General features: G+C 65.5%; 52 protein-coding genes (2 of these 52 only partly in view). 24 read left to right on the top strand and 28 right to left on the bottom strand.

What is annotated here, in order from left to right; genetic code table 11:
• The 6 genes from AmiPiv_RS09360 to AmiPiv_RS09335 form a co-directional block, all read left to right on the top strand.
• On the top strand, positions 1–661 hold the 3' portion of the coding sequence (locus AmiPiv_RS09360; RefSeq protein WP_340037116.1) for an ABC transporter permease. Its footprint begins 308 nt before the window's first position; the window shows 661 of its 969 coding nt (coding positions 309–969); its start codon lies off the left edge, out of view; it ends in the stop codon at positions 659–661.
• A 73-nt stretch (positions 662–734) separates the two neighbouring features.
• Complete coding sequence (locus AmiPiv_RS09355; RefSeq protein ID WP_445206936.1) at positions 735–1640, top strand: ABC transporter permease; 906 nt, start codon at positions 735–737, stop codon at positions 1638–1640.
• A gap of 7 nt (positions 1641–1647) precedes the next feature.
• On the top strand, positions 1648–2841 hold the full coding sequence (locus AmiPiv_RS09350) for an amidohydrolase family protein (protein ID WP_340037114.1): 1194 nt from the start codon (positions 1648–1650) through the stop codon (positions 2839–2841).
• Positions 2838–4334, top strand: a complete 1497-nt coding sequence (locus AmiPiv_RS09345; protein WP_340037113.1) for an amidohydrolase family protein — start codon at positions 2838–2840, stop codon at positions 4332–4334. Before AmiPiv_RS09350 ends, AmiPiv_RS09345 begins: the two co-directional genes overlap by 4 nt.
• Entirely contained in the window at positions 4327–5310 is a 984-nt protein-coding gene (locus tag AmiPiv_RS09340; RefSeq protein WP_340037112.1) for an ABC transporter ATP-binding protein, read from the top strand. Before AmiPiv_RS09345 ends, AmiPiv_RS09340 begins: the two co-directional genes overlap by 8 nt.
• Positions 5307–6284 (top strand): ABC transporter ATP-binding protein, encoded by a 978-nt coding sequence (locus tag AmiPiv_RS09335; protein ID WP_340037111.1) that lies wholly within the window; start codon positions 5307–5309, stop codon positions 6282–6284. The genes AmiPiv_RS09340 and AmiPiv_RS09335 overlap by 4 nt, the downstream gene beginning before the upstream one ends.
• 19 nt (positions 6285–6303) lie before the next feature.
• Here the strand turns inward: AmiPiv_RS09335 and AmiPiv_RS09330 are convergent, their stop codons facing one another.
• Positions 6304–6981, bottom strand: coding sequence for a GntR family transcriptional regulator (locus AmiPiv_RS09330; RefSeq protein ID WP_340037110.1), 678 nt, complete (start codon positions 6979–6981; stop codon positions 6304–6306).
• Positions 6982–7125: 144 nt separating this feature from the next.
• Here AmiPiv_RS09330 and AmiPiv_RS09325 point away from each other — a divergent pair, with 144 nt between their 5' ends.
• Positions 7126–7857 (top strand): aspartate/glutamate racemase family protein, encoded by a 732-nt coding sequence (locus AmiPiv_RS09325; protein WP_340037109.1) that lies wholly within the window; start codon positions 7126–7128, stop codon positions 7855–7857.
• A gap of 70 nt (positions 7858–7927) precedes the next feature.
• Here AmiPiv_RS09325 and AmiPiv_RS09320 read toward each other — a convergent pair whose 3' ends face one another.
• The 21 genes from AmiPiv_RS09320 to AmiPiv_RS09220 all read right to left on the bottom strand — a co-directional run bounded on the left by AmiPiv_RS09320 (position 7928) and on the right by AmiPiv_RS09220 (position 32036).
• Positions 7928–9535 (bottom strand): GMC family oxidoreductase, encoded by a 1608-nt coding sequence (locus AmiPiv_RS09320; RefSeq protein ID WP_340037108.1) that lies wholly within the window; start codon positions 9533–9535, stop codon positions 7928–7930.
• On the bottom strand, positions 9532–11046 hold the full coding sequence (locus AmiPiv_RS09315; protein WP_340037107.1) for an FGGY-family carbohydrate kinase: 1515 nt from the start codon (positions 11044–11046) through the stop codon (positions 9532–9534). Before AmiPiv_RS09315 ends, AmiPiv_RS09320 begins: the two co-directional genes overlap by 4 nt.
• A gap of 111 nt (positions 11047–11157) precedes the next feature.
• Positions 11158–12003 (bottom strand): class I fructose-bisphosphate aldolase, encoded by an 846-nt coding sequence (locus AmiPiv_RS09310; RefSeq protein ID WP_340037106.1) that lies wholly within the window; start codon positions 12001–12003, stop codon positions 11158–11160.
• On the bottom strand, positions 11976–13703 hold the full coding sequence (locus tag AmiPiv_RS09305; protein ID WP_340037105.1) for a glycerol-3-phosphate dehydrogenase/oxidase: 1728 nt from the start codon (positions 13701–13703) through the stop codon (positions 11976–11978). The genes AmiPiv_RS09310 and AmiPiv_RS09305 overlap by 28 nt, the downstream gene beginning before the upstream one ends.
• 21 nt (positions 13704–13724) lie before the next feature.
• On the bottom strand, positions 13725–14714 hold the full coding sequence (locus AmiPiv_RS09300) for an aldo/keto reductase (protein WP_340037104.1): 990 nt from the start codon (positions 14712–14714) through the stop codon (positions 13725–13727).
• Positions 14711–15691 (bottom strand): sugar-binding transcriptional regulator, encoded by a 981-nt coding sequence (locus AmiPiv_RS09295; protein WP_340037103.1) that lies wholly within the window; start codon positions 15689–15691, stop codon positions 14711–14713. Before AmiPiv_RS09295 ends, AmiPiv_RS09300 begins: the two co-directional genes overlap by 4 nt.
• Positions 15692–15702: 11 nt before the next feature.
• Positions 15703–16689, bottom strand: coding sequence for an ABC transporter permease (locus tag AmiPiv_RS09290; protein ID WP_340037102.1), 987 nt, complete (start codon positions 16687–16689; stop codon positions 15703–15705).
• Between the two features lie 19 nt (positions 16690–16708).
• Positions 16709–18247 carry a sugar ABC transporter ATP-binding protein gene (locus AmiPiv_RS09285; RefSeq protein ID WP_340037101.1) on the bottom strand — a complete coding sequence of 513 codons (1539 nt, stop codon included), beginning with the start codon at positions 18245–18247 and terminating at the stop codon, positions 16709–16711.
• Positions 18248–18338: 91 nt separating this feature from the next.
• The gene (locus tag AmiPiv_RS09280) at positions 18339–19367 is read right to left on the bottom strand and encodes a substrate-binding domain-containing protein (RefSeq protein ID WP_340037100.1); all 1029 of its coding nucleotides are present in this window, start codon (positions 19365–19367) and stop codon (positions 18339–18341) included.
• Positions 19368–19614: 247 nt separating this feature from the next.
• Positions 19615–20298 (bottom strand): class II aldolase/adducin family protein, encoded by a 684-nt coding sequence (locus tag AmiPiv_RS09275; RefSeq protein WP_340037099.1) that lies wholly within the window; start codon positions 20296–20298, stop codon positions 19615–19617.
• 3 nt (positions 20299–20301) lie between these two features.
• Entirely contained in the window at positions 20302–20619 is a 318-nt protein-coding gene (gene rhaM / locus AmiPiv_RS09270; RefSeq protein WP_340037098.1) for an L-rhamnose mutarotase, read from the bottom strand.
• A gap of 14 nt (positions 20620–20633) precedes the next feature.
• Positions 20634–21923, bottom strand: coding sequence for an L-rhamnose catabolism isomerase (gene rhaI, locus AmiPiv_RS09265; protein ID WP_340037096.1), 1290 nt, complete (start codon positions 21921–21923; stop codon positions 20634–20636).
• A 22-nt stretch (positions 21924–21945) separates the two neighbouring features.
• The gene (locus AmiPiv_RS09260; protein ID WP_340037095.1) at positions 21946–22779 is read right to left on the bottom strand and encodes a TIGR01459 family HAD-type hydrolase; all 834 of its coding nucleotides are present in this window, start codon (positions 22777–22779) and stop codon (positions 21946–21948) included.
• The gene (locus AmiPiv_RS09255; RefSeq protein WP_340037311.1) at positions 22779–24056 is read right to left on the bottom strand and encodes an FGGY-family carbohydrate kinase; all 1278 of its coding nucleotides are present in this window, start codon (positions 24054–24056) and stop codon (positions 22779–22781) included. Before AmiPiv_RS09255 ends, AmiPiv_RS09260 begins: the two co-directional genes overlap by 1 nt.
• 2 nt (positions 24057–24058) lie before the next feature.
• The gene (locus tag AmiPiv_RS09250; RefSeq protein WP_340037094.1) at positions 24059–25120 is read right to left on the bottom strand and encodes a class II aldolase/adducin family protein; all 1062 of its coding nucleotides are present in this window, start codon (positions 25118–25120) and stop codon (positions 24059–24061) included.
• Positions 25121–25220: 100 nt separating this feature from the next.
• Positions 25221–26327, bottom strand: a complete 1107-nt coding sequence (locus tag AmiPiv_RS09245; RefSeq protein WP_340037093.1) for an autoinducer 2 ABC transporter substrate-binding protein — start codon at positions 26325–26327, stop codon at positions 25221–25223.
• Positions 26328–26386: 59 nt separating this feature from the next.
• Positions 26387–27334 carry an ABC transporter permease gene (locus AmiPiv_RS09240; RefSeq protein ID WP_340037092.1) on the bottom strand — a complete coding sequence of 316 codons (948 nt, stop codon included), beginning with the start codon at positions 27332–27334 and terminating at the stop codon, positions 26387–26389.
• 10 nt (positions 27335–27344) lie between these two features.
• Positions 27345–28346 carry an ABC transporter permease gene (locus tag AmiPiv_RS09235; protein WP_340037091.1) on the bottom strand — a complete coding sequence of 334 codons (1002 nt, stop codon included), beginning with the start codon at positions 28344–28346 and terminating at the stop codon, positions 27345–27347.
• The gene (locus AmiPiv_RS09230; protein WP_340037090.1) at positions 28343–29857 is read right to left on the bottom strand and encodes a sugar ABC transporter ATP-binding protein; all 1515 of its coding nucleotides are present in this window, start codon (positions 29855–29857) and stop codon (positions 28343–28345) included. The genes AmiPiv_RS09235 and AmiPiv_RS09230 overlap by 4 nt, the downstream gene beginning before the upstream one ends.
• Positions 29854–31263 (bottom strand): FGGY-family carbohydrate kinase, encoded by a 1410-nt coding sequence (locus AmiPiv_RS09225; protein ID WP_340037089.1) that lies wholly within the window; start codon positions 31261–31263, stop codon positions 29854–29856. The genes AmiPiv_RS09230 and AmiPiv_RS09225 overlap by 4 nt, the downstream gene beginning before the upstream one ends.
• Positions 31260–32036: a DeoR/GlpR family DNA-binding transcription regulator gene (locus AmiPiv_RS09220; protein WP_340037088.1), complete on the bottom strand. Its 777-nt coding sequence runs from the start codon at positions 32034–32036 to the stop codon at positions 31260–31262. The genes AmiPiv_RS09225 and AmiPiv_RS09220 overlap by 4 nt, the downstream gene beginning before the upstream one ends.
• Before the next feature lie 234 nt (positions 32037–32270).
• On the opposite strand from AmiPiv_RS09220, the gene AmiPiv_RS09215 reads away from it, so the two are divergent.
• On the top strand, positions 32271–34373 hold the full coding sequence (locus AmiPiv_RS09215; protein ID WP_340037087.1) for a bifunctional rhamnulose-1-phosphate aldolase/short-chain dehydrogenase: 2103 nt from the start codon (positions 32271–32273) through the stop codon (positions 34371–34373).
• 200 nt (positions 34374–34573) lie between these two features.
• On the top strand, positions 34574–35035 hold the full coding sequence (locus AmiPiv_RS09210) for an acyl-CoA thioesterase (protein WP_340037086.1): 462 nt from the start codon (positions 34574–34576) through the stop codon (positions 35033–35035).
• A gap of 25 nt (positions 35036–35060) precedes the next feature.
• On the opposite strand, the gene AmiPiv_RS09205 is transcribed toward AmiPiv_RS09210, so the two are convergent.
• Positions 35061–35987, bottom strand: a complete 927-nt coding sequence (locus tag AmiPiv_RS09205) for a LysR substrate-binding domain-containing protein (RefSeq protein WP_340037085.1) — start codon at positions 35985–35987, stop codon at positions 35061–35063.
• Between the two features lie 313 nt (positions 35988–36300).
• Between AmiPiv_RS09205 and katG the strand changes: the two genes are divergently transcribed.
• Positions 36301–38493 carry a catalase/peroxidase HPI gene (gene katG / locus AmiPiv_RS09200; protein WP_340037084.1) on the top strand — a complete coding sequence of 731 codons (2193 nt, stop codon included), beginning with the start codon at positions 36301–36303 and terminating at the stop codon, positions 38491–38493.
• Between the two features lie 122 nt (positions 38494–38615).
• Here the strand turns inward: katG and AmiPiv_RS09195 are convergent, their stop codons facing one another.
• Positions 38616–38918, bottom strand: a complete 303-nt coding sequence (locus tag AmiPiv_RS09195; RefSeq protein ID WP_340037083.1) for a hypothetical protein — start codon at positions 38916–38918, stop codon at positions 38616–38618.
• A 300-nt stretch (positions 38919–39218) separates the two neighbouring features.
• On the opposite strand from AmiPiv_RS09195, the gene AmiPiv_RS09190 reads away from it, so the two are divergent.
• Complete coding sequence (locus tag AmiPiv_RS09190; protein ID WP_340037082.1) at positions 39219–39653, top strand: MucR family transcriptional regulator; 435 nt, start codon at positions 39219–39221, stop codon at positions 39651–39653.
• Positions 39654–39802: 149 nt separating this feature from the next.
• Here the strand turns inward: AmiPiv_RS09190 and AmiPiv_RS09185 are convergent, their stop codons facing one another.
• A complete protein-coding gene (locus AmiPiv_RS09185; RefSeq protein ID WP_340037081.1) occupies positions 39803–40966 on the bottom strand; it encodes a helix-turn-helix domain-containing protein in 1164 nt (387 codons plus the stop codon).
• 226 nt (positions 40967–41192) lie between these two features.
• Here AmiPiv_RS09185 and AmiPiv_RS09180 point away from each other — a divergent pair, with 226 nt between their 5' ends.
• Positions 41193–41660 (top strand): hypothetical protein, encoded by a 468-nt coding sequence (locus tag AmiPiv_RS09180; protein ID WP_340037080.1) that lies wholly within the window; start codon positions 41193–41195, stop codon positions 41658–41660.
• A gap of 134 nt (positions 41661–41794) precedes the next feature.
• Here the strand turns inward: AmiPiv_RS09180 and AmiPiv_RS09175 are convergent, their stop codons facing one another.
• Together AmiPiv_RS09175 and AmiPiv_RS09170 are read right to left on the bottom strand one after the other, a co-directional pair.
• The gene (locus AmiPiv_RS09175; protein ID WP_340037078.1) at positions 41795–42073 is read right to left on the bottom strand and encodes a hypothetical protein; all 279 of its coding nucleotides are present in this window, start codon (positions 42071–42073) and stop codon (positions 41795–41797) included.
• Entirely contained in the window at positions 42070–42864 is a 795-nt protein-coding gene (locus AmiPiv_RS09170) for a DUF899 domain-containing protein (RefSeq protein ID WP_340037077.1), read from the bottom strand. Before AmiPiv_RS09170 ends, AmiPiv_RS09175 begins: the two co-directional genes overlap by 4 nt.
• A 146-nt stretch (positions 42865–43010) precedes the next feature.
• Between AmiPiv_RS09170 and AmiPiv_RS09165 the strand changes: the two genes are divergently transcribed.
• The 4 genes from AmiPiv_RS09165 (at position 43011) to AmiPiv_RS09150 (ending at position 47080) form a co-directional block, all read left to right on the top strand.
• Complete coding sequence (locus AmiPiv_RS09165) at positions 43011–44231, top strand: helix-turn-helix domain-containing protein (RefSeq protein WP_340037076.1); 1221 nt, start codon at positions 43011–43013, stop codon at positions 44229–44231.
• 37 nt (positions 44232–44268) lie between these two features.
• Positions 44269–44910 carry a Vgb family protein gene (locus AmiPiv_RS09160; protein WP_340037075.1) on the top strand — a complete coding sequence of 214 codons (642 nt, stop codon included), beginning with the start codon at positions 44269–44271 and terminating at the stop codon, positions 44908–44910.
• Positions 44911–45290: 380 nt separating this feature from the next.
• Positions 45291–45995 (top strand): GntR family transcriptional regulator, encoded by a 705-nt coding sequence (locus tag AmiPiv_RS09155; RefSeq protein WP_340037074.1) that lies wholly within the window; start codon positions 45291–45293, stop codon positions 45993–45995.
• A gap of 122 nt (positions 45996–46117) precedes the next feature.
• Positions 46118–47080: a dihydrodipicolinate synthase family protein gene (locus AmiPiv_RS09150; RefSeq protein WP_340037073.1), complete on the top strand. Its 963-nt coding sequence runs from the start codon at positions 46118–46120 to the stop codon at positions 47078–47080.
• A 206-nt stretch (positions 47081–47286) separates the two neighbouring features.
• On the opposite strand, the gene AmiPiv_RS09145 is transcribed toward AmiPiv_RS09150, so the two are convergent.
• Positions 47287–48324, bottom strand: a complete 1038-nt coding sequence (locus AmiPiv_RS09145) for an Ldh family oxidoreductase (protein ID WP_340037072.1) — start codon at positions 48322–48324, stop codon at positions 47287–47289.
• Between the two features lie 150 nt (positions 48325–48474).
• Here AmiPiv_RS09145 and AmiPiv_RS09140 point away from each other — a divergent pair, with 150 nt between their 5' ends.
• The 8 genes from AmiPiv_RS09140 to lhpI all read left to right on the top strand — a co-directional run.
• Entirely contained in the window at positions 48475–49992 is a 1518-nt protein-coding gene (locus AmiPiv_RS09140; RefSeq protein ID WP_340037071.1) for an aldehyde dehydrogenase (NADP(+)), read from the top strand.
• Positions 49993–50174: 182 nt separating this feature from the next.
• On the top strand, positions 50175–50981 hold the full coding sequence (locus tag AmiPiv_RS09135) for an ABC transporter substrate-binding protein (protein ID WP_340037070.1): 807 nt from the start codon (positions 50175–50177) through the stop codon (positions 50979–50981).
• Between the two features lie 70 nt (positions 50982–51051).
• Positions 51052–51717, top strand: coding sequence for an amino acid ABC transporter permease (locus AmiPiv_RS09130; protein WP_340037069.1), 666 nt, complete (start codon positions 51052–51054; stop codon positions 51715–51717).
• 14 nt (positions 51718–51731) lie between these two features.
• Positions 51732–52385 carry an amino acid ABC transporter permease gene (locus AmiPiv_RS09125; RefSeq protein ID WP_340037068.1) on the top strand — a complete coding sequence of 218 codons (654 nt, stop codon included), beginning with the start codon at positions 51732–51734 and terminating at the stop codon, positions 52383–52385.
• Entirely contained in the window at positions 52378–53100 is a 723-nt protein-coding gene (locus AmiPiv_RS09120; RefSeq protein ID WP_340037067.1) for an amino acid ABC transporter ATP-binding protein, read from the top strand. Before AmiPiv_RS09125 ends, AmiPiv_RS09120 begins: the two co-directional genes overlap by 8 nt.
• A gap of 4 nt (positions 53101–53104) precedes the next feature.
• Positions 53105–54352 carry an NAD(P)/FAD-dependent oxidoreductase gene (locus AmiPiv_RS09115; protein ID WP_340037065.1) on the top strand — a complete coding sequence of 416 codons (1248 nt, stop codon included), beginning with the start codon at positions 53105–53107 and terminating at the stop codon, positions 54350–54352.
• Between the two features lie 14 nt (positions 54353–54366).
• A complete protein-coding gene (locus AmiPiv_RS09110; RefSeq protein WP_340037064.1) occupies positions 54367–55368 on the top strand; it encodes a 4-hydroxyproline epimerase in 1002 nt (333 codons plus the stop codon).
• Positions 55365–56015 carry the 5' portion of a cis-3-hydroxy-L-proline dehydratase gene (lhpI, locus tag AmiPiv_RS09105; RefSeq protein ID WP_340037063.1) on the top strand. The gene runs 1041 nt beyond the window's last position, so 651 of the gene's 1692 nt are visible here — the first part of the coding sequence; the start codon lies at positions 55365–55367; the stop codon falls past the right edge of the window. The genes AmiPiv_RS09110 and lhpI overlap by 4 nt, the downstream gene beginning before the upstream one ends.

The raw sequence follows: 56015 nt of genomic DNA, 5'->3' as shown, positions 1-56015 counted from the left end.
CGCCACACTGATCTCGCTCGTGGTGGGCATTCCGCTAGGTGTCCTCACAGCCATAAAACGCGGGAAGTGGTACACGGAGACACTGCAATTCGTCTCGATCGTCGGCGTATCGCTGCCAAGCTTCGTCGTCGGCATCCTTCTCATCCTCGCGTTCTCGGTCAGTCTCGGCTGGCTGCCCGCCTTCGGCCGCGGCGACGTCGTCCAGCTCGGCTGGTGGTCAACCGGGCTGCTCACGTCATCCGGCAGGGCGGCGTTGCTCTTGCCGGCGGTCGCGCTCTCGCTCTACCAGATCACGCTGATCATGCGTCTGGTGCGCGCCGAAATGCTGGAAGTGCTGCGCTCCGACTATGTGAAGTTTGCACGCGCCAGGGGCATACCGCGTTGGCGCATCCATTTCCGCCATGCGCTCAGGAACTGCCTGATGCCGGTTGTGACGATGACTGCCATGAATGTCGGTTCGCTGATCGCCTTCGCTCTCATCACCGAGACGGTCTTCCAGTGGCCGGGCATGGGCATGCTCTTCATCCAGGCCGTGACCTTCATCGACATTCCGGTGATGGCCGCCTACCTGTGCATCATTTCCTTCATCTTCGTCGCGCTGAACACGCTGGTCGACATCACCTACGCGGTGATCGACCCGCGCCTGCGCAACGCCCGCTGATCGCCGGAAGGACAGGTCCATGACTGTCGAAACGCCGAAATCCCGGACGGGCGCAATCGCCCCGCGGCGGACGATGTTGCAACGTGTGCGCAACAGCGACGTCTGGTGGTCGTTCACGCGCAGCAAGACGGCGATGGTTGCCGCGGCGATCCTCGCCGTGCTCATCGTCACCGCGGCCTTTGCGCCGCTGTTTGCCGCGCAGAACCCGTACGACGCCGCCCAGCTCGACATGTGGAAGGCGGAGCTGCCGCCGGTGTGGCAGGAGGGCGGCGAGTGGCCCTATCTGCTCGGCACCGACACGCAAGGGCGCGACATGCTGTCGGCCATCCTCTACGGCACGCGGATCTCGATCGTGATCGGCCTTACCTCGGTGGCTCTCTCGCTCCTGATCGGCATGACGGCCGGGCTGGTCGCCGGCTTCTTCGGCGGCTTCGTGGACAACGTGCTGATGCGCTTCGGCGACATCACCCTGTCCATCCCGACCATCCTGATCGCGATCCTCGTATCGACGGTGGTGCGCCAGTTGCTTCCCGCCGACTTGCGCGAGATCGGCGCTTCGGCTGTGCTGGTGCTGGCGATCGCCCTTTCCGCATGGGTGCAATACGCACGCACGGTGCGCGCCCAGACGATCGTGGAGCGCAGCAAGGAATACGTCCAGGCGGCCAAGCTGTTGAAGGTGCCGGCCCGCCGCGTCCTGGCGCGCCATATCCTGCCCAACACGCTGACGCCGGTGCTGGTCGCCGCCACGCTGAACTTCGGCATGGCAATCCTGACCGAGGCGACGCTGTCATTCCTGGGCATCGGCATGCCGCCGGGCCAGCCGTCACTCGGCACGCTGATCCGCATCGGCAACCAGTATCTGTTCTCCGGCTCGTGGTGGATCGTCCTGTTCCCGGTGATCCAGCTCTGCCTGCTCGTCGTCGTCGTCAATCTCCTCGGCGACTGGCTGCGCGACGTGCTCAATCCGAAACTGAGGTAAGCTGCCCATGAACGACCTGTTGCTCCGCAATGTCCGGCCTTTCGGGGGTACGGTCAGCGATCTTTTGATCCGCGCCGGCCGGATCGCTGGCATCGGTCATTTCGAGCCTGATCCCGGCATGGCGGTCGAGGATGGCGGCGGCGCCATCGCCATTCCCGGCCTCATCGACGCGCACACGCATCTCGACAAGACCACCTGGGGCATGCCCTGGCATGAAAACAACCGGCGTGCGGTGCTGCGCGAGCGCATCGACTACGAGCGGGAGAACCGCAGCGCCATCGGCATCGATCCGCACCGCCAGTCGATGCGCCACGCCATCGGCCTGGTCGCTCATGGCACCACCCACATCCGCAGCCACGTCGACATCGACCCGGTCCATGGCCTCGCCATCGTCGACGGCGTGATGGAAACCCGCGAGAAGCTCAAGGGCATCATCGACATCGAGATCGTCGCATTTCCGCAGTCGGGCATCATGGTGATGCCGGGCACGCTGGAACTGCTCGACGCGGCGCTGGCGCAGGGCTGCGAGGTCCTGGGCGGCATCGATCCGTGTGGCATCGACCGCGATCCGAAAGGCCAGCTCGACGCCATCTTCGCGCTGGCGGTGAAGCACCAATGCCCGATCGACATCCATCTCCATGAGGCCGGCGACCTCGGTGCCTTCACCATGGAGCTCATCTTCGAGCGCATCCGCGCCAACGGCATGCAGGGCAAGGTCGCCATCAGCCACGCCTTCGCGCTCGGCATGAACGACTATCTGCGCGTCGGCCAGCTCATCGACGAGATCGCGACGCTCGACGTGGCCATCCTGACGACGGGCGCGCCGTCCGCGACCGTACCCTCGGTCATGCGCCTCAAGCAGGCCGGCGTCCGCGTCGGCGCCGGATGCGATGGCATCCGCGACACCTGGGGCCCCTGGGGCCAGCCCGACATGATCGACCGCGCCAAGGTCATCGGAATGAAGAACGGTCTGCGCTCGGACCGCGAGCTGGAGCATATGCTGCACATCGTCTCGCAGGGCGGCGCGGATGTGATGCGCATCGACGGCTACGGCCTGGCCGAGGGCTGCCACGCCGACCTCACCCTGCTCGGCGGCGAGACGCTCGCGCATGCCGTCGTCAACGTCGATCCGCGTCCGCTCGTCATCAAGGCCGGCCGCGTCACCGCGCGCGACGGCGTTCCAATGGTGGAATTGCCATGACCCGTCAGGTTCTGGACTCGCTTTCGCTCGGCAAACGCCCCGAAGGGCGGACCCTCATCACAGCCTCCTGGGTGCTAGGGCACCGCGACGGCTGCCACCGTCTTGTCCCGAATGGCGAGCTCGTGATCGACGGTGGCCAGATCGTCTTCGTCGGCACGAAGTTCCCCGGCGAGGTTGCCCGGCGGATCGATTTCGGCAACGCGCTCGTCAGCCCCGGCTTCATCGATCTCGACGCGCTGTCGGACCTGGATACGACCATCCTCGGCATCGACCACCACCCCGGCTGGGCCAAGGGGCGGGTCTGGCCGCGCTCTTATGTCGAGGCCGGTCCCTACGAGATGTATTCGCAGGAAGAGCTGGCATTCCAGAAGCGGTTTGCCTTCGGCCAGCTGCTGCTGAACGGTATCACCACGGCAGCGCCCATCGCCTCGCTGTTCTATCGCGAATGGGGCGAGACGGTCGCCGAGTTCGATGCCGCGGCCGATGCCGCCGGCGACCTCGGCCTCCGGGTCTATCTGAGCCCGGCCTATCGCGCCGGCGGCATGGTGTTGGATGCGCCCGGCCAGATGGTGCCGGTGTTCGACGAGGAGCGCGGCCTCAAGGGCCTGCGCGACGCCGTCGACTATATCGGCCGGCAGACGGGCCGCTTCGATGACCTGGTCCGCGGCTTGCTCGTGCCGGACCGCGTCGAGACCTGCACGGCGCAACTCCTGCGCCGTACCCAGGCAGCCGCAGGCGAGCTCGGCTGCAAGATCCGCCTGCACATGGCGCAGGGCGCCATGGAAGTCGAGACGGTGCGCAAGCTGCATGGCACGACCGCCCCCGTCTGGCTAGAGCGCGAAGGCCTGCTCAACGACCGGCTGATTGCGCCGCATGCAACGAACGCCACCGAGGACGATCTCGGCCTCTACGCCGCCAACGGGGTCTCGATCGTTCATTGCCCACTGGTTTCGGGGCGCGGCGGCAGCACGCTGAACTCGTTCTCCAAGTGCCGGGAGCGCGGCATCAACATTGCGATGGGCACGGACACGACGCCCGCCGACATGCTGATGAACCTCTTGGTCGGCCTCATCACCTGCAGGATCAACGATCGCGCCCCGGACCGGGTCCGATGCGCCGACCTTTTCGACGCCGCCACCATGGGCGGCGCAAAGGCGCTCGGCCGCGACGATCTTGGGCGCCTCACGCCGGGCGCGCGGGCCGACATTGCCGTCTTCGGCCTCGACGACGCCGTGATGGCGCCGTCCATCGATCCGATCACGACGCTGGTCACGGGCGGCTCGGGCAAGGTCACGCAGGCGGTGTTCGTCGACGGCCGGCTGTCGATGCGCTTCGGCGAGGTCGCCGGCATCGACATGAAGGCGGCGCGGCTGCGGGCACAGAAACAGTTCAACGGGCTCGTCGCGAAATATCCCGAGCGCAGTTGGGCCCATCCGCCGGTGTCGGAGATCTTCCCTCCAAGCTACCCTGTCGAGGTCAACCCCAATGGCTGAAACCGAGAAGCCGGTGCTTGAGGTCCGCGACCTCAAGGTGGAATTTCCGGGTCGTCACGGCGTCGCCACGGCGCTTTCCAATGTGAGCCTGTCAATACGGCCGGGCGAGATACTCGGCGTCGTCGGCGAGTCCGGTGCAGGCAAGTCGATGACGGGCCTGGCAATACAGGGCCTGCTCGATCGGCCGGGCCGCATCGCCGAGGGTGAGATCTGGCTGGGCGATCGCCGCATCGACAATCTGGCCGATCGTGAGATGGAAAAGATCCGCGGGCGCGAGATCGGCGCGATCTTCCAGGACCCGCTGACCTCGCTCAATCCCCTGTTCACCGTCGGCGCGCAGCTGACCGAGACGATCAGCCAGCACCTCGGCATGGGCAAGGCAGAGGCCAAGGCGCGGGCCGTTGCTCTCCTGAAGGACGTGGGAATTCCCTCGCCGGAGGAACGCGTCAACCAGTATCCACACCAGTTCTCGGGCGGCATGCGGCAACGCGTGGTCATTGCGCTCGCGCTCGCCGCTTCGCCGAAGCTCATCATCGCCGACGAACCGACCACGGCTCTCGACGTCTCGATCCAGGCGCAGATCACATCGCTGCTGCGCAGGCTGTGCAAGGAAAAGCGGACGGCTGTGATGCTGGTGACCCACGACATGGGCGTGATTGCCGAAACGGCCGACAGGATCGCGGTGATGTATGCCGGTCGCCTGGTCGAAATCGGGCCGGTCGACAAGGTTCTGCACGAGCCGATGCATCCCTACACGCGCGGGCTCATGGCCTCGATCCCGGCGCTTGGCGCGCGGGTCAAGCATCTCAACCAGATCGACGGATCGATGCCGCGCCTCGACGCGATCCCGCCGGGCTGCGCCTTCAATCCGCGCTGCAAGCAGGCAGGGCCGCGCTGCGTGCGGGAGCGACCCAGCCTGCTGCCGGCCGGAGCCGGAGCCAGCGCCTGTTGGCTGAATGCAGGAGGAACCGCATGACCGCCATGCCCGCAACACCGCCGGCCCTGAAGGTCGACCGCCTCTTCAAGACGTTCGACGTTTCCGCGCCCTGGCTCAACCGCGTGATCGAGCGCAAGCCCAGGCAGTTGCTCCAGGCCGTCAACGACGTGAGTTTTGCCGTGCCGATGGGCGGCTGCCTGAGCCTGGTCGGCGAAAGCGGTTGCGGAAAGTCCACCGTGGCGCGGCTGGTTACGGGGCTTTACAGGCCCGACAGCGGCGAGATGCGTTTCGCCACCGGCCGGGACGGCAAGCCGCTCTCGGCGCAGATGATCTTCCAGGACCCGTATGCGTCGCTCAACCCGCGCTGGCGAGTCAAGAACATCATCGCCGAGCCCTTGCGTGAAATGAAGCTGCGCAAATCTTCGGCCGAGATCACCGAACGCGTCGAGGAACTGCTGCGCACCGTCGGCCTGTCGGCGTCCGACGGCGAGAAGTTCCCGCATGAGTTCTCCGGCGGGCAGCGGCAACGCATCTCGATCGCGCGCGCCTTGGCGAGCGAACCCCGCTTCCTGGTTTGCGACGAGCCGACCTCGGCACTCGACGTGTCCGTGCAGGCGCAGGTGCTCAACCTGATGCGCCGCCTGCAGGATGAGTTCGGGCTGACCTACCTGTTCATCAGCCACGACATGAGCGTGGTGCGGCACATGTCCGACCGCATCGCGGTGATGTATCTCGGCCGCATCGTCGAAGAGGGCGAGACCGAGGAACTGTTCGCCCGGCCGCGCCATCCCTATACGCAACTGCTGCTCCAGACGATCCCGAACATCCAGCATCCGCATCGCGACAGGACCGTGGCTGCGGGCGAAGTGCCGAGCCCGCTCAAGCCGCCGTCAGGCTGCCCATTCCATCCGCGATGCCCGATGGCGACCGCCCGCTGCTCGGCGGAACTGCCCAAATTGAGGACGCTCGGCAATGGAACGCACGTCGCCTGCCATCTGGCGGGGGACGAATGATCGAGCGGCGGATCAACGGCTACGCGAGCGCGGCCTTCAGGTCGTGGGACAGGTCGCGCACTTCCCGCAGGTCGAGCTCCGATTCGACATGCTCGAGATGATGCTCCATCAGCCGCGAAGCCCTCGCGACATCGCCGATGGAGATCGCCTCGACGATCTCGGCATGTTCGTCGGGGCCGCAGTTGAAGCGTGCGGTGTTGCGGTACACGGCGGTGATGAGCGACGTCCGCGAGATCAGGTCGCGCATCATGCCGAAGAGGAAATCGGAGCCCGAGATTTCGGCCAGGAGCAGGTGGAAGCCGCCCGACAGCTTGATGATGTCGGTGGTCACGTCCTTCGCGTTGGCGACGCGTTCGCTCGCGACATGGCTGCGCAGCCTGTCGATGTCAGCCTTCGAGGCCAACTTGCCGATGCGCTCGACCACGCACCGCTCCACCGAGCGGCGGACGGCGAAGACATCGTGGGCGTCATCGACGGAGGGCTGGCAGACGAAGGCGCCCCTGTTCGGGATTATGGTCACGAGACCTTCGCGCTCGAGCGCCGAAAGTGCCTGGCGGATGCGGGCGCGGCTGACGTCGAAGATGGTCGCCAGCTGGCCTTCCTTCAGTTGCACGCCCGGCCGCAACCTGCGTTCGGCGATCGAAAGCCAGACCTTTTCGACAATGTGCTGCGCGGAAATGCCCGTTTGATCTGCCATTCACCTGCCCCTGCCACGGCGATGGACATTCGGCATGGGTAGAAAAATGTCAACCGCCATCGCGCCAATCCGCCGGACCGCATCGCGGGCGCCGGCCCTTCAGCATTTTTCGCGGCTTAGGAAGCGCGCACTAGGAAATTCAACGTGCATATTCGCCTGATCAACCCCAATTCGACGGCCTCCATGACAGCCCAGGCGCTCGGAAGCGCCTTGCGCGTAGCCAATCCGGACACGCAGGTCACTGCCGTCAACCCGAGCGGCACGCCCGTCAGCATCGAAGGCGGCTTCGACGAGGCTTTGGCGGTACCGGGCATGCTGTCGGAAATTCGCCGCGGCGAGGCTCAGGGCGTGGATGCCTATGTCATCGCCTGCTTCGACGATCCGGGGCTGCACGCTGCTCGAGAAATCGCCAAGGGACCGGTGATCGGCATTTGCCAGGCCGCCGTGCAGGTCGCAATGACCATCAGCCGCCGCTTTTCCGTCGTCACCACCCTTCCCCGCTCAGTGCCGATCATCGAGGACATCGTGCAGGCCTATGGCGCCGGGCATCATTGCCGCGCCGTCCGTGCCATCGACCTGCCGGTTCTGGGCCTGGAGGAAGAACCGGAAAAGGCGGAGCGCCTGCTGATCGACGAGATCGAACTCGCAAAGACACAGGACCGCGCCGAGGCGATCATCCTCGGCTGCGCGGGCATGTCGCGACTGTGCGAGCGGCTGACGGCACGGACCGGAGTGCCCGTCATCGACGGCGTTACGGCGGCCGTGAAGATAGCGGAAGCGCTTGTGGGCGCGGGCTACCTGACGTCCAAGGCCAATGGCTACGACTTCCCACGGCAGAAAGCTGCGCCGAACGGCACGGCGGCCATGCCAACCTGAGGTGCGGGGACGGCTGCTTACCCGCTGCCGCCACGGTCATCACGGGGTAGCGTCCCAAGACCCCAGCCGGTTAGGCGGCATCCGTCAGAATCATCTCCGACGCCTTTTCAGCGATCATGATGACGGGCGAGTTGGTGTTGCCCGAGACGATCGACGGCATGATCGAGGCATCGACGACGCGCAGGCCGGAGAGGCCGTGGACGCGGAGCCGGCCATCGACCACCGACATGGCATCCGAGCCCATCCTGCAGGTGCCGACGGGGTGGAAGATCGTGGTGGCGATGTCGCCGACCTTCCTAAGCACGTCGGCGTCACTGGCAATCGCCGGCCCGGGCAGGATCTCCTCGGGCGCGAAATGTTCGATGGCCCTGGTCGACATCAGTTTGCGGACATGGCGGATGGACGCCACCGCGACCTCGCGGTCGCCTTCGGTCGACAGGTAGTTCGGGCGGATCGCCGCCGGTGCAGCCGGGTCGGCTGAGACGGCATGCACCGTGCCGCGGCTCTCGGGCCTGAGGTTGCAGACCGAGACAGTGACCGCCGGGAAACGGTGCAGCGGCTCGCCCAGCCGGTCGGTGCTGAGTGGCTGGACGTGATATTCGAGATCGGGCGTTTCGAGCCGTGGATCGCTGCGGGCAAAGATGCCGAGCTGGCTCGGCGCCATCGACAGCGGACCGGAGCGCCTCAGCGCATATTCGATGCCCATCGCCGCGCGGCTGAACAGGTTGTGGTAGCGCTGGTTCAACGTCGCCGCATTGTGGACCTTGAAGACGGTGCGGATCTGCAGATGGTCCTGGAGGTTCTCGCCAACGCCGTCGAGTTGGTGGGCGACGTCGATGCCCAGCCCTGCGAGAACATCGGGCCGTCCGATGCCCGACAGTTCCATGATCTTGGGCGAGTTGATGGCGCCGGCAGCGAGGATCGTCTCGCCGGCCTTTGCCTGATATAGCTTGCCGTCGAGGCGGAAAACGACACCGTGCACCTGCCGCCCGTCAAGCACCAACCGCTCCGTCTCGGCGCCGGTGACGACACGCAAATTGGGCCGGTTGAGGATCGGCCGCAGGAAGGCCTTGGACGTGTTCCAGCGCACGCCCTCCTTCTGGTTGACCTCGAAATAGCCCGAGCCCTCATTGTTGCCCTGGTTGAAATCGTCGGTGCGCGGAACGCCGATCTCTTCCGCCGCATCGCGGAAGGCGTCGAGGATCGGCCAGGACAGGCGCTGGCGTTCGACCCGCCATTCGCCGCCCCTGCCGTGCCCGGCGGAGGCCGTGCCGTGATAGTCCTCTGACTTCAGGAAATAGGGCAGCACATCGTTCCAGCCCCAGCCGACATTGCCGGCCTGACGCCAGCCGTCATAGTCGGCGGCCTGGCCGCGCATGTAGATCATGCCGTTTATCGACGAGCAGCCGCCCAGCACCTTGCCGCGCGGATAGTTGAGCGCCCGCCCGTTCAGGCCCGGTTCGGCCTCGGTCTTCATCAGCCAGTCGGTGCGCGGGTTGCCCATGCAGTAGAGATAGCCGATCGGGATATCGACCCAGTGGTAGCGGTCGCTGCCGCCGGCCTCGAGCAAAAGCACGCGGTTTTTCGGATTGGCGGACAGGCGGTTGGCCAGCACGCAGCCGGCCGAGCCGGCGCCGACCACGATGAAGTCATATGTCCCGAAATCGCTTGCGGTCATGCCCCGACCTGTTCGCTCGCCATGCCCTGCCACATCGGCCCCATCGCCTTGTTGATTTCGCCATAAAGGCGGTAGCGCCGTCCATAGGCCTGCGCCACTTCGCAATTGGGCCGATAATGACGCGCCGCTGCCGTCATCGCCCCGGCACCTTCGGCAAAATCCTTGAACACGCCGACGCCGGTCGCAGCAGCAATCGCCGCCCCCAGCGCACCGGTCTCGCGGCTACGCGCCACCGTCACCGGCAGGCCGAGTACATCGGCGAAAATCTGCGGCCAGATGGCGCTGCGCGAGCCGCCGCCCGACAGCACCGCCTCGTCGACCATTGCACCTGCGGCACGCAACGTCTCAACATGACGACGGTGCTCGAACACCACGCCTTCGAACAGCGCCCGCAGCAGATGGGCGCGGCCGTGCCAGCCGGCGATGCCATAGAAGCCGGCGCGCGCCTGGCCGTTGGCCTGGGCGCCGTAGAGATAGGGGTGATAGATCGGCACGTCGCTGGCCGGATCGACCGAGGCGACCAGCTCGCCGCAGGCTTCGAACGGCGAGCGGCCAGCCTCGTGTTCGTGCTCAAAGAACTCGCGCACGATCCATTCGAGATTGGCAGCCGAGGTGGCGCTGGATTCGATCGCGAGATAACGCTCGGGGTCGTAGGTCGACAGCATGAAGATACTGGGGTCGCGGATCGGCTCGTCGGTGATGACCTGGTTGATGCTCCAGGTGCCGGCGATGATGGAAGCGGCCCCGGTGCGGGTGACTCCCGAGCCGATGGCGCTGGCGACCACGTCGAACAGGCCGGCGATGACAGGCGTGCCCTCGGCGAGGCCGGTGAGGCCGGCGACCTGGGGCGAGATGCGACCGGCGATCTCGGCCGATTCCAGCACCGGCGGCAGCATCCCGCCGCAATCCTCGAGGCCATAGGCAGCCAGCAGCTCAGGCTCGTAGCGGCGGCCCGGCATCGTGAGCAGGCCACAGCCCGACATGTCGGTCGTATCGGTCGAGCGGGCGCCGGTTAGCCGGTTGACGACGAAGTCCTTGCACAGGAACACGGTGCCGATGCGCCCGTAAAGCGCCGGATCGTGGCGTTTCAGCCAGGCCAGTAACGTCGGCGTCTGGGCCGCCCAGGGCTTCTGCAGGCAGTGCGGATAGGTGCGCTCGCCGACGCCCTCGCTTTGCCACTGCGAGACCAGTTGCGCGGCACGCGTGTCCAACGACTGGATGCCGACGAGCGGTTCGCCATCGCGGTCGAGCGCATAGAGCCCATTGCCATGGCCGGCGCAGCCGACCGCCAGAATGTCTCGAGCGGCGACGCCTGACCGGACGATGCACTCACCGATGACCTCGACGGCATTGCGCCACAGTTCGCCCAGATCGCGCTCGACATGGCCGGGCCTGGGCATGCTCGAACGGCCATCCTTGGCGGCAAGTGCCAGCTCGCGGCCTTCGAGGTCGAACAGCACGGCCTTGATGACGGTGTTGCCGGCATCGAGGCCGAGAATGTATCCTCCCATAAACCCTCCCAGGGCTTCGAGCCTATGCCATTCCGACCGATGCGGAACGGGGCTCTGTCTGATTGATCGGCACGGACCGGCAAGCCCCTTCCCGGCTTGCGGAGCGGCGCGCTAGTTCGCCCTGGTGTAGCGGTCCCAGGCGGTGGCGCCATCGGCGCCCTCGTGGATGATCGCCATCAGCCCGGCCACGACCGCGCTCGGATTGGCGTGCTGGTAGATGTTGCGGCCATAGACCATGCCATGCGCGCCCTGCGCCATCAGCGCAGCGGACTTGTCGAACACGACGCGCAGATCCTCCTTGCCGCCGCCGCGCACCAGCACCGGGCAGCGCGCCGCCTCGACGACGCGGTGGAAATCGGCCGCCTCGGTGGTCGGGTCGGCCTTGACGATGTCGGCGCCCATCTCGCGGGCGAGCCGGGTCAGGGTCACGATCTTCTCGGCGTCGCCATCGACCATGTAGCCCCCGCGCTCGGAGGCCGGCAGCATCGCCAGCGGTTCGATCATCAAAGGCATTCCGTACTTGTCGCAGTCGGCGCGGACGCGCGCAATGTTCTGCACGCATTGGCGGAACAGGTCTGGCTCGTCGGGCAGCATGAACAGGTTGACCACCACGCAGGCCGCATCCATGGCCAGCGCGCCGATCAGCGGCTCGTGCTCGTTCTGCAGCATGGCCCACATGTGGCGATGGCGGGTCTTGTTGTAGGGATTGCCCATGTCGATGCGCATGACCAGCGCCGGCTTGTCCTTGCCCGGCCGCTCCTGCAGCAGGTCGGCCTGACCGAAATTCATCTGGATGGCGTCGGGGCGGGCAGCCACCAGCTGGTCGACGACGCCGGCGACATCCTCCAGCCCGTCGAGGAAGGACGGTTCGTTGCAGACGCCGTGGTCGATGGCGACGTCGAGGCAACGTCCGTTGGCGAACAGGCGGTTCATGCGGACTTTAGGGCTGACGCGCATTCTGCGCTCCTTTCGGATCTTGCTGAGAGTTTGGTGGCATCGAGCCCGTGCCGACTTTCCAGCAGGGCGAGGAATTCATGGTGCTCGCGGACGCTGCGGGCTGCATCCCAACCCTTGGCCTTGGCGAGGATGTCGAGCGCCTGGGCGACGAGTTCGGACGACAGCTTGCCGGTGACGCCGATGGTGGTGCGCCTAAGCAGCAGGTCGTCGAGCTTCTCGACATGCTCCCGCGCGATCAGCTGCCGGAGTTCACCGACGGAGTAGCTGCAGCCTGGTAGCATCACGTCATCGCCGACGCCTTCGGCAATCGTCGTCGCATCCGTGCCGTAGCGCTCAAACAGCTTGCGCATCCGTTCCGGTGAGGTGCCAGAAACGACGGCCTGCTCGATGATCCAGCGCTCGACATCGACAGGAAAATCGCGGCCGCCGCCGATCGCCAGTTCCTCAGTATCCTTGACCCGCTTCAGGCCCAGCCGCTCCAGCGCCATGTCGGCCGCCAGCGCCCCGAACGACCGGAAGGTGGTCCACTTGCCGCCAATCATGCACAGCATCTCGGGCAGCGCGCCACTGGCCGGCACGGCCTCGCAGAAATGGTCACGCGGGATGCGGCCGGTGAAACTGTCGTCGCTGGCCGGCAGCGGGCGAACGCCAGCGAACTGGAAGACGATTTCCTCCGGCGCGACGCGGATGTCGGGAAAGACGAAGGCCAGCGACTGCAGGATGTAGTCGCGCTCGTCAGCCTCGCAGCGCACCTGGTCGGGATCGTCGACGCGGATGTCGGTCGAGCCCACCAGCACGTTGCCGAGATAGGGAAACAGGATGCAGATGCGCCCGTCCTCGTTCTCGTAGTAGATCATGTGGCCGGCAAGCGCGTCATGCAGCGTGCGGCTGGCAACAATCAGATGCGAGCCCTTGGTGCCGCCCATCATCCTCGGCGCGTGAGCGCCGAGACCCGAATTGGTCAGGTCGATCCAGCCGCCCGTGGCGTTGACGATCAGCTGCGGCGCGAGCCGGATCGTCTCACCCGTCAGCGTGTCGACCAGCTTCACGCCCCCGGCATCTCCGCCGACATGGACATGGTTCAGCGCCCGCGCCCTCGGGTTGGCAGCAAGCGCGTCGTTGAGCATCTCGACGCCTAGCCGCTCGGGCCGGCTGACCCAGGCGTCGTAGTAGGTCGCGGAGTTGCGGATGTCGGGATTGATCGCCGGCCAGGCCTTCAGCGTTTCGGTCCGGCTGCGGAAGATGTGACTAGGCATCAGCCGGCGGCTGGCAGTCAGGATGTCGTAAACGGCGAGGCCGGCCTTGATGACCACGGCACCCCGCCGGCTCGGCCGCCGGGTCAGGCCGAGGAAGCGGAAAGCGCCGTTGGTGATGCCGGAGAAGACATCGAAGATCGGCACCGTCGTCGGCAGGGGGGCCACGAAATGCGGAGCGTTCCTGAGCAGCCGGTCGCGCTCCAGCAAGGACTCGCGCACCAGCTTGAACTCGCCGTTCTCGAGATAGCGCAGGCCCCCATGCACCATGCGCGACAGCGCCGCGCTGGCACCCGAGCAATAGTCGCCCTTCTCGGCCAGAAGCACGTCGACACCCTGCAGCGCCAGCTCGCGAAAGACGCTGATGCCGTTGATGCCGCCCCCGATCACGAGCACGGCGGGGCCGTTCCGGCCATTGAGGCCGGCTATGGTTTCGCTGCGATTCATGGTGCGGATGGCTTCCTTCGATCAGGCGTCCATGGCGACGAGATGCCTGGAGATGGCCGCGTCGAGCACCGCCAGATCCTCGGCATCGAGCCTGATCTGGCCGGCCCGCGCATTGTCGAGCGCCTGCGCCGGATTGCGCGCGCCGCACAGGGCAAAGGTGATACCGGGCTGGGCCAGCGTCCAGGCGATCACCACCTGCGCCATGCTCGCCTCGTGGCGCTCGATGACGGGTGCGATGGCCGCCTTCAGCTCCACCACCTTCTGCCGGTTGGCCTCGGAGAAGCGCGGATTGTCCTTGCGCTGATCGTCGCCGCCGAACTGGCGGGACGGATCGATGGCACCCGAGAGCAGGCCGAGCGCCAGCGACGAATAGCTGAGCGTGGCCACGTCGTTGGCCCGCGTGATCGGCAACAGCGTGTCCTCGATCTCGCGGTCGAGCATCGAGTAACGCTCCTGGATGGCGTCGATCTGGCCGGCGGCGACGTACGCCTTCAGCTCCTCGCCGTTGACGTTGCTCGCGCCGATGGCTGCGATCTTGCCCTGCTGCTTGAGGCGCAGGAGCGTTTCCATGGTCTCGGCGACCGGCGTCGTCGGATCCTGCCAGTGGGTGATGTAGAGGTCGACGCAGTCTGTGCCGAGGCGGCGCAGGCTCTGCTCGACCTCGTGGGCGATCCCGTCGGCGCCGAGATAGCGATGCACGGGAAGCCCGTCCTGGTCGAAGAAATGGTTGCCCTTGCCCGAGTGCCAGTTGAGCCCGCATTTGGTGGCGATCACCACCTTGTCGCGCCGGCCGTGAATGGCCTTGCCAACGATCTCCTCGCTGCGGCCGAGGCCATAAGCGGGCGCGGTGTCGATCAGCGACACGCCGGCGTCGATGGATGCCTGGATCGCGCCGATCGAGGCATCCTCGTCGGTGCCGCCCCACATCCAGCCGCCGATCGCCCAGGTGCCCAGGCCGACGCCGGAGGCCGACATGCCTGAACGGCCGATGTTGCGCACAAGCTGGGTCATGGTCTCTTTCCTTCGGCGAGTGCCAAGACCTGGAGGGCCGTGGCTTCGTCGGTGACGATGGTTTCAAGGTGATTGCCGCGCATGGCGCTGAGGATAGGTGCCACCTTGCTGGCGCCGCTAGCGACGCCGATGGTGCGCGGGATGGTGGCGAATTCTTCGAGCGTCAGCGACACCAGGCAACGATTGAGGCTGTAGTCGCAGACCTTGCCCTGCGCATCGACGAGATGGGCGAGCAGCTCGCCGGCAGCACCCGAGCGCTCGATGGCCTGGCGATCCGTGCTCGAAGACGGATGCAGGTCGTAATAGCTGGAATCGTCGGTCAGGATCGAACCGATGCCGACCACCGCGACATTGGCCTCACGCGCCTTGCGGAACACGTCGGAGACGGAGCTGACCCCCATCAGCATGTTGCGCTGCTCGGGGCTGTCGGCAAACAGGGGCGCATGTACCTGATAGGCGCGGCCGCCGAGCTTGTCGGCCATCAGCGACGCCACGTGGTTGACGTCGGTGTAGTGCTTGCCCTGCACCAGCCCGGTCGCCGGAATGACCTCGACCTTGACCTGGCGGCCACCATTCAGGCCGGCGACCACGGCGGAAACGCCCTTGCCGCCGGTGATGGAGATGGTGTCGCCGTCCTTGATCGTATCCTGCAGCAGCGTCGCCGCCGCCTCGCCGACACGCTGCAGCGCGGTTTGCGGATTGTCGCCGAGCGACGGCACGACCACGGCGCGCTTGAGCCCGCCAAGCGCCACCAGCCGGCTCTCGATGTCGACCAGATGCTCGATCGGCGATTTGATCCTGATCTCGACCAGCCCCATCTGGTGGCCGCGCTTGATCAGGCGGTTGACGGTGGCGTGCGAGATGCCGAGCTCGTGGGCGATCTCCGCCTGGGTCTTGCCCTCCATGTAGTGGAGCACGAGCGCCTGGTGCATCTGGCGGGCGCTGGCGATTTCGTCGCGTGAGTTGCCGTTGGCCATGATCCGTCTCCTCATGCCTTCCTGCGGTGAAGCAGGTGGTCGATGGAGACGGCGGCGAGCAGGATGCAGCCCTTGATCATGTCCTGCCAGTAGACCGAGATGTCGAGCAGGATCAGCGAGCTGGTGACCACCGACAGCAGCGCCATGCCAAGAATGGCGCCGAAGATGGTGCCCGAGCCGCCGTTGAGCGACGCCCCGCCGATGACGGCCGCGGCGATGATGTTGAGTTCCATGCCAGCGCCGAAGGTGGGCGTGGCCGCGCCGAAGCGGGACATGTAGATGACACCGGCAAAACCCGCGAGCGTCGAGCTCAGCACCGTCACCCAGAACTTCACCTGCTTGGTGCGGATGCCGGAATACTGCGCCGCCTTCTCGTTGGAACCGGTGTAGAAGACCTTGCGGAACGCGGTCGCCCGGCGCAGCAGGAAGTCGAAGACGGCAACCACCACCACGAAGATGATGATGACGTAAGGCACGCCCTGGAAGCTGCCCTGGCCGATCGCCTTGAAGGCCGGCGGCAGGGTGAACAGCGACAGCGGCGTGCCCTTGGTGACGATCAGGCACAGGCCGCGCACGATCACCATCGCCGCCAGCGAGGTGATGAAGTGGTTGAGCCCGACCACGGTGACGAAGAAGCCCATGACCGCACCGATCAGCGCACTGACAGCGATGCCGATCAGGCTCGCGGTCCACGGGTCCAGCCCGGCCAGGAACAGCGCGCCCGACACCACCATCGAGAAGGCCACGACCGAGCCGACCGACAGGTCGATGCCGCCGACGATGAGCAGGATGGTCATGCCGACGACGACGATGCCCTCGATGGAAAAGCTCATCAGCATGGCGCGGAAGTTGCCCCATGTCAGGAAATGCGGCGAGGCGAACGACATGGCGATGCACAGCGCCAGGATGATGACGATCAGCCCCGCCTCGCGCATCGAGCCCAGCCGCGCGAGGTTCCAGCGCGCGCCCTGGCTTTCGGTCTTGATCTGAGCCGTCATGATCGGTGCTTCCGCTTCCCTAGGCGACATTTCGGGCCTGCCTGGCATTGTGTGAACTGGGCTGCACGCCGGAGGCGGGCATGATGATGGCTTCCTCGCCGAGCTCGTCGGCCGCGAGCTCGCCGGCGATCCTGCCCTCGCGCACGACCAGCACGCGGTCGCACAGGCCGATCAGCTCTGGCATCTCGGAGGAAATGACGATGATGCCGACCCCGCGCCGAGCAAGATCGCGCAGCAGGCGATGGATCTCTGCCTTGGCGCCGACATCGATGCCGCGCGTCGGCTCGTCCATGATCATCACCTTGGGGCTGACCGACAGCTGCTTGGCAATCGCCACCTTCTGCTGGTTGCCGCCGCTGAGCGTCGAGACCGCTGCTCCGACGCCCGCCATGCGCACGCCGAGCCGCCTGGCCAGTTCGGTCGCCTGGTCGGTTTCGGCGCGACTGTCGAGCAGGCCGAGGCTGCCGGTGAGCTTGCCCAAGTCGAGCGCCGAGACATTGGCGGCAATCGACATGTCGAGGAACACGCCCGAGCCCTTGCGGTCCTCGGAAAGATAGACCAGCCCAGCTCTCACGGCCTGGGCGTAGCCGGAAACCCTGAGGGCCCGGCCATCGATCTCGACCACGCCTGAAGCCGCGGGCCGCAGGCCGCACAATGTCTGGGCGATCTCGCTCCGGCCCGAGCCGATCAGCCCGCCGATACCGAGGATCTCGCCGGCGCGCAGCTCGAGGCCGACGCCGAAGCAGCGCTCGCCGTCCGACAGGTCGGACACCTTGAGCAAGGTACGACCCGGCGCCTCGTCCGGCCCGAGCTTGTCGGGATAGAGCTGGGCGATTTCGCGGCCGACCATCTTGCGCACCACCTCGTCGGGCGAGGTCGCCGCAATCTCGTCGGTGGCGACATAGCGGCCGTCGCGGAACACCGTTACCCGGTCGCAGAGCGAAAAGATCTCGGCCATGCGGTGGCTGATGTAGACGATGGAGATGCCGCGCGACTTGAGCTCGCGGACAATCGCGAACAGGCGCTGCGCCTCGGGCTCGGTCAGCGCCGCGGTCGGCTCGTCGAGGATCAGCACGCGACAGTCGAGCGTCAGCGCCTTGGCGATCTCGACCAGCTGCTGGTTGGAAATGGAGAGGTCGCCGACCTTGGTGCGCACCGGGATCGGGGCCAAAAGATCCATCACCTTCTGCGCCTCGGCCTGCAGGCTGCGGAAATTCATCAGCGGCGCGCGCCGGGTGTTGATGGCGGACATGAAGATGTTCTCGGCCACCGTCGCATCGGGGCAGAGCGCGATCTCCTGGTGGACGAGCGCGATGCCGAGGCGCTGGGCCGCGGCCGGCGACGCGATGACGACCTTGTCGCCGCCGATGCGGATGTCGCCCTCGTCAGGCTGCAACACGCCGGCGACTATGTTCATCAGCGTCGACTTGCCCGCGCCGTTCTCGCCGCAGAGCGCATGCACCTCGCCTGGTGCCAGCGAGAAGTCGATGCCGGTCAGCGCCTTGATGGCGCCGAACGACTTCGAAACTCCTGAGATCTCGAGAATGGGCGTCGACATCTGTCAACTTTCGCTGCGTTCGGGGTCCGGTGGATGCCGGGGCGCGGACGCCCCGGCGATCTTCCAGCAAGGCATGAATGCTCGAGGAAATCTATTCCTCGATGCCCTTGGTGCCGCGGCGCTTGAGATACTTGTCCCAGTAGAAGTCGTCGGCGTTGTCGGCGGTGACGATGGAGAAGCCGTTGTCGACGAAGGGCACGCTCATCGGGTTGAAGCCCGAGCGCTTGGCGTCGTTCATCGGGTCGATCAGGTCGGGGTGCTTGGCCATCCACAGCAGCATGAAGCCCATGTAGCCCTGCATGCCCTGGTTCGGGTTGACCGAGCCGAAGATCTCGCCGGCCTTGATCATGTCGAGGATCTTGGCGTTGACGTCGGCCAGCATGACCTTGATCTTGCCGCCGCCTTCCTTGGCCGCCTGCGCCGCGCCGATGGCCGAGTTGGCCTCCGGCATGAACACGGCGCCGAGATCGGGATGGGCCTGCGCCAGGCTGAGCACGGCCTGATAGGCCTTGGTCGGATCCTGGTTCGAGGCAGCGCGGCCGACCAGCTTCATGTCCGGCCACTTGGCCTCCATGCGGGCGACGAAGGCGTTGACGCGCTTGTCGTGGTTGTCCTGGCCGGGGTTCTCCAGCACGGCATATTCGCCCTTGCCGTCCATCGCCTTGGCCACCGCGTCGGCGGCATAGGTGCCTTCGGCGATGTTGTCGGAGGTGATGTAGGAGACGCGCTTGGAGTTGGGCGAGTCGGCGGCGAAGGTGACGACGGCCGTGCCCTGCTCGATGGCGCGGTCGATCGGCTCGATGAACGGATCGGAGTTCATCGGATGCACCAGGATGCCGGCCGGCTTCTGCGCCAGCGCCTGGTCGAAGGTGGCGATCTGCTTGTTGACGTCATATTCCGGCGTGCCGGTATAGGCCGTCTCGCAGCCGAACTGCTGGCCGGCCTGCTTGAACATCTCATAGACCGGGAACCAGTATTCGACGCCCGACACCATGACGTTCATGACGTATTTTTCGCCGGGCGCGCATTTGAACGGGTTTTCGGCCGACTGGGCATGGCCCGCACCGAGAATGGTCGATACCGCGGCTGCGGCCGCGAAAGTGCTCAGAAATCTACGCAAGTTCCCTCCCTTGGCCGAAGCCAGATCAATAACCGATGCCGGCACTCCCGGCGCCGCGCCATTTGGATTGATTGCACCGAACTTCCTCCCGAAGTCCGATGCGCAGAGAATTGCAGCCTTGAATCGCAATGTCAATAAAATTCACATGATGAAATATATTTCATACCTTGGCGATAGCGACAAGGGAGAGTCCTGAAATTTATTGCAGGTGCGCGAAAGCGGCCGCGTCACCCAGCTTTGGCAGGTTTCACGGATTGCGCGGGCGGGCGACGTCGTTGGTGCCTTCGGCGTCGGGCGCGAGGCCGTAGCTCATGCGGCGCATCTGCTCGATCACCCTCTCCATCTCGTCGTCGGGCAGGATCGGCGGCTCGCCGAGGGTCAGCGCCTGCACATACATGCGCGACAGCGTCTCCACCTCGATCGCCAGCCACAGCGCGTGTTCGAGGTTGGTGCCCAGCGAAATCTGACCGTGCTGGCCAAGCAGGCAGGCAAGCCGGTCCTTGAGCGCCACCAGCGCATTGTCCGACAGCGCCTGGGTGCCGAAGGTGGCATAGGCGGCGCAGCGGATGGTGGTGCCGCCGGCGACGCCGGTCATGTAGTGGAACGAGGGAATGGTCTTGTGGTGGCAGGCGAGCGTGGTCGCATAGACCGAATGGCAGTGCAGCACGACGCTGATGTCCTCGCGCGCCTTCAGGATATCGCGGTGGAATCGCCATTCCGACGACGGGCGGCGGCCGACATAGGTGCCGTCGAAATCCATCTCGACGATGTCGTCCGGCCTCATGCCGTCATAGGGCATGCCCGACGGTGTGATCAGGAAGCCGCTGCCCGAACGGACCGAAAGGTTGCCGGCCGTGCCCTGGTTGATGCCGCTCGAATTCATGCGCCGGCAGATCGACACCATCTCGTCGCGCAGTGCCTTGTCAGTCATCGTCTACTCCAAATGAAAAACCTGCTGCAGCGGCACGACCAGCGGTTCGTTGCGGTCGGTGTACTGCATGATGTCGGCCATGAAGTCCCACCAGCGACGGTTGACCTCGGTTTGCGGCAACGCGTCCATCGTGTGGTCGTCGGTGCGGACCAGCGTCGCGAACAGGTGGTTGGTCTCGGGATCGAGCCAGATCGTGTAGTCCGATACGCCGGCGTCGCGCAGCGCCGCACTCAGTTCCGGCCAGATCTCGTCGTGCCGCTTCTTGTATTCGGCGGCCTGACCGGGATTGAGGACCATGCGGAAGGCGATGCGCTCGGGCATGTCCGGCCCTCCCCTCAGACGATACCGCCGCTGCCGCCGACAGCCGCCGGGCGCTCGGCCGCGACCTTCTGGCGGTAGGCGCTGGCGCGATAGGCCGCGACCGGATCGATGGCGCCACCGCTCTTGAGCCGCGCCATGGCGAGGATCGGTTCGACGTCGGTGCGGTAGGCCGCTTTCAGCGTCTGCGTCGCCATAAGCGCGTCGTTCTCTTCCTGGAAACCTTCGAGCGCCTTGCGATCGACCAGCAGAGCTGCCGCATAGGCGCGCTGCACCTCGACCGCCGACAGCATCAGGCTTTCGATCGGGTCGGTGACGTTGTGGCTCTGGTCGAGCATGTGGGCGGGGTGGAAATCCTTGGCGCCTGACAACTCGGCGTCGACCAGTTCGTTGAAGACCAGGAACAGGCGGTAGGGATCGATCGAGCCGGCGTCGAGATCGTCGTCGCCATACTTGCTGTCATTGAAATGGAAGCCACCCAGCTTGCCGAACTGGATCAGCCGGGACACTATCATCTCGATGTTGACGTTGGGCGCGTGATGGCCGAGGTCGACGAGGCAATAGGCCTTGTCGCCCAGTTCCTTCGCGATGATGTAGTTGGTGCCCCAGTCCTGCACGACCGTCGAATAGAACGCCGGCTCGTACATCTTGTGCTCGGTGAAGAGCCGCCAGTCGTCGGGCAGCGCCGCATAGATGGCTTTCATCGCGTCGAGATAGCGCTCGAAGGCGCGGGCGAAGTTCACCTGGCCGGGGAAATTCGAGCCGTCGCCGATCCACACCGTCAGCGCCTTCGATCCCAGCGTCCGGCCGATCTCGATGCATTCGATGTTGTGCTCGACCGCCTGCCGGCGGACGGCCGCGTCGGCGTGGCTGAGCGAGCCGAACTTGTAGGAGTGCTTCTGGTCGCGGGCGTCGGAGAAGGTGTTGGAGTTCATGGCATCGAAGCCGAGGCCGAAACGCGCCGCAGCTTGCTTCAGCCTGTTGGTGTCGGCCTTGTCCCAGGGGATGTGCAGCGAGACGGTGGGCGTGGCGCGCGTCAGCTGGTTGATGACGGCGCAGTCCTCGACCTTGTCGAAGACGTCGCGCGGCTCGCCGGGGCCAGGAAAGCGGGCAAAGCGCGTGCCGCCCGTGCCGACGCCCCAGGACGGGATCGCCACGCCGAACGCCTCGACCTTGCCGAGGATGGCATCGATGGCGATGCCGCGCCGGTCCAGTTGGTCGCCGAGCGCCGCATAGTCGGCGCGCAGGGCCTTTTCGTGGGCGGCGTTGCTTTGCTCGACGGCGTCGCCGGCAATCATCGTTTCCATCACATCCTCCTCCCGCGCGGCCTCACCACGCAAATGTCCGCACAAGAAAATCAGGCGTTGCGCCGTATTCGGCGAAAAGCCGGTCCCGTTCGGCCTGACTGCTCGCCGCCAGGACGCCGGTCATGACAAGCGCTGTTCGCAGCCCAGCTCCCTGCCCGCCCACGATGTCGTGCTCGATGCTGTCGCCGACGCAGACCACGCGCGCCGGGTCGGGATTGCCGAGCATGTCGAGTGCTGCCGCGTAGATCTCGTGGAACGGTTTGCCGATCCAGGTCACGTCGCCGCCCAACTCGCCATAGAGCTCGGCAATGCGCCCGGCGCCGAAGCGCGGGCCAACCGAGGTCAGCATGATCTTGTCCGGGTTGGTGCAGAGACACCTCGCGCCCCGCGCGGCCGCGGGCTGGAGGAGCCGACGATAATGGTCGAGGTCGAAGCGGTCGCCCTCGCTGGCCGACAGGAGCACGATGTCTGCGTCCTCGCCGGTCTCGACCAGCGTCAGCGGCAGGTCCTCGATTGCCGAGCGGTCGCCATCGCGGGCGATCAGCAGGCAGCGCAGGTCCGCCTCGGTGCCGAGTTGCCTGCGCAGGCTTTGCCAGGCGACCTCGCCGGAAGACAGCAAATGGTCCCAGCTGCCGGGCACGAAACCGAGCTTTGCCAGCCGCGCCTCGTTGGGCGCCGAGCGCTTGCCCGAGTTCGACAAGAGCAGTGTGCGCTTGCCGGCCTGTTTCAGTCGCACCAGCGCCTCGACCGCGCCCGGATAGGGGGCTGTGCCGTCGTGCAGCACGCCGAACTGGTCAAGGACGAACACGTCGAAGCGCTCGGCCAGGTCGCGGATGCCATCGAGCTGGGTTGGCATCACAGGTCCCCCACCGCTTCGAGGCCGATCAGCGCCAGCCGCGCCGCGCCGGCGGCGGCTTCCTGCGAATGCGCCGGCAGGAAAGGCACGCCGAGCCGGTTCTGGCGGATTGCGGTCCATGCGGGATTTGTCGCCCCGCCGCCGAGACTGCGCATGGAGCGGAGCGGCGGCGCGCCGAGCTCGGCGAGCCTGTCGTAGCCGAGCTTTTCGATGGCTGCGATGCCCTCGAGCATTGCCTTGAGGAAGTCGGCATCGTCAGTGGGACGCGGGTCGAGCCGTGGCGGCCAGGCCGGATCGAGCACCGGGAAGCGCTCGCCCCGCTCGATCAGCGGGTAGAAGTCGAGGCCGGTCGGCACATCGGCATCGATCTCGGCGGACAGCCGCGAGATCTCGTCGGCGGAAAAGAAATGCGCGAGCACCTTGCCGCCGCTGTTGGAGGCGCCGCCGGCGAGCCACATGCCGTTGAGGCGGTGGCTATAGATGCCGAAGTCGGGCGCGAAGATCGGCCGGTCACTGAGCAGCTTCAGTGTCAGCGTCGAGCCGAGTGCTGTGACGCCGTCGCCCGGCCTGTCGGCGCCGGTCGCAAGGAACGAGGCGCACCCGTCGGTGGTGCCGGCAATGATCTCGACCTCTTCGCTGAGACCGAAGGCACTCGCCATATCGGGGGCAATGGTCTCGAGCGGCGTGCCTGGCGCCACGACGCGCGGCAGCAAGGAGATGTCGAGACCCGTCGCCGCGATCCAGTCCGGCCAGCGCCGGTCGATTGCGTCGTAGCCGGTCTTCAGAGCATTGTTCTCGTCGGTGGTGCGGAAATGTCCGGCGAACCGCCCCGCGATCCAGTCGGCCTGGTGCAGAACCTTCGCCACGCCAGGCACCGACTGGAACACCAGCGCCTTGGCGAGGCCGGAAGTGGCGCCATGGGCTGCGCTTTCCGCAGGGATGACGGCAGCAATACGCGTGAGCACCGAGGCGTCGCTCACCTTGTCGTCATACATCAGCGGTTCGGCGAGCGGCGTGCCCTCGGCATCGACCGGCAACAGCGTGCCGGAGGTGGCGTCGACGGCAATCGCATGGACCCAGGCGCGATCGACCTGGGCAAGCACCCCATTCAGCGCCGCCTCGACCGCCCGCCACCAGAGCTCCGGGTCGCGCGGGTCGGTGCCGAAATCGGAGAGCCTGGCCGCGCCTTGCGCCACGATCTCGAACGACGGCGTCATCACCACGGCGCGGGCGCCTGACGTACCGAGGTCGATGCCGATGGCGAGCGGGGTATTCATCGTCACGCGATCTTCTTTGCCGCGGCCTTGCGGGCCAGGTCCTGCCGATATTTCTCGGCGTCCCAGTCGGTCAGCTGGAGATGCTCCGCGGCCGTGAGAACTCGCACCGGCGCGTTGCCGGGGACGCGCGCCAGCACGTCTGCAAGGCAGCGGGCCATGGCGTCGGCGCCCGGCGTCGCGTCTTCGCGCATCAGGATACCCGCTCCGGGAAACAGGAGCGAGACCGGCGACATGCCGAGGCGCGCAATCACGCCAGCGGCGTTCTCGCCGTCTTTCGCAATCGCAGACCCGGCGCCGAGGAAGATCACATGGTCGGGATAGAGGCTGCCCTTTGCGGCAAAGGCAGTGCTCACGGGATCGGTCGCGGCGGCATGCGCGGCCTCGGACTGCGGCAGCCGATAGTCCGTGCCGGCGGCGAGCAGTACGAGCCCGTCGGTGCGCATTTCGGGAGACACCCGAGGCGCAATCCGCAGCCTCGCCTTGACGTCATCGAGCAAGACCTCTGCCGCGTCCACGGTTTCGGCCGCGACCGCCAGTCCGTGATTGGCAAGGATCAGCACGTCCGGCCGCTGGCCGCGATGCTCGGCGATAGCGAGCGCCAGCGGCAGGCCCGGCCGCGCATAGGGCACATGGGCCCAGTTGAGCCCGGCGAGCCGCGGGCCGACCTGCTCGGTGCAGTCGCTGCGCACGGCGAAAGCTATCGTGTCGACGCAATGGACATGCAGTACGACGCGCTGCGGCATCAGGGCATGCACGGTCGTTTCGATCGACGGGCGCAGGCCCGAACCGTTCAGCGCCGTAACCGTGAACTGGTGCGCCTGCTCGGCGGCGGGATCGACGGCCTCGACCGCTGCAATCAGCGGCGCCATCTCCACCGGCACCATGATGTCGCGGGTCAGCGCATGGGCGAGCCATGTGCCGGAAGCCTTGATCCACAGCGTGCCGCCGACCTTGAGCGAGGTGTTACCGCCGGCGCCCTGCGTCAGCAGCGGATCGCAGCCTATGCGGGCCGACACGGCTTTCAGCTGTTCGAGTTCGGCTTGCCAGCCGGCCGCTTCTGGCATGGCGACGGTCCTTTCATGCGGTGGGGTGAAGTTGGCCGGCAGTCAGGTCGCCGGCCAACTCCGGGGGTGGGGAGACGCGGAAACGTCTCCCGCTTCAACGTCAGAAGTCGAAGTTGTTGATGTTGTCCTTGTTGAACACGGTCGGCGCGCCGAGCAGGATCTCCGAGCCGTTGATGACGGAGAGATCACCAAGTTTGCCGGCCTTCACCGAGGTCGCACCAGGAGCAAGCGTGCCGTCGGCGACAGCGCGCAGCACGTAGGCTGCGGCATAGCCGAGATCGACCGGGTTCCACAGCACCACAGACTTGACGCAGCCGGCGCCGACATAGGGCTTCATCGCGTTCGGCGTGGCGAGGCCGACGACGGCGACGCTGCCGCACTTCTTGGCCTGGGTTACCGCATCGGCAGCGGCCGGCGTCGCCACGCTGGTCATGCCGAAGATGCCCTTGAGCTCGTCGCCATACTTGTTGATGAGCGTGTTCGACTGGTTGAAGGACAGGATGTTGTCTTCCTGCGCCTCGACGGTCTCGAGCCACTTCATCTTGGGATGGCACTTGGCCTGGTAGGCGGCCATCTCGGCGATCCAGCGCGCCTGGTTCGGCGTGGTGAAGGTCGAGGTGACGATGGCGAAGGCGCCGTCGTCGCCGATTTCGGCTGCCATCGAGTCGACCATGGCCTTGGCGATGCCGTTGAACTCTGCCTGGTTGACGAACCACTGGCGGGCATCGGGCGACGAGTTGGCGTCGTAGCCGACGACGTTGATGCCGGCGCCGAGCGCCTTCTTCAGCACAGGCGCAATGGCGACCGGATCGTTGGCGGCGAACAGGATGCCGTCGACACCGGAGGTGATGTAGTTGTCGATCAGCGTGATCTGGTCGTCGATGTTGGCCTTGGACGGACCGTCGGTCTTGGCGTCCATCGTGCCCATTTCCTTGGCCGCGTCGGCGATGCCCTTGGACGTGGCGTTGAAGTAGCCGATGCCGACCAGCTTCGGCACGTCGACGACCTTGATCGTCTTGCCCTTGCGGTCGGGCGCGTTGGTCGGCTGGCCGCCGTCATAGGGCTTGGCCGCAGCGGTCGCCGGCGTGGCGTCGCAGGCGAGCGGATTGGTGGGCAGGTCGTCGCCGCCCGTCCAGGCGGACTGGGCATGGCTGAGGCTTGTCGAGAAGGACAAGGCCAGAAGCGCGGAAAGTACTACGTTACGCATTCCATCCTCCAATTGATCGTCCGGACACTTTAGAGCGGCAGTGAAGGACGTTTCTCTCCCTAGGTTCGAGTGCCGCTCCTCTCGAAGAGGTTGCTGGCGAGGATCGCCAGGATGAGGACGGCGCCGATCAGCATGATCGTGCCGTCCCCCTTGATGCCGGCAAGCGACAGGCCGTTCTTCAGCGCCTGAATCAGGCAGAGGCCAATGATGGTGCCGACGACTGTGCCGCGCCCGCCGAAGATTGAGGTGCCGCCGAGGACGACCGCCGTGATGGCGTCGAGCTCGATGCCGGTGCCCATGTCCGAACGCGTGGTGGAAACGCGGGAGACGAAGATGACGGCGGCAATCGCGGCGGCGAAGCCCGAGGCGGTGTAGAGCGCGAGCTTGGTCTTCTCGACCGACAGGCCGGAGAAACGGCTCGCGACCTCGTTGGAACCCACGGCATAAACCGTGCGGCCCCAGGTCGTGTAGGCGAGGATGACCGAGGCGACGACGGCCGCGAGGAACAAGATCCAGAGTTGCGTCGGCACGCCGAGCACGTCCTGCTGGCCAAGCACGTAGAACCATTCCGGGTAGCCGCGCACCGAGCGCGCCTGGCTGATGCCTTCGGCGAGGCCGCGATAGAGCGCGAGCGTCGCCAGCGTAGCGATCAGCGGCGGCACGCGGAAGCGGGTGATGATGACGCCGTTGACGAAGCCGGCGAAGGTGCCGACGGCGATCGCGGCGGTCGCCGCCACCGGCAACGGCAGGCCGACATTCTGCCAGAACACGCCGGTCAGGATGGCGGTCAGGCCAAGGATCGAGCCGACCGACAAGTCGATGCCGCCGGTGGCGATGACGAAGGTCATGGCAATGGCGATCAGGCCGATCTCGGTCATCAACCGCCCCTGGTTGAGCAGGTTGTCGACGGTCAAGAAGCGGTCCGACTGGAACGACAGCACGATCAGGACGACGACCAGCAGCAGAGCCAGGAAAGTCTCGTGGCGGATGAGGGATTTCAGGTTCATCTCATGCCCTTCAGCCTCTGCCGCGCCGGCGCAGCATGTCGGCCAGCACAGTCGCCAGGATCAGCAGGCCGATCACGGCGCGCAGCCAGTAGGCCGAGACGTTGACGAAGATCAGGGCCGATCCGATGGTGGCGAACAGGATGGTCGCCAGCGTCGAGCCGATGACCGTGCCCGAGCCGCCGAGGATCGACACGCCGCCAATGACAGCCGCGGTGATGACGGTCAGTTCGAGATTTGGCGGCACCGTCGACTGGATGACCTGCAGCTGCGTGGCGAACAGGATGGTGGCCAGGCCGGCAAAGGCGCCATGGATGACGAAGACGGCGACGGTGCGGCGCGCGATCGGAATGCCTGTGGCAAGGGCTGCCTCGGCATTGCCGCCGATGGCATAGAGCGAGCGGCCGAAGGCGGTGTAGCGCATCCAGAAGGCGGCAAGCAGCGTCAACACGACCATGAACACGAGCGGCACGGGCAGGCCAAGGATCTGCTTCTGTGCGATAAGATAGTCGGGCGGCAGGTCGGTGATCCAGGTGCCGCCTGTGACGCTGATCAGGCCGCCGCGCAGGATTGACAGCGCACCGAGCGTCACGACGATGGATGGAATTCGGGCATAGGCGACAAGCACGCCGATGACGGCGTTGACCGCCATGCCGACCAGCACGGGCGCCAGCCAGGCGAACCAGATCGGATAGCCCGCAACCGCAAGCGAGCCCGAAATCGTCGCCAGCACGCCGATCAGGGCGCCGACCGAGACGTCGATGTTGCCGGTGACGATGACCATCGCCATGCCGATGGCGGCAACCGCGATGTAGGCGTTGCCGGAGAAGATGGTGGTCAGGTTGTTGGCGCTTATGAAGCGCGGATTGACCATCGTCACCACGGCAAACAGGACGACGATGGCGGCAAGCACCACGACCTCCTGGCCGTATTCGGCGAAAAGCCGCTTGAAGAAGCCCGGGCGTGCGGGGACCGAGCGCGAACGGGCGGTCGCTTCGACTGTCGTCGTCATCATGCCGCCTCCCCGGTGCGATGCGCGGTCATGGCAGTGCCGACCCGTTCGGGCGTGGCGTCTGCGCGGTCGATTTCGCCGGTGATGCGGCCGCCGCTCATCACCAGGACGCGATCGCTCATGCCGAGCACTTCCGGCAGTTCGCTCGAAATCATGATGACGGCCACGCCCTGCTTCACCAGCTCTCCCATGATCGTGTGGATTTCGGCCTTGGCGCCGACATCGACGCCGCGCGTCGGCTCGTCGAGGATCAGCACCTTCGGCATGGTCTCCAGCCACTTGGCGATGACCACCTTCTGCTGGTTGCCGCCCGAGAGCTCGCCGACCGGCTGGCCGATGTTGCGGCAGCGGATGCTGAGCCGCTTGACCGCGTCGAGCGCACGCTGCGCCTCCTCGCCGGCCTTGATGAAGATGCCCGACGACAGCCGCTCGATGGTCGCCATCGACACGTTCTTGCGGATGGCCATGGACTTCACGAGGCCCTGCAGGCTGCGGTCTTCCGGCACATAGGCGATGCCGAGGTCGCGCGCCTGGCGCGGCGAGGCGATGCGAACCGCCCGGCCCTCCATCTCGATCTCGCCTGACGTTGCCGGCGTCATGCCGAACAGCGTCAGCGCCAGCTCGGTGCGGCCGCTGCCAACGAGACCGGCAATGCCGAGGATTTCACCGCGCCTGAGCTCGAAGGAGATATCGCGGACATGACGGCCGTGATTGAGGTTCTTCACCCGAAGCACGGTGTCGCCGATCGTTGCCTGCGCCTTCGGGAACAGGCTCTCGATCGAGCGGCCGACCATCATCGCGACAAGCTGGTTCTCGTCGACCTCGCCGATATCCTTCGTCGCGACGTGGGCGCCGTCGCGCAGCACGGTCACCCGGTCGGCCAGCGCGAATATCTCGGGCATGCGATGGCTGACATAGACGATGCCGACGCCGCGCTCGCGCAGTTGCCGAATGATCGCCATGAGCCGCTGCACGTCCGACTCGACCAGAGATGCGGTCGGTTCGTCCATGATCAGGATGCGGGCGTTCTTGCTGAGCGCCTTGGCGATCTCGACGCGCTGGCGCTGGGCGACGGACAGGCTGAGCACCTTGGCATCGACATCGAGGTCGAAGGTGTCGAGCTGGTCGAGCAGGTCGCGCGTGCGGCGGCGCACTTCAGCCCAGTCGATGATGCCGGCGCCCGTGCGCGGGTAGTTGCCCAGGAACACGTTCTCGGCCACCGACAGCTCGGGGAAGAGCAGCAGCTCCTGGTAGACGGTGGCGATGCCGGCCGCGCCCGCATCGCGGGTCGAGGAGAACTTCACGTCATGCCCGTCGACCGTGATGGTGCCGGCGTCGGGCGTGTAGAGACCCGACATCATCTTGATGAGCGTCGACTTGCCGGCGCCGTTTTCGCCGAGGAGCGCATGCACTTCGCCGGGACGAACGTCGAAGCTTACCTCTTTCAGCACCTTTACGCCGCCGAAGGACTTGGACATGCCAGTGAGGCTGACATAGGCAGTCGAACTGCTCATCGGCTCGCCTCCTGCGCATCAGGCTTCGCCGCCCGGGCAGCGGCTCGCGCGCCTTCGGCCAGTTCGCGCCAACGAGCACGATAGGCGTCGAGACCGGGAATGTGGCTCGCCGACACCGGAACTGTCTCGTCCTGGAACGGCTTGAGACCGAGCGCCTTGAAGGCAAGCGCCGCAGCGCCGGTTGCCGAGCCTTCGCTCATCGTCGAGCGCACGACCGACTGTGTCGGGCGCAGCTGCGCCAGCATGGCGGTGAAGAGATCGATCTTCGCCAGCCCGCCGTCGACCACGAGGAGATTTTCCGACTTGATCAGGTCGAGCGACAGGTCGGTCATCATCGCGACATAGAGGGCAGCGACCGCCGCGCGCGCTTCGCCGCTGACCTCGCCGCCGACGATATGCCCTTTCGTCTCGGGAAAAGGCCCGCCCGCCGCCCAGGACGGCATGGCGAAAACGCCGCGCTCCATCACGCGCTCGACCGCCGCCTGCGAAATCGGCTTGTTCCATCCTTCGCTGATCAGATCGTACTCGCGCCCGCCCATGAAGCGCAGCGACGGCGCCGGCTCGCCATTGACCGTGACATTGGCGATCATGTCGCGCTCTTGGTCGAGCGCGCCGAGCGGGCAGTCGAGGTTGATGATGATGACCCAGGTGCCTGTCGAGACCAGCGTGAAATCGCTCAGCCCGGTCATGCGGTAGTAGGCCAGTGCCGCGTTGGAATCGTGCACGCCATTGTGCACGGCAATGGCGAGGGTGCCGCCATCGAGCATGGCCACGTGAGTCTCACCGACGACGGCGCCGGCGGGGGCGATCGCCGGGAACCTGTCACGCCAGCCGAGCCGCTCTACCAGCGAGCTGAAGTCGCGATTCAGCGGCGCCCAAAGCTGGCTGTGTGCACCGAGATAGGACCATTCCGCGAGTTTTTTGCCGCAGAACCGCCAGACCCAGTATTGCGGATAGCAGAGGATCGCCTCGGTGACGGCGAAGACCTCGGGCGCCTCGGTCTGCAGCCAATAGATGTGACGGGCGATGGAGAAGCCCAAAGGCAGCCACGGCGTATACGTCTCGGAGAAGTCAGGCAGGATCGGGTCGATCGCACGGGCCACCGTTTCCGGAACCTCCTGCTCGTAGTCGAGGATTGGATGCAGCAGTTCATTGCCGCGCACGAGGGCAAAGGCGCATCCGTGAGCGGAGATCATCATCCGCGTCACTCCATGGGCGACGGCGACGTCTGCAAGCTCATGGTTCATCCAGCCGAAAAGGCGCTCGTCGTCGAGCACGCTGCGGCCGCGGAAATCATGCCAGACCGGCTTGGTGCGGCGCTCGTCGAGCAACGTGCCGTCAGCCGAGAACACGAACAGCTTGGAGTTCGTCTTGCCGAGATCGAAGACCGCTAGCGCCCCGCTCATGCCCCGCCCCCGTTAGACGCGATGCGCAGGGCGATACCCGCGCTTTCGAGCATCTTGGCGTGTTGGTCGGAGAGACCGTCGTCGGTGATGACCATCGCCAGCCGCGTCAGCGGCAGCGCGATATTGCGGGCGTGGATCGAGAACTTGCGGCTGTCGGCCAGCACGACGATCTGGTCGGCGTTGCGGCTCAGTTCCTGGATCGAGCGCACCATCAGCGGATGCGATTCAAGCAGGCCATCGGGGCTGATACCCTGCGCGCCCAGGAAGAACTTCGAGGCATAGAAGTTGATCGGCTGCGACGGCGAGTAGATGACCCTGGGCTCGCGATGCAGCTCGCCGCCGGCAAGCGTCAGTGTGCATTTGCCGTGCTCGCCGAGATAACCGGCCAGAGGCATGGAGTTGGTGAACAGGCGGACATTGCGGTCTGCCAGCTTGACGCCGAGGTGGAAGCAGGTCGAGCCGCCATTGACGATGACCGCATCGCCATCGGCAACCATTGTCGCGGCAAGTTCGGCGATCAGCCGCTTGGGCTCGACGGCCAGGTCGCGGTTTTCGTCATAAGGACGTGCAAAGGCAGTGCCCTGTGCTGCGCCATCGAGTGCGGAGATGCCGCCATAGACCTTGCGGGCGCCGCCGGCCTCATCGATCTTGTCGATATCGCGCCGCACGGTGGCTGCGGAGACGCCCAGATGCTCCTGCAGATCGCGCACCGACGCAAAGGGCCGGTCACGCAAAAGCTCGACGATCTGCCGTTGGCGGACCAGGTCGTTCACGAAAACACCTCCCAGGCTTCGCAAAAAGGCTGTGCCATGAGTTAACTTACGCAAATCGATTTGATGCGCAAGCGAATTGTGACGCAAATTGCTCATATCACGCTGCAACTAGATCATACTGCGGCGCACAATGATCGAGTTCAATCTTTTTGCGATTGACAAACCGCATGGCTTGGCCTGAATTACCGCCAAAAGAGAGCGGCGCCAGTTGTCTCGCGCCGGGAGGAATCCGACATGCTCGACACCAACTCCACGCGGCTTGCAAATCTGTGGGACGACGCCAAGTCGGCCGCCATGAGCGAGCCGGAGCGTCTGGTCTATCGCTCCAACATCCTGGGCTCGGACAAGCGCGTCACCAACTATGGTGGCGGCAACACCTCGTCCAAGATCATGCAGAAGGACCCGCTGACGGGTGGCGAGGTCGAGGTGCTTTGGGTCAAGGGATCGGGCGGCGACAGCGCATCGATCAAGCTCGACGGTTTCGCCACCCTTTACATGGACAAGCTGAGGGCGCTGAAGGGGCTCTATCGCGGCCTCGCGCATGAGGACGAGATGGTCGGCTACCTGCCGCACTGCACCTTCAACCTCAATCCGCGCGCGGCCTCCATCGACACGCCCCTTCATGCCTATGTTCCAAGGGCTTACGTCGACCACATGCATCCCGACGCGATCATCGCGATCGCGGCTGCGAAGGATTCAAAGGCCCTGACCGCGAAGATCTTCGGCGAAGAGATCGGCTGGCTGCCGTGGAAGCGGCCGGGCTTCGAGCTCGGCCTGTGGCTGGAGAAATTCTGCCAGGAGAATCCTGATGCCAAGGGCGTGGTGCTCGAGAGCCATGGCCTGTTCACCTGGGGCGACACGCCCAAGGAGTGCTACACAACCACCATCGATACCATCAACAAGGCGATCGGCTGGTTCGAGCAGGCCACCAAGGGCCAGCGGGCTTTCGGCGGCGCTGCGGCAAAGTCGCTGCCGGCTGCCGAGCGCCGAGCGATCGCAGCGCGGCTGATGCCCCGCATCCGCGGCTTGATTTCGCAGCAGGGCGTGCGCAAGCTCGGTCATTTCGACGACAGCGACGCGGTGCTGGAATTCGTCAATTCGCACCGCCTGCGCGATCTTGCGGCGCTTGGCACCTCCTGCCCCGACCACTTCCTGCGCACCAAGATCAGGCCGCTGGTGATCGACTTCGATCCGGCAAAACCCGACATCGATGCCGTTGTCGCGGCACTGCCCAAGGCGCTCGACGACTACCGCGCCGGCTACCAGGCCTACTACGACCGCAGCAAGCATGCGGATTCGCCGGCGGTGCGCGATCCCAACGCCGTGGTCTACCTGATGCCCGGCGTCGGCATGTTCACCTTCGCCGCCGACAAGGCTACGGCCAGGATTTCGGGTGAATTCTACGTCAACGCCATCAACGTCATGCGCGGCGCCTCGTTGGTGTCGACCTATGTCGGCTTGCCCGAGCAGGAAGCCTTCGACATCGAGTACTGGCTGCTCGAGGAGGCCAAGCTGCAGCGCATGCCCAAGCCCAAGTCGCTGGCCGGGCAGATCGCCTTCGTCACTGGCGGCGCCGGCGGCATCGGCAAGGCAACCGCCGTCCGCCTGCTGCGCGAGGGCGCCTGCGTAATGATCGCCGACATCGACGCCCCCGCCTTGGCCGCTGCCAACGAGGAACTGGGCAAGGTCTTCGGCAAGGATTTCGTGCGGCCGGTGCAGCTCGACGTCACCGACGAGTCCGGCGTCGCCTCGGCCTATGTCCAAAGTGCCGTCGAATTCGGCGGCGTCGACATCCTGGTCTCGAACGCCGGCATCTCGTCGTCCGCGCCGATCGAGGACACGGAACTCTCCATGTGGAACCGCAACATGGACATCCTCGCCAAGGGCTATTTCCTGGTGTCGCGCGAGGCCTTCCGCACCTTCAAGCAGCAGCAGCTCGGCGGCAACATCGTCTTCATCGCCTCGAAGAACGGTCTGGCAGCCTCACCCAACGCGGCCGCCTACTGCACCGCCAAAGCGGCCGAAATCCATCTCGCCCGCTGCCTGGCGCTGGAAGGCGCTGACCATCAGATCCGGGTCAACACCGTCAACCCCGACGCCGTGCTGCGCGGCTCCAAGATCTGGACCGGCGAATGGCGCGAACAACGCGCCGCTGCCTATGCGATGCAGCCGGACGAACTCGAGGAGCACTATCGCAAGCGCTCGATGCTGAAACGCTCGGTGTTCCCGGAAGACATCGCCGAGGCGGTCTATTTCCTCGCTTCCGACATGTCGGCCAAGTCGACCGGCAACATCATCAACGTCGACGCCGGCAACGCGCAGAGCTTTACGCGCTGAGGGCGAACTAAGCCTGCATCGCAGCGGAACCGACCTGTCCACTGCGCGCCCGCTCCCACCTTTTCGACTACATTGTCCCAAAAAGCCCGGTCCCAGCCGGGCTTTTCCTCTACACTGGGATCGAACCGCCGCTTCGCGGCGGCATTGGCCATCCAGCGAGAGGACAGGACGTGGAAGACAGGGACACGCGGCGGCTCGAAATGGTCGTGCTGATGACGCCGGAAATGGCCAATTTCAGCGGCAAGGTGCATGGCGGGGCCTTGCTCAATCTGCTCGACCGCGTCGCCTTCTCCTGTGCCTCGCGCTACTCGAACAAATACGCGGTGACGCTCTCCGTGGACCAGGTGGTGTTCCGGGAGCCGATCAATGTCGGCGAACTGGTCACTTTCCGCGCGTCCGTCAATTTCGCTGGCCGCACTTCGATGGAAATTGGCATCCACGTGGAAGCCGAGAACATCCGCTCAGGCCAGCGGCGCCACACCAACTCCTGCTACTTCACGATGGTGGCCGTGGACGACGACGGCCGCCCCTCGCAAGTGCCGCCCTTCGTTCCGTCGACCGACATCGACCGAAGGCGACATCGCGCGGCAGAGCTGCGCCGGGAACTACGCAGGGAGTTCGAAGCGCGCTTCCGGGCCGCGGCAACGGCCGACCCGAGCTAGCCGGCGAAAGAATCTGCTGTCAGGTTCACGATCTGTGCGGCATTACACCGCTCTGCCCGCGCAGCGCCTCGGCCGACTGGCGCACCACCTCGGAAATCTGCATCAGCTGGTCGGCGAGCGGGCTCGCCTTGCGCCAGATCATGCCGATGGTGCGCGATGGCTGCGGGCTCTTGAAGCGGGCGACCGAGACCGAGGCCGACAGCGTCTCGACCGGCACCGCCATTTCGGGGATCAGCGTGACGCCGATGCCGGCGCCGACCATCTGCACCAGCGTCGACAGCGAGCTTCCGTCGAGCAGCTCGCGCGGGCGGGCCGAATGCAGGTTGCAGAACGACAGCGCCTGCTCGCGGAAGCAATGGCCCTCCTCGAGCAGCAAAAGCCGCATCTCGCGCAGCATCTCGCGGTCAGGCACCGGCTTGCCAGCGTCCTCGCCGGGGCGGACGAGGACAAAATTCTCCTCGAACAGCGCGACCTCGGTCAGCGACGGTTCGGACACAGGCAGGGCGACGATCGCCGTGTCGAGCCGACCCTCGCCCAGCTCATGGATGAGCTTCTGCGTCTGGGTTTCGCGGACATGGATGTCCAGCCCGTCATGCAAGCGGGTGAGGTTGCCGATGATGGTGGGCAAAAGATACGGCGCGACCGTCGGGATGACGCCGATGCGCAGCCGCCCGACAAGCCTCTCCCGCGAGGCGCGGGCGAGGTCCTCAAGTTCATCGACCGAGCGCAGGATGTCGCGGACGCGGGCAGCGAACTCCTCGCCGAAGCTGGTGAGACGGACCTGGCGGGCGCTGCGCTCGAACAGCTCGGAACCGAGATTTTCCTCGAGATCCTTGATCTGCACCGACATGGCCGGCTGCGAGATGGCGCAGGCATCGGCCGCGCGGCCGAAATGGCTGTGCCGCGCCAGCGCCTCGAAATATCGAAGCTGCTTGAGCGTCAGATATAGCATAACCTTGCCTTATCGCTGCAATCAGGAAATCCAACTTTAGATAATGAAAGGCGTTTGGTACAGATTTGATGTGGAAGGCAAGGAGGAGCCGTGTCACGATCCCCAGGCATCGCGACCGTTGGCGATGCGCGGCTTGCTGGTGCCTCCAAGGCATCAGGCAAGGCCGCGCTGTTTCGCATCGCTTCCATGGCGCCTTCCACGGAGGCCTGCAGACGGCAGGACCATTCCACGTAGCCACGTGCGGCCATGACCCGGCCGCCTCGGACATTCGTGTCCGGCAGTTCAACCAACGCAGCCACGACCGGAGACCAAGATGGATACCAAGACTGAGACGAGCGCTGGCAAGTGCCCTGTCGCGCACAAGCCAACCGGCACGGGCAATCGCGACTGGTGGCCGAACCAGCTGGACCTCAGCGTCCTGCACCAGCATTCGAGCCTCTCCGACCCGATGGGCGAGGCCTTCGACTACGCCAAGGAATTCGAGAGCCTCGACCTCGACGCCGTCGTCAAGGACCTGACCGCGCTGATGACGGATTCGCAGGACTGGTGGCCGGCCGACTTCGGCCATTACGGCCCGCTGTTCATCCGCATGGCCTGGCACAGCGCCGGCACCTACCGGATCGGCGACGGGCGCGGCGGCGCAGGCGCAGGCCAGCAGCGTTTTGCCCCGCTCAACAGCTGGCCGGACAACGTCAACCTCGACAAGGCCCGCCGCCTGCTGTGGCCGATCAAGCAGAAATACGGCCGCAAGATCTCCTGGGCCGACCTGATGATCCTGACCGGCAACGTCGCGCTCGAATCGATGGGCTTCAAGACCTTCGGCTTCGCCGGCGGCCGCGCCGACGTGTGGGAGCCCGAGCAGGACATCTACTGGGGCAAGGAAGGCAAGTGGCTGGCCGACGAGCGCTACAGCGGCGACCGGGAACTCGAAGGTCCGCTGGCCGCCGTGCAGATGGGCCTGATCTACGTCAATCCCGAGGGCCCGAACGGCAATCCGGACCCGCTCGCCGCCGCGCGCGACATCCGCGAGACCTTCGCCCGCATGGCCATGGACGACGAGGAAACCGTCGCCCTGATCGCCGGCGGCCACACCTTCGGCAAGACCCACGGCGCCGGCGACGCCGCCAATGTGGGTGCAGAGCCTGAGGCGGCCGACATCGAGCTGCAGGGCCTGGGCTGGCACAACAGCTTCGGCACCGGCAAGGGCGGCGACACCATCGGTTCCGGCCTGGAAGTGACCTGGACGACGACGCCGACCAAGTGGGGCAATAACTTCTTCTGGAACCTGTTCGGCTATGAATGGGAGCTGACCAAGAGCCCGGCCGGCGCCCACCAGTGGACGCCCAAGCACGGCATGGGTGCGAACACCGTGCCGGACGCGCATGACGCTTCCAAGCGCCATGCGCCAGCGATGCTGACCACCGATCTGTCGCTGCGCTTCGACCCGGCCTACGAGAAGATCTCGCGCCGCTTCCTCGAGAACCCGGACCAGTTCGCCGACGCCTTCGCCCGCGCCTGGTTCAAGCTGACCCACCGTGACATGGGCCCGCTGGCCCGCTATCGCGGCAAGCTGGTGCCGAAGGAAGAGCTGATCTGGCAGGACCCGATCCCGGCCGTCGACCACGAGCTGGTCAACGATGCCGATGTCGCCGCCCTCAAGGCCAAGATCCTCGGCTCGGGCCTTTCAGTGTCTCAGCTGGTCTCCACTGCCTGGGCCTCTGCCTCGACCTTCCGCGGTTCGGACATGCGTGGCGGCGCCAACGGTGCGCGCATTCGCCTTGCCCCGCAGAAGGACTGGGCCGTCAACCAGCCTGCCGAGCTGGCCTCGGTGCTGGACAAGCTCGAAGCGATCAGGACGGACTTCAACGCCGCACAGTCGGGCAGCAAGAAGGTGTCGCTGGCCGACCTGATCGTTCTCGGCGGTGCCGCAGCAATTGAGAAGGCAGCCAAGGATGCCGGCAACGAGGTGAAGGTGCCCTTCACGCCAGGCCGCATGGACGCCTCGCAGGAGCAGACCGACGTCTCGTCCTTCGCCCCGCTCGAGCCTGCGGCCGACGGCTTCCGCAATTATTCGAACGGCAGGCAGCGCCTGTCGGCAGAAGAGAACCTCGTCGACCGGGCACAGCTGCTGAAGCTGACCGCGCCCGAGCTAACGGTGCTCGTCGGCGGCCTGCGCGTGCTCGGCGCCAATGCCGGCGGCTCGGCCCATGGCGTCTTCACCGCCCGTCCGGGCACGCTCTCCAACGACTTCTTCGCCAACCTGCTCGACATGGGCACGGTGTGGAAGGCGACGTCGGAGGCCAAGGACGTGTTCGAAGGCCGCGACCGCAACAGCGGCGAGGTCAAGTGGACCGCAACCCGCGTCGACCTCCTGTTCGGCTCGCACTCGCAACTGCGCGCGCTGGCCGAGGTCTACGGCTCGTCCGATGCCGGCGGCAAGTTCGCCAGGGATTTCGTGGCGGCGTGGAACAAGGTCATGAACGCAGACCGCTTCGACATCGCCTGACCCCGGTACAACGGCGCCTGACGCGGCCGATTCTCGGCCGCGTCGGAGCATCTTGCCCGCCATGCAGCACGAAACCTACCGGCAGACCGAAGTTCTCGCGCCGGCGGCGGCATGGAACCAAGTCACATCTGATCGTTGTACGGTTCCTTCATTTGACCGACTTGGCGAGCAAGCGATGAGAACGACGGTACGTTCACTAGCTGGGAGCGATTGGCCAGTTCCAGCAATCTTATCGGAAAGTTGATGGCGTCCCTGTTCGACGGGGACATGCCTTCCGACCGGTCCTCGGCAGTCTCGGTCGCCTCGACCTTTCGCAAGGCGACATCGATTTCCGGGCGCGTCAGCACTCCCTTGTCGACGAGCAGGCGATTGATTGCGGCGACGGCCATGAGCAGGCCTTCGAGTTGCAGGTTGGCGACGTTCATTGTGCTTCCTCCTTCAGCCGAGCTGGCAACGCACGACCAGTTGATCCGTGCCCGACCATCCGCTCAATGAAGCTATCCGTAGCGGACCTTGCGAGGAAACCCCCGCCGGCAGCTTGGTAGCAACCGGTGCATACGTTGCAGGGCGCACGAACAACCACATGCAGGCCTGCCGGTTCCAGCAAACTCGCCACTATGAACAGAGCTGTTGACGTAGCGTCAACATCACTTGCACCATCGGGTCGGGCCGCTATAGCTTGCCTCCCGGGCAGGCGGCCAGGCAACATATTTTGGGAGAATGTAATGACCGCCACCGAAGCCAATGACGGCTTGGTTGAGCTTACCGCCGATCTTGTGACGGCCTATGTTTCTAACAATCAGATACCGACCACGGTCCTTCCCGAGCTGATAAGCGACGTCCACGCAGCTATCGCGCGGCTGCGGACAAAGAAAGGCGACCCGAACGAGCATTCCGCCGTTTCCGTCGGTAGACCCGCAGTTCCCGTCAACGCGTCCATTCAGCATGATCATCTGATCTGCCTGGAGGACGGCAAGAAATACAAATCCCTGCGTCGTCACCTGCGCGAGGAGCACGGCCTGACATTTGAAGGCTATCGGGAGCGCTGGAATTTGCCGGAGAACTATCCCTCGGTTGCCGCCGCGCATAGTGCAAAGCGATCGGAACTCGCAAAGACGAGTGGACTGGGAAAGAAGCGCAAGACAAAGCAACGCAGCTGAACGCCACACCTATGCGGGCGGACGCTTGCCCAGCGGAACGTTTACCAGTCTAGGCTAGCATGGTCGATGTTCCCGAACTCCGAGAGGTCTGCCGTCGTGCCGGCAGGCCTCTCCCTTGATCTCAGCCCATCCCACCACGGCCAGCCCCCTCAACTGCCGAGTGCCTTGAGCCATTCTTCAAAGGAAGAGGCCTTCTCGTGCCTGGCAGGCGAAACAGGATGGGCAGCAGGCGGCAACAGCGCCGCATTCCGACATTCGCGGGGGCTGTAGCCGAACTCCTTGCTGAAGGCGCGGCTGAAGTTGGCTGCCGAACTGAACCCGACGGCTTCGCCGATGGCGACAATGCGCCGGCTGTCGGTCGGATCACTGAGCGCCACGTGAGCCGCCATCAGCCGCCGGCCTTGTATGTAGTGGAGAACGCCGCCACTCGGTTCGAACAGCTGGTAGAGGCGCGTGCGCGACACGCCGAGCGCCCGGCACATCGAATCCGGCGTCAGGTTGGCCGCATGCAGATTGTGGTGAACATATCGGCGCGCGCGCTCTATGAGCGCGACACCCGCCAATTGTTCTGCGGCCGCAGCGTGTTCCGCTGGAGGCGCCAGGCAGGCAACGATCATGCTGCGCGTGGCATGCACGATGCGGGGCAGGTCTTCGGCCGTGAGGCTGCGCAGTCTTGCCTCGATGCTGTTGACGTAGTCGACCAGGAGATTGGCGAGGTTGCCCGACAGAATGGAATTGTTTTGTGCGTCAAGGGTTGCCGCTGCATCACTGAACAGATCGCGCGGCAAGTAAAGAACGAGGCTCCTGGAATCCGTCGTTCGCCCGCGAAACGGGTGACCCAGAGATCTGATCTCCAATCTTTCCGGCGCGCATTCCGCGACCCTGCCATCGACCTCCGTCCACGACTGGCCGGAATGCCGCAAGACAAGATGCCAGTGATCGATCGAACTGGACCGAAGCTTCGCAGCAGAACGCACGTAGCTATGTGCCGGTGCGCACTGCTGGACGATCAGCATGCCAATGAGGTTCCAGGCTATGTGGTCGGCCGGGAAACCGTCGTCCGGCGATCTGTCGTCTGGCAGCCTGACTTCGACAAGCGGTGACATATGCGCCTGCCAGGCGGCAAATTGATCCTCCGAAGCCAGTTCACGCGTTGAAAACGACAAAGGTTCAAGCACCGGCGCAAGTGACGGAGCAGCCTCATCGTCACGTTGCACATCGCGTGGCCAGCGACGTCGATCGCCGTCGAGTGGCGGCGCCGGCCTCGCCATTGCCTCGTCTTGCCTCTTGGCGTCCCCGTCGCCTGGTGCCATATCGAGTTCCGGTATGTCCATGCCTTCAAAAGCATGTGGTGCTTCGCGGGCATATGGCAAGACTTCACGGTTGATATGGCCCTTTTGAGAGGCCGGCGATCACACTGACCTGCGGCGTGAGAAATGCACTCCCGGACAAGTATCCGGATGCGACGCTAACGACTCCCCGAAGCCTTTGGGCGTATTCACTCAGGTATGGCGGATGCGTGGCTGAGGAGGTCCCGAAATGAATGCAAGGATCAAAGGAGAAGCTCGTCGTAAGATCATTCTTGACGGATACGTCAAGAATGAACCTCTGAAGGATATTGCGGCCAGGATCGGATGTTCTCTGGCAAGTCTGAAGGTCAGCGCCAGCAAGCTTGGCTGCACTCGAACCTACAAGGACGCGGCCGCATTTCGGCGCGGCTTCCACGTCCCGGAAGACAAACGAGCTGATTACTATCAACTGATGGTATATGGCGGGTATAGCGCCCATGAGTGCGCAGAGATTTTGGGGTTGTTGACGGCCAAGCTGCCAAGCACGGGAAACACGGGCTGCGAGACTGAGTTCCAGGATTCGACGGCGCCGAAAGCAGACGCTTGCACGCCGGCATGCACCCCGGGCGCGAGCCGCTCGTTCGACGATGGATCGGTCAGGCGCGGCCGTTCGACCCGAGTCGTTCGCAACGGCTCAGGTGCTACGCGGCATTTTTGATCCGGGAGCTCGCGTCAACCCGATGACGCCGAGCAAGGCTCGATCAATTCCGTATATCATGCGACTTTGATACCGGTTCCGGACATGCGCGACCGGTCATGGCGGACTGTACGCCATGACCGGTCGCCGCACCCTCAAGCAACCGGTGCGCGCTCGCAGATCAGCTTCAGCCAGGGGCCCGCGTGGAAGCAGCTCATCAGCAGGTACATCGTGACCATCCCGCTCAACGGCGAAGCGTCCGTGGCCGGGCAGATCATTTCTACTGCGCTGCCGGCGTGGATGCCACTCAGCAGCGCCATCGTGGCGAAGGTTGGCGCTGCCGCCAGCGCCAACCAATCTGGCAACCCGAAAGCTGAAGGGTCCTGGCTGGGCGCCTCTTCGCCGCCGAACTTGTCGCAACAGGCCCGGCTCATGGCTTCGCGCCCGCATTCTGCTCTCGGAAGGCTGCCTCTCCGGCATCCGACACCTCGACCCACTTCTTGTCGGGCGCTGCGTCTGCGACGTAGCTGTCATGCCAGTTCCACCACTTGTAGGTCGGGGTCTGGGGATAACCCTCGGGCGAGTCCTCCCAGGCCTCCTGCCGGCCCAGTGGCGTGATATCGAGGTAGTTCCAGGTATTCCCCATCTGCTCGTCGCCGCGATTGTTGAGGAAGTAGGTGCGGAACACCCGGTCGCCGTCGCGGTAGAACACGTTCGTGCCGTGCCACTCGTCCACGCCGAAATCGGCATCGAAGCCGTCCGTGATGGTGAACCAAGGGATCTCCCAGCCCATCCGCGCCTTCAACCGCGCGATATCCGCCTGCGGCGCCCGCGAGATAAAGACGAGGGTGGTGTCGCGGGCGTTCAGGTGGGCGACGTGGGCCACCTGGTCGGCCACCATGGAGCAACCACGGCACGCACGGTCGGGCCAGCCGTAGACCCCGGGCTCGAAGAAGGCCCGGTAGACGATCAGCTGGCGCCGGCCGTCGAACAGGTCGAGCAGGCTGGCCTTGCCCGCAGGCCCCTTGAAGGCATAGGCCCGCTCCACGGCCATCCACGGCATGCGCCGGCGCTCGGCCGCCAGTGCGTCCCGGGCGCGGCTTTGGGCTTTTTCCTTCACAAGCAGCTGCTTGCGGGCATCTTCCCACGCCTGCGGCGACACGACCGGTGGCGTATGCATGGCAGTCTGACTGCCTTTCCGTCCGTTCTCGGCTGATGTAGTCATGGCTTTGGACCTCCTGGGTTTAGCGACTTCCCGCGCCTCACGGCTGAAGCGCGTTTCCCGTTTGCGCCTCATCGCTTTGTCGGCGTCGAGACAGATCTGGCACTGGAAGATCGAAGGGTGGGAGTAACAAGTGTGACGGGATTGCCATGGACTCGCTGATCACGGCCGCCGCACACTCGCTTGCCGTGGGCGATCCCCTCCTCGCATTGAAGAGGATCGCGCTGCGCGACGATGCACCCGCCCTTGCGCTGCGCGGCATCGCAATGGCGCAGCTCGGCGATCTCGGTCGAGCGAAGGAGCTTCTCAGGCGAGCCGCCCGCGCATTCGGGCAGAAGGACTCGGTCGCGCGTGCGCGGTGCGTGGTCGCCGAAGCTGAGATCGCGTTGGTATCGCGCGACCTCACCTGGCCTGCCAAGGCGCTCGATGCGGCACGGACAATGCTCGAACGACGCGGCGATCGCATCAATGCCGCACACGCAGGCGTTCTCGCAGCCCGCCGCCTCCTGCTGATCGGCCGTCTCGATGAGGCCGGGCGCCTGCTTTCCGAAGTTGATCCCGCGCCGCTCTCGCCCGCACTGAGAGCCGCCTACGAGCTGGCGGCGGCGGGGATCGCAATCCGGCACCTGAGGACGAAAGAGGCACGCGCAGCGCTACGCAGAGCCGAGTATGAGGCGCAGGCGGCCGGCATTCCGGCATTGATGGCGGAGGTGGAAAGCGTCTCACTGCTGCTGACGCAGCCGGCAGCGCGTGCCGTCGCGCGCGGACAAGAGCGTTTTCTCATCCTGGAGGAGGTCGAGGCGCTGCTGGCTTCGGACGCCTTCGTCATAGACGCCTGCCGCAACGTAGTGAGGGGCGGCGGGACGACGGTCTCGCTTGCGACACGCCCGGTGCTGTTTTCCCTTGCGCGAGTGCTGGCCGAGGGGTGGCCCGCGGACGTCACGCGGGAAGCGCTCGTCAGGCGCACCTTCCGGGCGAAGCATGCGGATGAATCGCACCGTGCCCGACTTCGGGTGGAAGTCGGGCGGCTACGTGCGGAACTTGGAACACTCGCTGAGGTGAATGCGACGGACCGGGGCTTCGCACTGTCGCCGCGATTTGCGGCCGAGGTCGTCGTGCTGGCTCCAAGCGCCGAAGAGCAGCATGCCGAAGTTCTCGCCTTGCTCGCGGACGGAGAAGCCTGGTCGAGCTCGGCCCTGGCGATCGCTCTTGGTATCAGCCCGCGCGGCGTACAGCGTGCGCTCGAGCAGCTTTCGAACTCAAGCAAGGTGCAGTCCTTCGGGCGCGGGCGCGCACGCCGATGGATGACACCGCCCGTGCCAGGGTTCCCGACAACACTGTTACTCCCCGGTCCGCTGCCGAGCGGCTAGGATCTGGGCTGACTTATGGTTCCATGGGTATGAGCAGATGAAACACGCCAACGCTGAAATCCTTCAGGAATACGGCCCCTTTCCCGGCGTCAACCACGTGGGCGGCGTCACCTTTGACGGCCGCCACGTCTGGTTTGCATCCGGCAACAGGCTGAACGCCCTCGACCCCGCCAGCGGCACGATAGTCCGCACCATCGATGTAGCCGCGCACGCTGGAACGGCCTTCGACGGTCGGTACCTGTTTCAGATCGCCGAGGACCGCATCCACAAGATCGATCCGGAAACCGGCAACGTCCTCTCCAGCATCCCCGCACCAGGAGGCGGTGGCGATTCAGGCCTTGCCTGGGCGGAAGGGACGCTGTGGGTCGGACAACATCGCGGCCGCAAGATCCATCAGGTCGACCCCGATACGGGCATCGTTCTCCGCACCATCGAGTCCAACCGCTTCGTCACCGGCGTGAGCTGGGTGGACGGCGAACTCTGGCACGCCACCTGGGACGGTGACGGGAGCGATGTGCGGCGGATCGATCCCGACACCGGAAGGGTCCTGGAGATGCTCGATATGCCGCCAGATGTGGGGGTATCGGGGCTGGAATCCGATGGCGGCGAGCAGTTCTTCTGCGGCGGTGGAAACAGCGGACGGGTAAGGGCCATCCGACGCCCGCACGGGACCAGGTGACGGCCGATACTCCCAACGCGCACCGGCGCCGTGTCCGGGCCGACGGCCCAGAAAAAAGCTTGGTTCCCCGGCAGCGCCACCATGCAGATCGTGCCGGCTTCTCAGCCGGAGGTCGAACAATCGGCATGCTCGGCCAGCCCGTCCTCGCCCAGTCGGCCAAAGTCTTGCAAGGAAACGCACGCTGCCGGACCTTCTAGATCGTTCGGCAGCGGCTTCATTCGTCCTTTCGGACGATGGCAGCGTTCGTGAAAGCGTCGGTTTGAACTGCTCGGACGAAGAAGTGCTCGGGAAGGTCTGCACACTCTTTGACGCGACGATGCTGGAACCTGTTGATCGGTTCGCACGGGAACAGTATCCATTTTGTCGACAAGGAGAAGAATATGACCAAGAAAGAAAAGGCTGGTGTTCCCGAACGCAAGCGCGGCTCGGGCGTGAAGGTGGTCTACGACCTTCTGCGCGACGAGATTCTCGATCTCGTGCTGCTGCCGGGCAGCCCGATCGACGAGGTGCAGTTGGCCGAGCGGTTCAAGATGTCGCGCACGCCCATCCGTGAGGCGCTGGTGCGGCTGGCTGGCGAGGGTCTGATCGATACGCTGCCCAACCGCTCGACCATGGTGTCGAACATCGACTTTCTCAACATGCATACCTATTTCGACGCTCTGGTGCTGATGTACCGCGTGACGACGCGCCTTGCCGCGCAGCACCACCGCGCCGAGGACCTCAAGATCATCCGCGCCCACCAGGCCGAGTTCGCAGCCGCCGTTCAGGCCCAGGACGCACTCGCGATGATCGCCACCAATGCGGCGCTGCACCAGGCGATCTCGGAGGCCGGGCGCAATCCCTATTTCACCAGCCTGTTCAACCGCCTGCTCGACGAGGGGCGGCGTATCCTCAGGCTCTATTACCAGTCTTATGAAGACCGGCTGCCGCAGCGTTTCGTCGACGAGCACGAGGACATGATCGCCATGATCGCCGCCCGCGACGTCGACGCCGCCGACCGGCTGGCCAAGGCCCATGCCGAGCAGATCGTGCACCAGATCCAGAAGCTGTTCACCCGCGACCAGAGGCTTGAAGTGGCATTGTGAGATCGCTGTCGATTTCTTGTCGACAAATAAAATGCAAAGCGTATAATCAGCGGCGAGGGCACTGATACGGCGCCGTTTGGCGTGGCGATCATGCCGATGACAGGCCCCAAGAGGAGTTTGAGATGAAGGCCAAGATTTTCTCCGGCGTAATCCCCGCACTGATGACCCCCTGCAAGGAGGACCGCACCCCCGACTTCGACGCGCTCGTCCGCAAGAGCAAGGAGCTGATCGCGCAGGGCATGTCGGCCGTCGTCTATTGCGGCTCGATGGGTGACTGGCCGCTGCTCACCGACGAGCAGCGCATGGAAGGCGTCGAGCGCCTGGTGAAGGCCGGCGTGCCGGTCATCGTCGGCACCGGCGGCATCAACTCCGCCTCGGCCGTTGCCCATGCCGCCCACGCCCAGAAAGTCGGCGCCCAAGGCCTGATGGTAATCCCGCGCGTGCTGTCGCGTGGTTCTTCGATCACTGCCCAGAAGGCGCATTTCAAGGCGATCCTGTCGGCTGCCCCCGATCTGCCGGCGGTCATCTACAACAGCCCGTACTACGGCTTCGCCACCCGCGCCGACCTGTTCTTCGCGCTGCGCGCCGAGCACAAGAACCTCGTCGGCTTCAAGGAATTCGGCGGCGCGGCCGACATGCGCTATGCGGCCGAGAACATCACCAGCCGCGATGACGGCGTCTCGCTGATGATCGGCGTCGACACGGCCGTCTTCCACGGCTTCGTCAACTGCGGCGCGACCGGTGCCATCACCGGCATCGGCAACGTGCTGCCGAAGGAAGTGATCCACCTCTGCAACCTGTCGCACGCAGCCGCAGCCGGCGACGTCGACGCCCGCCAGCGCGCGCTGGAGCTGGAGCAGGCGCTGGCCGTGCTGTCGTCCTTCGACGAAGGACCCGACCTGGTCCTCTACTTCAAGCACATGATGGTGCTGAAGGGCGACAAGGAGTACACGCTCCACTTCAACGAGACCGACGCCCTGACCGAGAGCCAGCGCGGCTACTGCGAGGCGCAGTTCAAGCTGTTCAACGCCTGGTATGGCGAGTGGAGCAAGCTCCCCGGCGCGGTCGAGAAGTACAAGGGCTGATCCAGTCCTTCCCTGAATGCAAGAAGGCCCTCCCGGGCGATCGGGAGGGCCTTTTTCATTTTCGTTGGGATTCGGGTGGCAGCGTCGACCCCCGCTCAGCTTGCTGCGCAAACCACCTCTCCCGCGATCGACGGGGAGAGGAAGCGCGTCCGCAGGCCTTGCGCTTCCTCGGAGGGCTGCCGAACGGAGCGAGGCACTCGATCCTCTTACGAGACGGCGTCGAGCCCCAGTGCCAGAAGACGGTCGAGCTGCTCCATCTCGGCGGCATTGAGCACGATGCCTTCGGCCTCTGATTTGGCGCGGGCGACGTAGCGGCGCTGCGACGGCAGGCGGGCGCCTTGGCCGGCGATGGCCTCGAACAGCGTTTCGGCGCGGGCGAAGGGATCGCCGGGGCGGCCGGCAGCGAATGCTTTGGGCGAGAAGGCGAGGATGAGCTCGCCATGCGGCGGCGCCAGCGTGGTGGTACCGAGATAGTCGAGCACTTCGGGGCTGGTGAGGTCACCGATCATGATGCCGGCGAGCAGCTCGATCATCGTGCCGATGGCCGAACCCTTGTGGCCGCCGAAGGGCAGCATGGCACCGGCGAGTGCTGCGGTCGGATCGGTGGTGGCATTGCCGTCGGCGTCGATGGCCCAGCCTTCCGGCAGCGGCTTGCCGGCGCGGCGGTGCAGCTCGATCTCGCCGCGGGCGGCGACCGAAGTGGCGAAATCGAAGACATAGGGCGACTTGCCCTGGCGCGGCCAGCCAAAGGCGAAGGGGTTGGTGCCGAGCAGCGGCTTGTTGCCGCCTGCGGGCGCCACCGAGGCATAGCTCGGGCACATCACGAGACCGGCGAGACCCTGTTCGGTGATCGCCTCGACCTCTGGCCACAGGGCCGAGAAGTGAGTGCAGTCGTTGATGACCAGTGCTGCGAGGCCGAAGGTGCGGGCGCGTTCGACGAGTGCCGGCAGACCGAGTTCGAAGGCCGGGTTGGCGAAGCCGCTCCTGGCGTTGACCCTGACGATTGCCGAGCCCTCCTGCTCCACGAGCTCCGGCTCGGCGTCGGGCCTGACCTTGCCGGCCTTGACCGTGCGCAGCGTGCCTTCGATGCGGTAGATGCCATGCGACTTGCAAGCGTCGCGCTCGCCGGCGACGATCACCCGGGCAAGCGCGCCCGACTGGACGGCATTCAACCCCGCCTTACGGAAGATCGCCTCGACGCGCTCGTGCAGCGCTCCGATCGGCAGGGCGGTGGTCTCACTCATCTTGTCTCTCTCATCCATGGCGTTGCCCGACGGACGGGCGATGCGGTTGAATTTTTGCATACATAGAGTATACAAATATTCGACAAGCGCAATTCGACTGCGTGCCGATCGTCGCCGACGACACGCGGACTATCCAGAAAGGAACGTCGTATGGCCTTCACCCCCAAAGGAAAACACCTCGTCGCGGGCGAATGGCTCGACGGGTCGGGCACCTTTGCCAGCACCCCGGCCCACGGTCCGGTGCATCAGTTCGCCGCCGGCACGGTGGAGCTGGTCAACCGCGCCTGCGAGGCTGCCGAGGACGCGTTCTGGAGCTTTGGCTACTCGACGCGCGGCGAGCGCGCGGCGTTCCTGCGCGCCATCGCCGATGAGATCGAGGCGCGCGCCGCCGAGATCACCGAGATCGGCAGCCAGGAAACCGGCCTGCCCGAAACGCGCCTGCAGGGCGAACGCGGCCGCACCACCGGGCAGCTCCGCCTGTTTGCCGACCACATCGAGAAGGGGGACCATCTCGACCGCCGTCTCGACGCGGCCCTTCCCGATCGCCAGCCGGCGCCGCGTCCGGAGATCAGGCTGATCCAGCGGCCGGTGGGTCCGGTTGCCGTGTTCGGCGCCTCCAACTTCCCGCTCGCCTTTTCGACTGCCGGCGGTGACACGGCCGCAGCGCTTGCCGCGGGTTGCCCGGTGGTGGTGAAGGGCCATTCGGCCCATCCCGGCACCGGCGAGATCGTCGCCGAGGCGATTGCAGCCGCAATTGCCCGGACGGGCGTGCATCCGGGCGTGTTCTCGCTGATCCAGGGCGGCAGCCGCGAGGTCGGCCACGCCCTCGTGCAGCATCCGCTCATCAAGGCCGTCGGCTTCACCGGCTCGCTGGCCGGCGGCCGCGCGCTGTTCGATCTCTGCGCGCAGCGTCCGGAGCCGATCCCGTTCTTCGGCGAACTCGGTTCGGTCAACCCGATGATGATGATGCCCGAGGCGCTCAAGGCGCGCGCCGAGGCGCTGGGCCAGGGCTGGGCTGGCTCGCTGACCATGGGTGCCGGCCAGTTCTGTACCAATCCCGGCATCGCCGTGGTGATCGACGGTGCTGACGCCGACCGCTTCGTCGGTGCCGCGACCGCAGCACTTGCCAAGGTCGGCCCGCAGACCATGCTGACCGACGGCATCGCCAAGGCCTATCATGAGGGTGCCGCGCGCTTTGCCACCCGCAACACGGTGAAGCCGCTGCTGACGACCGAAGCGTCGGGCCGCAGCGCTACCCCGAACCTGTTCGAGACGACGGGCGCGCAGTTCGTGTCCGACCACTTGCTCGGCGAGGAGGTGTTCGGGCCGCTCGGTCTCGTCGTTCGGGTCGGCTCGGTCGACGAGATGGAGCAGATCGCGCGCGGCTTCGACGGCCAGCTGACCGCCACTATCCACATGGATGCCGGCGACCTCGAGGCGGCTCGCCGTCTGCGCCCGGTGCTCGAGCGCAAGGCCGGCCGCGTCCTGGTCAACGGCTTCCCGACCGGTGTCGAGGTGGTCGATTCCATGGTCCATGGCGGGCCCTATCCGGCCTCGACCAATTTCGGCGCGACCAGCGTCGGCACCATGTCGATCCGCCGCTTCCTGCGTCCGGTGTCCTACCAGAATATGCCGGAAGGCCTGCTGCCCGAGGACTTCCAGGGCTGATCGGATTTGTCCCCCTGGACCGGGCCTTCCCTTGCGGGAGGCGCGGTCCGTCCAGCGCCAAAAAGGCGACATGCCATATACTTTTTGTATACGACTTGTATTTTTGAATTGATTTACGATCTCGGACGCGGAATAGTGCGCCGCCGTCAACCGACAGACCTACTCAGGGAGAGAGTGTGACAATGAAGATTTCGGTTCTCGCCTTCGGCCTCATGGCCGCCACCGCACTGACCGGCCAGGCTCACGCCGACAAGCTGGACGACATCATCGCTTCCGGCACGCTGCGCTGCGCCGTCGTGCTCGACTTCCCGCCGATGGGCTCGCGCGACGAAAGCAACAACCCGATCGGCTTTGACGTCGACTACTGCAACGATCTGGCCAAGGCGCTCGGCGTCACCGCCGAGATCGTCGAGACACCCTTCCCCGAGCGCATTCCGGCGCTGATGTCAGGCCGCGTCGACGTCGGCGTCGCCTCGACCTCCGACACGCTGGAGCGCGCCAAGACCGTCGGCATGACGGTTCCCTACTTCGCCTTCGAGATGGCCGTGACCTCCAACGACAAGACCGGCATCAAGTCGTTCGAGGACATGAAGGGCAAGGTCGTGGGCGCCACCGCCGGCACCTATGAGGCCATCGCTCTCGAAAAGCAGGTCAAGGAATGGGGTGCAGGCGAATTCCGCCCGTACCAGACGCAGGCCGACGTGTTCCTGGCTCTGAGCCAGGGCCAGCTCGACGCCACCGTGTCGACCTCGACCGTTGCCCAGGCCAACGTGAAGACCGGCAAGTTCCCCGGCATCTCGGTTGTCGGCAAGGCGCCGTTCGACATCGACTACGTCGCGCTGTTCACCAACCGCGAGGAATACGGCCTCGTCAACTACCTGAACCTGTTCATCAACCAGCAGGTTCGCACCGGCCGTTACAAGGAACTCTACGAGAAGTGGGTCGGCGGCGAGGTGCCGTCGCTTGCGGTGAACGGCGTCTACCGCTGATCTGACCGTTTCTTTGGCGGCGCGAGGTAACACCTCGCGCCGTTGATCCTTTCCGAAAGGCGAGACGGCAATGTTCAACTACACCTTCCAATGGAACCAGGCGCTCAAGGCACTGCCGCAGATGCTCGACGGCGCACTGGTCACGCTGCAGATCGCGGTGCTGTCGATGGCCATCGGCATGGCCCTTGCGATCGCCCTCACCCTGTTCCGGTTGTCCGGCAACCGCCTGCTCGGCGGCTTCGCCACCGCCTGGGTCGAGGTGGCGCGCAACACGCCGGCACTGTTCCAGATTTACATGGCCCATTTCGGCCTCGGCAATTTCGGCATCTACCTGAGCCCGTTCACGGCACTCCTGGTCGGCATCGCCTTTAACAATGCGGGCTACCTGGCAGAGAATTTCCGCGGTGCGCTGAAGGCCATCCCCGAGACCCAGACACGCGCCGGGCGCTCGCTCGGCATGACCTCGCTGCAGGCCTTTCGGCTGATCGTGATGCCACAGATGCTGCGCGTCGCCTTCCTGCCGGCCACCAACCAGATGGTCTGGGCGATCCTGATGACCTCGCTGGGCGTCACCGTCGGCATGAACACCGATCTCGCCGGCGTCACCCAGGAGCTAAATGCGCGCTCCTTCCGCACCTTCGAATTCTTCGCGCTCGCAGCGGTGATCTACTACGTCATCGCCAAGGTCGTGACGCTGGCCGCGCGGGCCTTCGCCTCGCGCATGTTCCGCTACTGAGACGGGTGAGAGACATGTTCAACACTGCCCTCTCCTGGAGCGACCTCGCCTTCCTTGCGCAAGGCGCGGGGATGACGCTTGCCGTCACCGCCGTATCCGTCGCCGCCGGCACCGTTCTCGGCATCCTGTTCGGCGTCATCCGCTTCCAGTTCGGCCCCTACTGGGCGGCACCGCTCACCTTCCTGCTCGACGTGTTCCGCTCGGTGCCGCTGCTGATCCAGCTGGTGCTGGGCAATGCCCTGCAGGCCATCATGAAGCTGGGCTGGGCGCCGTTCACCACCTCCTGCGTGGTGCTGTCGCTCTACACGGCTGCCTACTGCACCGAGATCGTGCGCGGCGGCATAGACTCGGTGCCAACCAACACGCGCCGTGCCGCCCGTTCGCTCGGCATGAGTTGGTTCCAGGACATGCGCTACATCGTGGCGCCGCTCGCCGTCCGCGTGTCGCTGCCGTCGTGGATCGGCCTGACGCTCGGCGTCATGAAGGACTCGGCACTCGTGCTCTGGCTCGGGCTGATCGAGCTTTTGCGCGCCTCGCAGATCCTCGTCACCCGCCTGCAGGAGCCGCTGTTCATCCTGCTCATCTGCGGCGCCATCTACTTCATCATCAGCCTTCCCATCGCCCGACTTGGCGGGTATCTCGAGAAACGGTGGTCCCCCAATGATTGAGATCGAAAACGTCCGCAAATCCTTCGGCCAGCTGGAAGTCCTCAAGGGCATCGACCTCACCGTCCAGAAGGGCGAGGTCGTCACCGTCATCGGCGGTTCCGGTTCGGGCAAGTCGACGCTGCTCACCTGCATCAACGGCCTGGAGTCGATCGCAGCCGGCCGCGTCGTGATCGACGGCACCGACGTCCACGCCAAGGGCACCGACCTCAACAAGCTGCGCCAGAAGGTCGGCATCGTCTTCCAGCAGTGGAATGCCTTCCCGCACCTGACCGTGCTGGAGAACGTCATGCTGGCGCCGCGCAAGGTGCTTGGCCTGACCAAGGAGAAGGCCGAGGCAATCGCGGTGAAGCAGCTGACCCATGTTGGCCTCGCCGAGAAGCTCTCCGTCTATCCGAACCGCATGTCGGGCGGCCAGCAGCAGCGCATGGCAATCGCCCGCGCACTCGCCATGTCGCCCGAATACATGCTGTTCGACGAGGTGACCTCGGCGCTCGACCCGATGCTGGTGGGCGAGGTGCTGGACACGCTGCGCATGCTCGCCTCCGAAGGCATGACGATGATATGCGTGACGCACGAGATGAAGTTCGCGCGCGAGGTCTCCGACCGCGTGGCCTTCTTCCACCAGGGCGTGATGGCCGAGATCGCGCCACCGGAACAGCTGTTCGACGCGCCGGAGCACCCCGAGACCAAGAAGTTCCTGGCCGCAACGCATTGAGGGCATGATGGAAGAGCAGGCCGATGTCATCGTCATCGGGGCCGGGGTCGTCGGCCTCTCGGCGGCGATTGCCGCGCAGGCACGCGGCCTGAAGGTCACGGTGCTCGACCGCGAGGGGCCGGCCGCCGGAGCCTCGGCCGGCAATGCCGGAGCCTTCGCCTTCACCGACATCCTGCCGCTGGCGTCGCCCGGCATCCTCAAGAAGGCGCCGAAGTGGCTGCTCGATCCGCTCGGGCCGCTGTCGGTGCCGCCGGCCTATGCCATGCAGATCGCGCCGTGGATGTTCCGCTTCTGGCGGGCCTGCTCGCCCAAACGCGTCGCCCATTCGACCAAGGCCCAGACGGCGCTGATGGACCTGTCGAAGGCCGAACTCGAGCCCTTCCTGCGCCAGACCGGCACGGCGCCGATGCTGCGCAAGGAAGGCAACCTGCAGGTCTATGAGGGCGAAGCCGAACTGAAGGCGGCCCTGCCCGGCTGGCAGGCGCGCGAAGAGCACGGCATCGAGCTACATCATCTCAATGCCAGGGAGATGGCCGAGATCCAGCCAGGTCTCGCCCAGCGCTTCACCCATGGCACGTTCACGCCCGGCTGGTTCTCGATCTCCGATCCCAGGCTCTACACACTCGAATTGGCCGAGCATTTCCGTAACTCGGGCGGAACGATCGAGCGCGCCGAGGTGACCGCACTTCGACCGGTCGGTGACGGTGTCGAGATCGTGACGGCGGACGGCAGCGTCCGCCGCGCCAGCAAGGTCGTGCTGTCGGCCGGCGCCTTCTCGCATCGGATCGCGAAGACATTGGGCGAGAACATCCCGCTCGAGACCGAGCGCGGCTACAACACCACGCTGCCATCCGATGCCTTCGACCTGCGCACGCAGGTGACCTTCGGCGGCCACGGCTTCGTCGTCACGCGGCTTTCGACCGGCATCCGCGTCGGCGGTGCGGTCGAACTCGGCGGGCTGAAGCTCGCGCCGAATTTCCGCCGTTCCGAAGCCATGCTGAAGAGAGCGCAGGCCTTCCTGCCCGGCCTCAAGCCGGGTGGCGGCGTTCAATGGATGGGCTTCCGCCCATCGCTGCCCGACAGCCTGCCGGCCATCGGCACGGCACGCGCGACCCGGCGCGTCGTCTACGCATTCGGCCATGGCCATCTCGGCCTGACCCAATCGGTGGGCACTGCACGGATCGTCGCCGATCTCCTGACCGGCAAGACGCCCGCCATCGATATCGCATCCTTCTCGCCTCAAAGATTCTGACAGGGGTCTCGACCATGGCCAACCATACCTTCTCGTGTCTCGACGGACATACCTGCGGCAATCCCGTGCGCCTCGTCTCGGGCGGCGGCCCTCGCCTCGAGGGCGCCAATATGCTGGAAAAGCGCGCGCATTTCCTGCGCGAGTTCGACTGGATCCGCACCGGCCTGATGTATGAGCCGCGCGGCCACGACATGATGTCGGGCTCGATCCTCTATCCGCCGACGCGCCCCGACTGCGACGTCGCGGTGCTGTTCATCGAGACCTCGGGCTGCCTGCCGATGTGCGGCCACGGCACCATCGGCACCATCACCATGGCGATCGAAAACGGCCTGATCACCCCGCGCGAGCCGGGCAAGCTGTCGATCGACGCGCCCGCCGGCAAGGTCGACATCACCTATCGCCAGGAAGGCCGCTTCGTCGAGGAAGTGCGCCTCACTAACGTGCCGGGCTTCCTCTATGCCGAGGGCCTGACGGCCGAGGTCGAGGGCCTGGGCGAGATCGTCGTCGACGTCGCCTATGGCGGCAATTTCTACGCCATCGTCGAGCCGCAGAAGAATTTCCGCGACATGGCCGATCATACCGCTGGCGAGCTGGTGGGCTGGAGCCCGAAGCTGCGCGCCGCCCTCAACGCCAAGTACGAGTTCGTCCACCCCGAGCACCCGGCGATCCAGGGCCTGAGCCACATCCAGTGGACCGGCAAGCCGACGGTCGAGGGCGCGCATGCCCGCAACGCGGTGTTCTACGGCGAAAAGGCCATCGACCGCTCGCCCTGCGGCACCGGCACCTCTGCGCGCATGGCGCAGCTGGCCGCCAAGGGCAAGCTGAAGGTCGGCGACGAATTCTGGCATGAATCGATCATCGGCTCGATCTTCAAGGGCCGCGTCGAGGCAGCCGCCAAGGTGGCCGGTCGCGACGCCATCATCCCCTCTATCGCCGGCTGGGCCCGCCAGACCGGCATCAACACCATCTTCATCGACGACCGCGATCCCTTCGCGCACGGCTTCGTCGTGAAATGAGCGGACAAGTGCCGGCGCGCAGCATTCTCGGCGGCTCGGCCAACGGGCCAGTCATAGCCTCCGGCGAGGCGCTGAGCTTCTGGGGCGGGGTCAGCCCCGCCACCGGCAGCGTCATCGACGTACACCACCCTCTGCACGGCACCTGCCTCACCGGCGCGATCCTGATGATGCCGTCGAGCCGCGGCTCCTGCACCGGCTCGGGCGTGCTGCTCGACCTGGTCTTGACCGGCCGCGCGCCGGCAGCGCTGGTGTTCTCCGAGGCCGAGGACGTGCTGACGCTCGGCGCGCTGATTGCTTCCGAGCTGTTCGGCAGGCCTCTGCCCGTCCTGCGCTTGGCGCCGGAGGCCTATGAAGCGCTGTCGCGGGCCAAGTCGGCGCGGATCACCGACACGACGATCGAGGCGGACGGCCTTTTGCTGCCGGTCAGCCCGCCGGCAACCTCGGAGCTCGAACTCACCGACGCTGATCGCGCCATGCTCGACGGCCGCGACGGCGTGGCCGTTCAGCAGGCGATGCGCATCATCGTGGCGATGGCGGCACAGCAGGGCGCGCGCGGGCTGGTGGATGTGACGCAGGCCCATATCGACGGCTGCATCTATGCCAGCCCCGCCAACCTGACCTTCGCCGAGAAGATGGCCGAGATGGGC

The sequence above is a fragment of the Aminobacter sp. Piv2-1 genome (genome assembly GCF_037625995.1).
Classification (GTDB): Bacteria; Pseudomonadota; Alphaproteobacteria; order Rhizobiales; family Rhizobiaceae; genus Aminobacter.
Note: the sequence above shows the minus strand (reverse complement) of the source record. Positions and strands in the feature narration are given on the sequence as shown.

What these genes read in the sequence shown, in the direction of transcription:
- AmiPiv_RS09310 (WP_340037106.1), bottom strand. Translation starts at nt 12,003, where the DNA reads ATGCGCGTCAGCCCTAAAGTCCGCATGAACCGCCTGTTCGCCAACGGA.
- AmiPiv_RS09335 (WP_340037111.1), top strand. Translation starts at nt 5,307, where the DNA reads ATGACCGCCATGCCCGCAACACCGCCGGCCCTGAAGGTCGACCGCCTC.
- AmiPiv_RS09340 (WP_340037112.1), top strand. Translation starts at nt 4,327, where the DNA reads ATGGCTGAAACCGAGAAGCCGGTGCTTGAGGTCCGCGACCTCAAGGTG.
- AmiPiv_RS09275 (WP_340037099.1), bottom strand. Translation starts at nt 20,298, where the DNA reads ATGACTGACAAGGCACTGCGCGACGAGATGGTGTCGATCTGCCGGCGC.
- AmiPiv_RS09350 (WP_340037114.1), top strand. Translation starts at nt 1,648, where the DNA reads ATGAACGACCTGTTGCTCCGCAATGTCCGGCCTTTCGGGGGTACGGTC.
- AmiPiv_RS09180 (WP_340037080.1), top strand. Translation starts at nt 41,193, where the DNA reads ATGAATGCAAGGATCAAAGGAGAAGCTCGTCGTAAGATCATTCTTGAC.
- AmiPiv_RS09170 (WP_340037077.1), bottom strand. Translation starts at nt 42,864, where the DNA reads ATGACTACATCAGCCGAGAACGGACGGAAAGGCAGTCAGACTGCCATG.
- AmiPiv_RS09260 (WP_340037095.1), bottom strand. Translation starts at nt 22,779, where the DNA reads ATGCCAACCCAGCTCGATGGCATCCGCGACCTGGCCGAGCGCTTCGAC.
- AmiPiv_RS09205 (WP_340037085.1), bottom strand. Translation starts at nt 35,987, where the DNA reads ATGCTATATCTGACGCTCAAGCAGCTTCGATATTTCGAGGCGCTGGCG.
- katG (WP_340037084.1), top strand. Translation starts at nt 36,301, where the DNA reads ATGGATACCAAGACTGAGACGAGCGCTGGCAAGTGCCCTGTCGCGCAC.
- AmiPiv_RS09190 (WP_340037082.1), top strand. Translation starts at nt 39,219, where the DNA reads ATGACCGCCACCGAAGCCAATGACGGCTTGGTTGAGCTTACCGCCGAT.
- AmiPiv_RS09245 (WP_340037093.1), bottom strand. Translation starts at nt 26,327, where the DNA reads ATGCGTAACGTAGTACTTTCCGCGCTTCTGGCCTTGTCCTTCTCGACA.
- AmiPiv_RS09110 (WP_340037064.1), top strand. Translation starts at nt 54,367, where the DNA reads ATGGCCAACCATACCTTCTCGTGTCTCGACGGACATACCTGCGGCAAT.
- AmiPiv_RS09355 (WP_445206936.1), top strand. Translation starts at nt 735, where the DNA reads ATGTTGCAACGTGTGCGCAACAGCGACGTCTGGTGGTCGTTCACGCGC.
- AmiPiv_RS09145 (WP_340037072.1), bottom strand. Translation starts at nt 48,324, where the DNA reads ATGAGTGAGACCACCGCCCTGCCGATCGGAGCGCTGCACGAGCGCGTC.
- AmiPiv_RS09120 (WP_340037067.1), top strand. Translation starts at nt 52,378, where the DNA reads ATGATTGAGATCGAAAACGTCCGCAAATCCTTCGGCCAGCTGGAAGTC.
- AmiPiv_RS09130 (WP_340037069.1), top strand. Translation starts at nt 51,052, where the DNA reads ATGTTCAACTACACCTTCCAATGGAACCAGGCGCTCAAGGCACTGCCG.
- AmiPiv_RS09345 (WP_340037113.1), top strand. Translation starts at nt 2,838, where the DNA reads ATGACCCGTCAGGTTCTGGACTCGCTTTCGCTCGGCAAACGCCCCGAA.
- AmiPiv_RS09195 (WP_340037083.1), bottom strand. Translation starts at nt 38,918, where the DNA reads ATGAACGTCGCCAACCTGCAACTCGAAGGCCTGCTCATGGCCGTCGCC.
- AmiPiv_RS09235 (WP_340037091.1), bottom strand. Translation starts at nt 28,346, where the DNA reads ATGATGACGACGACAGTCGAAGCGACCGCCCGTTCGCGCTCGGTCCCC.
- AmiPiv_RS09115 (WP_340037065.1), top strand. Translation starts at nt 53,105, where the DNA reads ATGATGGAAGAGCAGGCCGATGTCATCGTCATCGGGGCCGGGGTCGTC.
- AmiPiv_RS09215 (WP_340037087.1), top strand. Translation starts at nt 32,271, where the DNA reads ATGCTCGACACCAACTCCACGCGGCTTGCAAATCTGTGGGACGACGCC.
- AmiPiv_RS09315 (WP_340037107.1), bottom strand. Translation starts at nt 11,046, where the DNA reads ATGGGAGGATACATTCTCGGCCTCGATGCCGGCAACACCGTCATCAAG.
- AmiPiv_RS09160 (WP_340037075.1), top strand. Translation starts at nt 44,269, where the DNA reads ATGAAACACGCCAACGCTGAAATCCTTCAGGAATACGGCCCCTTTCCC.
- AmiPiv_RS09140 (WP_340037071.1), top strand. Translation starts at nt 48,475, where the DNA reads ATGGCCTTCACCCCCAAAGGAAAACACCTCGTCGCGGGCGAATGGCTC.
- AmiPiv_RS09150 (WP_340037073.1), top strand. Translation starts at nt 46,118, where the DNA reads ATGAAGGCCAAGATTTTCTCCGGCGTAATCCCCGCACTGATGACCCCC.
- AmiPiv_RS09305 (WP_340037105.1), bottom strand. Translation starts at nt 13,703, where the DNA reads ATGAATCGCAGCGAAACCATAGCCGGCCTCAATGGCCGGAACGGCCCC.
- AmiPiv_RS09155 (WP_340037074.1), top strand. Translation starts at nt 45,291, where the DNA reads ATGACCAAGAAAGAAAAGGCTGGTGTTCCCGAACGCAAGCGCGGCTCG.
- AmiPiv_RS09135 (WP_340037070.1), top strand. Translation starts at nt 50,175, where the DNA reads ATGAAGATTTCGGTTCTCGCCTTCGGCCTCATGGCCGCCACCGCACTG.
- AmiPiv_RS09175 (WP_340037078.1), bottom strand. Translation starts at nt 42,073, where the DNA reads ATGAGCCGGGCCTGTTGCGACAAGTTCGGCGGCGAAGAGGCGCCCAGC.
- AmiPiv_RS09255 (WP_340037311.1), bottom strand. Translation starts at nt 24,056, where the DNA reads ATGAATACCCCGCTCGCCATCGGCATCGACCTCGGTACGTCAGGCGCC.
- AmiPiv_RS09230 (WP_340037090.1), bottom strand. Translation starts at nt 29,857, where the DNA reads ATGAGCAGTTCGACTGCCTATGTCAGCCTCACTGGCATGTCCAAGTCC.
- rhaM (WP_340037098.1), bottom strand. Translation starts at nt 20,619, where the DNA reads ATGCCCGAGCGCATCGCCTTCCGCATGGTCCTCAATCCCGGTCAGGCC.
- rhaI (WP_340037096.1), bottom strand. Translation starts at nt 21,923, where the DNA reads ATGGAAACGATGATTGCCGGCGACGCCGTCGAGCAAAGCAACGCCGCC.
- AmiPiv_RS09250 (WP_340037094.1), bottom strand. Translation starts at nt 25,120, where the DNA reads ATGCCAGAAGCGGCCGGCTGGCAAGCCGAACTCGAACAGCTGAAAGCC.
- AmiPiv_RS09285 (WP_340037101.1), bottom strand. Translation starts at nt 18,247, where the DNA reads ATGTCGACGCCCATTCTCGAGATCTCAGGAGTTTCGAAGTCGTTCGGC.
- AmiPiv_RS09210 (WP_340037086.1), top strand. Translation starts at nt 34,574, where the DNA reads ATGGTCGTGCTGATGACGCCGGAAATGGCCAATTTCAGCGGCAAGGTG.
- AmiPiv_RS09320 (WP_340037108.1), bottom strand. Translation starts at nt 9,535, where the DNA reads ATGACCGCAAGCGATTTCGGGACATATGACTTCATCGTGGTCGGCGCC.
- AmiPiv_RS09330 (WP_340037110.1), bottom strand. Translation starts at nt 6,981, where the DNA reads ATGGCAGATCAAACGGGCATTTCCGCGCAGCACATTGTCGAAAAGGTC.
- AmiPiv_RS09290 (WP_340037102.1), bottom strand. Translation starts at nt 16,689, where the DNA reads ATGACGGCTCAGATCAAGACCGAAAGCCAGGGCGCGCGCTGGAACCTC.
- AmiPiv_RS09225 (WP_340037089.1), bottom strand. Translation starts at nt 31,263, where the DNA reads ATGAGCGGGGCGCTAGCGGTCTTCGATCTCGGCAAGACGAACTCCAAG.
- AmiPiv_RS09240 (WP_340037092.1), bottom strand. Translation starts at nt 27,334, where the DNA reads ATGAACCTGAAATCCCTCATCCGCCACGAGACTTTCCTGGCTCTGCTG.
- AmiPiv_RS09300 (WP_340037104.1), bottom strand. Translation starts at nt 14,714, where the DNA reads ATGACCCAGCTTGTGCGCAACATCGGCCGTTCAGGCATGTCGGCCTCC.
- AmiPiv_RS09295 (WP_340037103.1), bottom strand. Translation starts at nt 15,691, where the DNA reads ATGGCCAACGGCAACTCACGCGACGAAATCGCCAGCGCCCGCCAGATG.
- AmiPiv_RS09165 (WP_340037076.1), top strand. Translation starts at nt 43,011, where the DNA reads ATGGACTCGCTGATCACGGCCGCCGCACACTCGCTTGCCGTGGGCGAT.
- AmiPiv_RS09125 (WP_340037068.1), top strand. Translation starts at nt 51,732, where the DNA reads ATGTTCAACACTGCCCTCTCCTGGAGCGACCTCGCCTTCCTTGCGCAA.
- AmiPiv_RS09185 (WP_340037081.1), bottom strand. Translation starts at nt 40,966, where the DNA reads ATGGCACCAGGCGACGGGGACGCCAAGAGGCAAGACGAGGCAATGGCG.